The following is a 57,671-nucleotide window of genomic DNA, read 5'->3' as shown; positions in this document are numbered from 1 at the left end:
AAGGATCGTTACATTAGGTAGAAACTGCGCTTGAAGCTTCAATAGCAGTTTTTCCCGTTTGCTATCCTTTTCCTCACCGAGCACGACAACTTCTTTTGTCGGGTTTTCCGTCAGTAAAAGACTTTGCAGAAAATACGTACTTCCGGGAGCATAGCGCTTGATATCCTCATAAAAGCTTGCATACATCTCCACAGCCTTATCGAGGTAGCGTGTTTCGCCAGTCAGGAATCCAATGCGGACAAGCGTTACAGCAGCAACACTGTTTCCCGACGGCAGTGCTCCATCATAAATTTCTTTTTCGCGGGAGATCAGTGCTTCACTATCCTTCCCATTAAAGAAAAACCCGCCATTTTCGTTGTCCCAGAACAAATTAAACGTATGATCTATAAGTTTTTTGGCCTTTTGCAGGTAGTCAAGGGAAAATGTTGTGTCATACATTTCTAGATATGCCCAAGCTAGATAGGCATAATCATCGATGTAGGCATCGTATTTTACCTCACCATCCCGGTAACGTGCTTTTAGCCGATCGTCCTGGAAAAATTTTTCTTCAATAAATGTGATTGCTTTTTTTGCTGCGGTGACGTATTGCTTTTCGTGAAAAACCTTTCCCGCCTTTGCCAGTGCAGCAATCATCATGGCGTTCCATGATGTTAAAATTTTATCATCAACATGTGGATAAACCCGTTTTTCGCGTGCTGATAATAGTTTTTTTCGGGCGTTTTCCAGTTCGTTCTGTAAGGATTCCGGACTGAGATTATTCTCTTTTGCAAATGCTGTCACATCCGTGTTGTTGATCAGGTTAGGGATATTTTTACCCTCAAAATTTCCGTAAGGCGTCATGTTGTAGACGGCCGCATACAAGTCACCAAGATCTTCTCCGAGTATATTGAATACTTCCTCATAATCCCAGACATAGTATTTGCCTTCCACACCTTCCGAGTCGGCATCAATCGCCGAATAGAATGCACCATCCGGACTGGTCATTTCCCGGTTGACAAATGTAATGATTTGTTCTGCGATGTTTTTATAAAATGAGTTGTTGGTAACCTGATAACATTCTGTAAAGGCCATAAGTAATAGTGCATTATCATAAAGCATTTTCTCAAAGTGGGGAACAAGCCATGCCCTATCCGTCGAATATCGGGAAAAGCCAAAACCGACGTGATCATAAATACCGCCAGCCGCCATGGAATGCAATGTTTTCTCAACCATTGCAAGCGCTGATTCATTCCCGGAAAAGTGATACAGCCGCATTAGAAACAGCAGATTTTGCGGTGCAGGGAATTTAGGTGCCGACCCGAAACCGCCGTATTCTGCGTCAAATTGGCCCTTGAGCTGGGCAAGTGCTTCCTTGGTGATATCCAATGTGAGCCGATTACTGCTTTTGACAGTTACGCTTTTTTGCAGAGCATTGGTTACACTGTGGGTTACTTCACTAATATGATCAGGGTCCTTCTTATATTTCTTGAGCAGTTGTGTGAGTGCCTCCATTAGCCCAGGGCGGCCATATTTACTTTCCTTTGGAAAATAGGTGCCCGCATAAAACGGAATTTTGTCAGGCGTCATAAAGATTGTTAGCGGCCATCCACCCTGTCCTGTCATCATCTGGCACACTTTCATATAAACGGTATCCACATCCGGTCGTTCTTCACGGTCCACTTTAATGGCGATATAATGTTCATTTAACAGCTTGGCAACTTGGTTGTCTTCAAATGATTCGCGGGCCATGACATGGCACCAATGACAAGTTCTCATTACACCCAACTAACTATACCCAATAGATAAGAAGATAGGTTTACCTTCTCGTTTCGCTTTATCAAATGCTTCCTCACCCCATGGGTACCAATGAACTGGATTGTAAGCATGTTGTAATAGATATGGTGATTTTTCAGCGATTAATCTATTGGGTTTGTGGTTAGTTGTCATAGAACATCACCTCCTTCGTTTAGTTATCCAATTTCAGTTTACCCTAAAAAACGTGAATGACACGAGCAATATATATTTAACCAAAATTCGTGCTGAAAACTGTAACCTTATTGAACAATTATAGTATATCAGCGAGCTATATGATATGGTAAGAGTCGTGCTGTTATAAAGAGTCGCTTTACTATATGGACAAGATAAGGAAGTCGCACATGATATATTTTATTTACTTTTTAATTGTAGCCGCATTTGTGGATACATTTTCTCAGCTGCCTATCAAGAGTCCATTCGCACAAGAATTAGAAGCATCAGCATTGTTGATTGGAATCATAATAGGTATGTATTCATTTACCAATATTATCGGCAACATGATTTCCGGTTGTTACATCGTTGGAAAAAGATAAGTGGCCCTGGACGGTTCCAAATAGCACATTTTTCTATTGACTACATGTAGTAAGCTTGTTATCATTTTTCTATTGTTTAAAAAATAGTATAGATTCACCCTGTATAAGTCCGAGAATACGGCTTGGACGTTTCTACCAGCTACCATAAATAGCTTGTCTACAAGGAATGAGAAAATAGATGATATTTTTTATTCTTCTGTTGACGGAACTTTGGCATGCTTGTGGCCAAAGTTTTTTTATTAGCTCATGATAATCTGCCCCCAGACATCCCCTTGAGAAAACGTAATTTAGAAAGTTTGTGGGATAATAAGTTATTGAGAACATTGTTAATCTAACGAAGTGGGAGAATGAACTTTATGAAAAACTTTTTTCAATTTAAAGAAAGAAATACAACATATAAAAAAGAAACGTTAGCTGGTCTGACAACATTCCTTTCTGTAGCTTATATTTTAGTCGTAAACCCGTTAATCCTTAGCCAATCGGGTATGGACAGGGGTGCTGTATTTACCGCAACCGCTCTCATTGGAATCATTGGTACATTGCTTATCGGGCTGCTTGCTAATTATCCGATTGCGATTGCACCAAGTATGGGATTAAATTCGTTTTTCACTTTTTCCGTTTGTATTGGGATGGGAATAGCGTGGCAAGTAGCCCTGACGGGTGTCTTTATTGCTGGCATCATTTTTATGGTATTAAGTTTAATGAAAATCCGCGAAAAAATTATCAATGTTATTCCACAGGATTTAAAATATGCGATTGCATCCGGTATTGGATTTTTCATCGCATTCATTGGGTTAAAAAATGCCGGGATTATTGTTTCCAACCCGGATACATTTGTTTCGATTGGAAAACTAACATCGCCCACAACCGCACTAGCTGTAATTGGTCTGGTGATTACGATCGTTATGCTGGTACGTGGAATCAATGGGGGCATCTTTTATGGAATGGTCATTACGACGATTATTGGAATGATCGTCGGGTTAATTAACGTTCCGACATCCATTGTTGGTAAGATACCAAGTATGGAACCAACATTTGGCGTCGTATTCGCTCATTTGCCTGAGATTTTTACCCCTGATGTAATTGCAGTTATTTTCACATTTCTTTTTGTTGCCTTTTTTGATACAGCTGGCGCTTTGATTGCACTTACCAGTCAAGCGGGAATGATGAAAAATAATACGATTCCAAATATAGGCCGAGCTTTACTTGCTGATTCATCAGCTGGTGTCGTTGGTGCGATATTAGGGACATCCACCCCCGCTACGAGTGTTGAGTCTTCCGCTGGTATTGCTGTTGGAGGAAGAACAGGATTTACGTCGGTTATTATTGCTTGTTGTTTTGCAATTGCTTTATTCTTCTCACCTATTCTTGCCGTTATCACGACAGAGGTGACTGCACCTGCATTAATTATTGTCGGCGCGTTAATGGCGATGGAAATCAGTAAAATAAACTGGAGTAAGCTTGAAATCGCGATTCCGTCGTTTTTAACGGTGATCATGATGCCATTGACATCTAGCGTAGCAACAGGAATTGCATTTGGCTTTATATTGTACCCACTATCCTTGGTTGTGCAAAAGCGTTTTAAAGAAATTCATCCGATTATGTACGTGCTATGTTTGTTGTTCATTTTATATTTTATTGTTGTCGTATAGCAGCTACTAGCCCTTGTCATTCCACGATTTGTTTGTATGTGCTATGATAATTGCAACTTAGAAAAAACAATAAGAACTTTTAATCAAACCTAGTCAAGTACTTTTAAATTATTAGAATTATTCAGGTCTAAATGAACGACTAAATGGTGATGATAACTGATAATGATAGATTTCAAACGAGGGTTGTTATGATGAAAAACGTTGATGGTGGTGAATTGCAGAAAGCATCAATTGACATAATAGGTGGGGGTAAAAATACAGCCAAAGGTATGAACATACGATAGAACTCCCGAATGAGGCAAAAAATCACTCGTTTGGTCACTCAACGCACCCGACTAACTACCGAATGTAAAAAAGTTCCCTCGTTTAATTGCTCAATTCTCTAGAAACAAACTGAACTACTGGGAATCAATCTACTCAGTAGTTCAGCCATCAGTGCTATCATAATTATTTTTCCCGCCTATACAGGTTTACATTTTACTTACTCTACTACTGTGCCTGCAACTTCTGCGTGTACCCTATGACGATAATAGTCCATATACTCCGGTTTCATCGGTTTTTGTCCACGGATGATGTCTGCTGCTTTTTCGGCTAACATCAATACTGGGGCATGGATATTACCATTTGTCGTATGCGGCATAGCGGAAGCATCCACGACCCGAACATTGTCCAGACCATGAACCTTCATGGTCTGCGGATCTACAACAGCCATTGGATCTGAGTCGGGACCCATTTTTGCTGTACAGGACGGATGGAGTGCTGTTTCTGCATCGTTTGCTACCCACTCCAGAATTTCCTCATCTGTTTCAACAGAAGGACCAGGTGAAATTTCGCCTGAATTGTACGGTGCTAATGCAGGCTGCGAAAGGATATTTCGTGAAACACGAACTGCTTCAATCCATTCGCGCCGATCCGCTTCGGTAGACAGATAGTTAAAAATAATACTGGGATGCTCAAAAGGATTGCGCGACCGGATCTTCAGGCTTCCTCTGGAATTGGAATACATTGGTCCGACGTGTACTTGGAATCCATGCTCCGTATCCGCTTTTTGCCCATCATAACGTACTGCAAGCGGAAGAAAATGAAACATCAAATTCGGATAATCAACCGCATCATTCGAACGGGCGAAACCACCACCTTCAAAATGATTCGATGCTGCAGGGCCAGTACGTCCAAGTAACCATTGTAAGCCGATCCAAGGCATTTTTGCTTTATTTAAGCTGGGCTGTTCAGAAACAGGCTGTGGGCAAGCGTGCTGAATATATACTTCGAGATGGTCCTCCAAATTTTCGCCTACACCCGGCAGATCGACGACAGGTTCAATGCCAAGCGAGCGCAGGTGATCAGCGTCTCCCACACCGGACAACTGAAGCAGCTGAGGTGTGTTGAACGCACCACCGGAAAGGATAACTTCTCCTGCAGTGACTTGATATGTTTTCCCGTTTTTTTGATATGTCACACCATTAGCTCGCGTACCAGCAAAATTAATACTGGTAACAAAAGCACGCGTTTCCACAGTAAGGTTTTTGCGTCGCATAGCAGGGCGTAAATATGCACGGGAAGCGGATACTCGTCTGCCATTATGCACTTGACTATCGAATGGACCGAATCCCTCTTGACGATAACCATTCACATCGGGTGTTCTCGAGTATCCAGCTTCAACAGCTGCATCAAAAAACGCTTGAAATAGAGGATTTGTGGCTGGCCCGCGCTTTAATTTGATTGGACCGTGATGGCCACGGTACGGGTCAGATGGATCGGATCCAAAAGCATTTTCCAGTCGTTTGAAATATGGCAGACAATGGGCAAAGTCCCACGTTTCCATACCTGGAGCAGATCCCCACCGTTCATAGTCCAACGGGTTGCCACGTTGGTAAATCATACCGTTGATGGAACTCGATCCTCCAAGTACTTTCCCCCGGGCGTGTGCAACATGTCGGCCGTTCATATAAGGCTCAGGGTCCGTAGCGTAGATCCAGTCGTAGAAACGATTGCCTGATGGGAACATTAAGGCTGCAGGCATTTGAATAAACAAGTCCCATGGGTAATCACTCCGCCCTGCTTCCAGAACAAGAACACTGCTCGATTTATCCTGACTTAGACGGTTGCCGAGTACAGAACCCGCACTGCCGCCACCAACAATTACATAATCATACGTTTGTTTCATCCGTAAGACCTCCTTGATGATTGTTTCATTGAATAATAGATTAAAACCAATTTAACGGTTCTGGTTTTAAGTTATGGAAAACATGTTTCGTTTCCTGGTATTCTTCCAGCCCTGTTTTTCCTAATTCGCGGCCAATGCCGGACTGTTTAAAACCGCCCCATGGTGCATGTGGAAAATAAAGGTTGAAATCGTTAATCCAGACCGTTCCCATCCGCATTTTGGCTACACAGCGTTCGGCTTTGGCAATATCTCTCGTCCAAACCCCGCCGGAAAGACCATAAATGGAGTCGTTTGCTAGATCGATAGCTTCCTCTTCCGTAGTGAATTTCTCCACCGTAATGACCGGACCGAATCCTTCATTCTGAACAACGCTCATGTCCGTTGTGCAGTCGGTTAGAATGGTAGGTAAATAGAAAAAGCCGTTTTGCAACGCTGGATCATCCGGTCGGCCGGCCCCAACAACGACTGTTGCACCTTCTTTGATGCCTGATTCAACATAGTTGATTACCTTACTTAAATGTTCCTGAGAAATAAGCGGTCCCATCTGCGTTGTTTCGTCAAACCCATTGCCTAGTTTGATATTTTTAACGCGTTCTACTAATTGCTGAACAAATGGATCATGAATACTTTCTTCTATAATCAATCTTGTACCAGCGGAGCAAATTTGTCCGGCGTGAAAAAAGACCGCATTCAACGCCTGATCAACAGCTGTTTCCAAATCAGCATCGGCGAAAATAACATTCGGATTCTTTCCGCCAAGTTCCAGTGCCAGTTTCTTCACATTTACACTGGCCGCTTGCATAATCTTTTTTCCGGTTTGAATGCCGCCGGTGAATGAAATAAGATCGACATTGACATTATTGGAAAGTTCGGCACCAACTGTATCTCCAGCTCCGAGGACTAAATTGGCAACCCCTGCTGGTATACCCGCCTCGTCGATTAATTCGAAGACTTTCACATGGGTAAGGGGGGTGATTTCACTTGGCTTGATCACTAACGTGTTACCGGTAACCAGCGCTGGCGCAAGTTTCCAGGATGCCTGCAGTAATGGGTAATTCCATGGGGTGATTTGTCCGCACACACCAACCGGTTCTTTAACCACCTTACTAATGGAATTCGAAATGGGGGAGGCGATGATTTCTCCACCATCTTTATCGGCCATTTCAGCATAGTAACGGAAGACACCAGCAATATCATCCATATCGCCACGGCTTTCCTCAATTGTTTTTCCTGTATCCAGGGATTCCAGCTCAGCTAATTCTTCCTTGTCGCGTTCGATTAAATCGGCTATTTTGCCAACGATTCTGCCACGTTCGGTAGCTGGTGTTGTTGGCCAAGGACCGTCATCAAACGCTTTTCTGGCAGCCGCGATTGCTGTTTGTGCGTCGGCTGTATCTCCTTCTGCTGTAACGGCAATAACTTCTTGATTAAATGGATTGATAATTTCTCTTGTTTTTTTCGAGATGGAATCAACCCATTGTCCTTCAATATATTGTTGTTTTATGGCCAAAGCGATCACTCCTAAATCCTGTAGTTAACTTTATTAAGAAAAAATTTAACGTTTTAAACAAAACAAATGTAACACGAACGTTTTTATTTGTCAAAATGAAATGTTAAAAATTCCTTCCACTCAACCATCATGTAGAATTTAAGGGAATCAATTTTAGTGTTTGGGTTGACATAGATTTAAAAACCACTATCATTAAATTTGTAAAAAAGTAATTTAACAAACTTAATTTATCGAATGTTATGGAGGTGAAGAAATGCTGGATGAGCAAGAAGAACATCATGCACATGATGAACAAATGCGACAGAAGTTTGAAGAAGCAAAGGATCAAGTGATTGGTGCTATCTCGGAAACGATGGACTTGTACGGTGTGACACCGTCCGCTGGAAAATTGTACGCGATGATGTATTTTAAAGAGCAAATGAATCTGGATGACATGCGTCAGGAGCTGGGGATGAGTAAACCGAGCATGAGTACAAGTGTCCGCAAACTTCAAGATAATGGAATGGTAAAAAAAACATTCCAGCGCGGTTCTAGAAAGCATACGTATGTTGCCGAAAAGGACTTTTTCCGTTCATTTATGTCATTTTATTGTCAGATGTGGGAGCGAGAAGTAAATATGAATATGGAAGCAGTCAACCAAGCTCAAGCAGATATGCAGGAAATTTTGGAAGATGATACCGTTACAGCAGATATACGAAAAGAAGTGCAGACGGATTATGATTTACTTGAATCATCAAAAGTATATTATCACTGGCTGGAGCGATTAACGGCCAGCATCCGGACAGGGGAGATTTTTAAATTTTTACCGAAAAATCCAGAAGATGAAGACAAATAATTTTATATCAACAGGAAAAAGGGGTAGGTATGTTAATGTTTTTTAAAAAGCTGAGTGTGTTTGTTCTGTTCATTCTATTAATGGTGCTTACGGCATGTGGAAACACAAGCAATGGTACACAGAAGGATTCAAGTGAAAAATCTTCTGGGAAGAAGACAATTGAAATGGGGCAAATCAACTGGGCAGAGAATATCGCTGTTACAAACATGTGGAAGGTTATTTTGGAAGAGGAAGGCTACAATTTGAAATTGGAATTATTGGATATGGGAGCACAGATGGCCGGTGTTGCACAAGGGGACTTGGATGTCAGTCCTGAGGTATGGCTGCCAATCCAGGATGCCAGTTATTTAGAGAAATATAAAGATGATGCCAATTTTTCAGAGGAATCCTGGTATGAGAATGCCAAAGTCGGTTTAGTTGTTCCGGAATACATGGATGATGTTAATAGTATCGAGGATTTGAATGCTCATAAGGATGAATTTAATGGCGAAATAACGGGATTTGAACCTGGAGCTGGAACAATGGTCGTAACCAAAGAAATGATTGATGCATATGATCTTGACTTTGAATTGATCCAAAGTTCCGAAGCAGCAATGATTGCGTCGATCGGCAAGGCGATAGACGATCACAAGCCTATTGTTGCTCCGCTCTGGAATCCACACCGCGTGTTTTCTGAAATGGACCTGAAGTATTTGGATGACCCGAAAAACGTTTATGGCGATGCAGAAGCTATTTATCATGCTACTCGCCATGGATTTGCTGATGATTTTCCAGAGGTAGACAAATGGTTGAAAAACTGGAAAATGGATGATGATCAAATAGGTGAGCTAATGAGTATGATCAACGATGCAGATGATCCAGAAGATGGTGCAGCCAAATGGGTAGAGAAGAATCAGGATTTGGTTGATACATGGTTGGAGAAATAGGAATTGAGAAAAGGTGCCGCATTTGTGGCACCTTTTTAGCTTTTATTTGTAGCGTTTCTAAGCTATTTTAACGTTAATGTCTGGCGGGACCGTGTGGGAATCGAACCCACCGAAGACGGCACGCGCCTCCCTCAGGGTTTTGAAGACCCAGGAGGACACCAGTCACTCATCCAATCCCATGTGTAAACGTTCGCAGTTTGATATCGACACAACAAGTAGTTATGATTCGATCTCTAGTAATTGTAACCATTCAATAGCGAGCGATCGCAAAAGTAATTTTAACATATATTAAAGAAAAGAGCACGATTCGTTTTATCCCGCCTTATTGGGCAGTAAGACCCCCACTTCAAGATTTTGTGATGGAACTAAAAACGATAATTGGGGTCAACTGCATGAAAAAGGTCTGATTCTGTTCGGGCCTGCAGGATATAGTTGTACTTTATCGAATTCATTGAAATTCTCTTTCGCTAAAATATGTGTTACATTCAAGTTACGAGTATGAAATCAAATAGCAGGATAAGACAGACACAGATTAATGAACTAATAGTTTTAAAATCTCTGTACCTTTTAAAAGTAGAAGGAATTATGAAATGTAAGGTGAGAGGGGAAAGCGAAATGGATGATACCTGCTTTACTATTGGTATGGCTGGCCATATTGATCATGGCAAAACAACGCTCACAAAAGCGTTAACTAACGTTGACACCGATCATTTAAAGGAAGAAAAAGAGCGTAAAATTTCAATTGAGTCAGGGTATGCCCCATTCGAGATAAAAAATGGATGTCACGTTTCCATTATTGATGTACCTGGACACGAGCGATTTATTCGCCAGATGATTGCCGGTGTTGCTGGCATTGACATGGCTGTCCTGGTAATTGCTGCAGATGAAGGTATGATGCCGCAGACAAAAGAGCATTTGGAAATTTTAGGGTTCCTTGGCATTGAACGTTGTATTGTTGCTGTTTCTAAAATCGATCGTGTTGATGATGAATTGTTAGATATGGTGACGGAAGATATCAAGGAAGGGCTGGCAGGAACCATTTTTGCCGAGGCACCGTTGGTTTGTGTTGACGGTGTATCCGGCAAGGGAATTGATACGTTAAAGCAAACGATTTCCTCTGAATTGGAACAGGTAGGGGGACGAGATGCACATGGCTCATTTCGCTTGCCGATTGATCAAGTGTTTACAGTACGGGGGCAGGGAACAATCGTTAGAGGGACGATCTATGAAGGCGTTGTAAAAAAAGATAGTCAGTTGACGATACTGCCTAAAGGGTACAAGGTTAAATCGCGTCGTATCCAAGTCCATCATCAGGATAAAGATGAAGCACGAGCCGGTCAGCGGACAGCAATCAATCTAGGTCGCATGGATAGAGAGAAGATCCAGCGTGGAGATGTACTGGTCACCTCGGATCACTTTTTGGTAACAAATACGATTGACGTAAGTTTACAATTTGTGGATGATTTAATTTCATCTGTTAAACAGCGAGTACCAGTGAAAGTTCATGTGGGCACATCCGAGGTAATGGGCAAAATTGTCTTTTTTGATCGCAATGAAGTGTGGCGGGCTAGCGAACCTGTTCTATGTCAGGTGCGATTAGACGAAGACATTGTTGTCCGTCGTGGCGACCGGTTTATTTTGCGGCGCCCCACTCCTGTTGAAACACTCGGAGGCGGATGGGTCATTGAGCCTAAAGGTGGCAAATACCGCTTTGGTGAAGCGACGATCGAAATGCTGCGACAGCGAAAAGAGGGAACACCCGAAATGATCGTTACAGAAGTGTTAATGAATCATAAGTTACTGGATAGGAAGCAGTTGATTCAGTATACATCGCTCGACGAACCAGCATTGATCGCTACCCTTCGTAAAGGAAAGGAAAAAGGACTGCTGCTTCAGATCGGGAATAAGTATGGTCTAAAAACCCATGCTAAAATGATGAAGGAAGAAATTAAACAGCTATTGGAAAATTACCATGACGCCTATCCAATGCGGCCGGGTATAAGTAAAGCAGAAATTGTCCAATCATTTAGCAAGCAGTATCCCAAGGCGTTTATTCAATATATGATCGACATGCTGGTAGCTTCTGGTGACATCGCTAAAGACAAACAGTTCCTTGCCTTATCGGGTTTTTCCTCTCATTTACCAAAAGAGTGGAAGGTGCAAATGGAAGCAATCATTAATCAGCTTCAACTGGATGGGTTGACTGTAAGGAAATGGAATGATTACGTCAAGAATACATCACTATCGAAAAAGGGTGCTGCGGAACTGGGTAACTATCTTATCCACACGAAACAAGCGTATGTTTTAACTGATGATCTGCTCATCCATCATACTGCGTTTGCGCTAGCTTTATCGACATTAAAAACCAAAACCGAAGACACGTTTGAATTGAAAGAGGCCAAGGATGCGTTGAATGTGTCGCGCAAATATTTAGTACCGTTTTTGGAACTTCTTGATCAATACAGACTAACATTGAGAGTTAATGATAAACGAAAATGGGTAAAGTAATTTGAGTTTCCAAAAGGTTGTTTTCGTTTAGATTGTTGTTTTTGACATAAAATCCATAGACTGTGACACAAGTGTAGGGAATGTTGGTTTCCTAGTAAGTGTGCTAATGTCGCCGTCCGGGAGCGCTCCGGGCGGATGCTTTCCGCGGGCTCGCGGATGAGCCTCCTCGATCGCAAAGAACGCTCACTGCGGAGTCTCATCGTCTTCGCTTTCCCGCTGGAGTCACTGCTCGTAGCGATCCCAGACTGGTCAGGCTATTTATAAAAAATGGCACATACCATATCAGTGAAGGAAAAACATGCCCCTTCAAAGGAGTATGCCGACGTTGGATGCAAAGTCCGTTCTTAGTCGGCCTTCCATCATATTGGGAGGAATGGCATAGGTGAGACCCCCAGAATTCGTCACAAGCAAGGTTGGAAGGCTAAGTGCGCGACGTCCTGTCGCAACGCCTTCATGACCAACATCGTGTTGGCCCGAGGCTCACCAGCCACCCCCCTAAAAAGCTTCGTGTTTTTCCGTAGCGGCAATTTAACCACCATCTCATTTTATGTCAAAGTTTCCATCAACTATGTAAAAGAGTCTTTCCAAAAAATCAAATGCCCCTGTCAATTCACAATTGGAATTTCTAAGGAGGATTGTTGATGAATATACATCTTCGGGAACTGCCTGCTATTCATGTCATACAAAAAGATCAACGCTTTATCGCGTTATCTACAAAACACAATATTTCCGGACAAAAATTAACGGAAATGGCGCAGGATGTCATTCATGATATACGTCAGCAGATTATTGATGGTAATTGGCAGAAAGAAGCCATGTCCAAGGCTGATTTTACCAATTATATTTTTAACCTGCTAGAGCAACAGTCTATTTTGTCACAGCACTATCGTATACGCCATGTAATTAATGCAACAGGAACGATTCTTCACACAAACTTAGGACGAGCGAAACTGAGTGAGGAAGCTATCAAACAAGTTGTTTTAACAGCAAAGCATTATACAAATCTGGAATATGATCTGGAAAAAGGTAAGCGTGGTTCCAGACATAGCATTATTGAATCGATATTAACCGAGATTACTGGTGCAGAAGCGGCAATGGTGGTGAATAATAATGCAGCAGCCGTTTATTTGATACTACGGGCATTAGCAAAGGGAAAAGAAGTGGTTATTTCCCGTGGTGAACTTGTTGAAATTGGCGGTTCATTTCGAATTTCATCCATCATGGAGGAAAGTGGCGCAATGTTAAGGGAAGTTGGTACGACGAATAAAACACATTTGTATGATTACGAGCAAGCCATTAATGAGCAAACCGTCATGTTGATGAAAGTACATACGAGTAACTTTAGGACAGTTGGCTTTACACATGCTGTTGAATCAGCTGAGTTGGTTGACTTGGCAAAACAGGATCATCGCCTGTGTGTATATGAAGATTTGGGAAGCGGTGCACTTCACCGGTTTGAGATCGGAAATGAACCAGTGGTATCCGATGTGCTTAAAAGTGGGGTTGATATTGTTTCATTTAGTGGTGATAAGCTATTAGGTGGTCCGCAGGCGGGGATTATTGTTGGAAAAAGAAATGTAATAGAAAAACTAAAAAGACATCAGCTGGCACGCGTTTTACGTGTAGATAAAATGACTTTGGCTGCTCTTGAGGCAACAGTGAAAAGTTACCTTAAGGGAGACGTTGAACAGATTCCTGCAATTCGTGATATTTCTTTTCCATTGTCTGAAATAAAAAAACGAATCGATACATTTATCAATGGCGTGGGCCATGAGAATAATGATTGGCGGTTGGACTGTAAAGAAGATACGTCACAAATTGGTGGAGGAACAATGCCTGGTATTGAGATTCCAACGCTTGTTTGTACGGTAGGTCACGTGCAGTTGAGTACGCAGCAGATTTTCAAACGACTGCGTACAGGTGAAACTGCGGTTCTTGCCCGGATTAAAAATGACCAGGTCCTTCTTGATTTTCGCACGATAACGGAAGAAGAAATACCGCTGCTTATCGAACATTTTGTTCATATGTAATCATTAAAACGTTAAGAGCAGAACAAGCTGTTATATATTTAAGTCATTTCGAAGTATCCCCGCTTTGACTGGCCAAAAACTGGCCAAAAAGCGGGAAATCTATTTTCTGATGGTATCTTTTTGCTTATTGAAAAAAAGAAAGTAGTGGGCGTATAATAATAGCTGTGTATAAAGAGAAAATTGATCCAAGAAGTGCTTGCATCGAAAAATCGATAATTGTGGATTTCTGAGAGTCGAGTTGTGGACCAAGAGGAAACGGTGGTCTCTTATGAACCACGTTAACAGGAAAATGAATGTAACGTCTATATTTAAAAGTATGCATACTAGCATTGAAAAAGTAATTGTGTGGGTGGATTGCAATTATAGCATTTGTTCGTTTTCCGACTAGGGAGGTACAATAGATGAATCGTTTTAAAAATATATTTCAGCATTACTGGAGTCCTTACAGTACACTTATCCTGGCGGGAATCCTGAGTGCTTTGTATTTTGGTTTTACTGGAGCGGTATGGGCTGTAACTGGCGAATTCACGCGGCTGGGCGGAGAATTTCTTGGTATTTTTGGAGTGGATATTACCGGGTGGGCTTATTTTGATATGATCCATATGGATAAGACGACATGGACCCGGCCAGATGGATGGATGATTTGGGGCATGTTCATCGGTGCATTGATTATGATTTTGTTGAGTAATAATTTTAAAATCCGTATCCCGCGTCAAAAACGCCGTTACATACAAGGACTTGCTGGCGGTATTATTGCTGGGTTCGGTGCTCGCCTGGCAATAGGGTGCAACTTGGCCGCTTTTTTTACTGGGGTACCTCAATTTTCTTTGCATTCATGGATTTTTATTATTGCGACAGGGGTAGGTACGTATTTTGGAGCAAAGATTGTCCAAATGCGATGGTGGAAAGGCAAACCTGTTCTGATGAAGGGAAATGCAAAGCCAAGTGCTGAAAAATCCAAGAAGAAACAGCCGTTTATCGGGGGCATTATTGCTGTTATGTATACAGCATTAATTGTAGCTTTTTTTGCTACAGGACATACGTTATTAGGTTTCGGTGCTTTGTTTGGTGCGTTCTTCGGTATCTTAATCGAACGGGGACAAATTTGTTTCACATCTGCATTTCGTGATTTGTGGATGTTGGGCCGCGGCACGATGGCTAAAGCGATTATTGTCGGGATGGCGATTAGCTCAGTGCTGACGATCATTGTGATTGCTTTCTATGGCATACCGCCAATTACACAAATTGCCGCTCCAAGCACGTTTATCGGCGGTATGCTATTTGGACTGGGTATTGTTATGGCCTCGAGCTGCGAAACAGGCATGATGTATCGGATGATGGAGGGGCAAGTTTTATATTTGACCGTATTTGCCGGAAATATCATTGGTGCAACCTTTCTTGCGTTTGCCTGGGATCATCTTGGTATTTATAACGTGCTTGTTGCAAGCGGAGCAAAGATGAACCTAGTAGACTCCATTGGTCCTATTGGCGCCATTATTGCGACATTGGTTATGCTTGTGGTTGCTTATGTCATTGTGATCATACGGGAACATAATTATCACCAAGGGTGGAAAATAAAAAAAGGAGGAAAAGCCCATGCTGGAACAAATGCAAGCTGACTTTACGTTGGACTTACGTGGTGAATCCTGTCCCTATCCAGTAATTTATACACTGGACACACTCAAGGATTTGGAAAAGGGACAGCTTCTTAAAATCATTACCGATTGCCCTTCATCTTTCAGAAATATTCCTGAAGAGGTAACCAAGCAAGGGTATCAATTTGCTAGTGATCCTGTGAAAAATGAACAGGAATTTTTATTTTATGTTTATGGATAAGAACATAGAAAAACTGGGGAATAGTTGACGAAGGTTTTCGTTTCGCTTATACTTCCCTTTATGAAAGGGGGATGTTTGTATGTCTAAAGAAGCAATTAAGTTAACTGCTTTATCGAGCAAAGGTGGTTGAGGCTGCAAAATTGGTCCTGATGACCTGGCGCAAGTTTTGCGTCATTTACCACAATCTGTATCCGATCCAAACTTGCTCGTCGGTTTAGATACTCCCGATGATGCGGGCGTTTACAAAATCAATGATGATATGGCGCTCGTTCAAACACTAGATTATTTCACTCCAATAGTAGATGATCCTTACATATTTGGCCAAATTGGAGCCGCCAATGCCTTAAGTGATGTGTATGCCATGGGCGGAAAACCGATAACCGTGATGAACATTGTTGGCTTTCCGGTTAACGTACTTGACAAAAGTATACTGGCGAATATTCTGGCTGGTGCAGCTGATAAAGTTGCTGAGACAGGTGCCGTGCTAGTTGGTGGACATTCCGTTGATGATCAAGAGCCAAAGTTTGGGCTGTCCGTTACAGGCACGATCCATCCTGAACGGGTTCGAACCAATGCAGGAGCGAAACCGGGCGACCGGCTCATTTTAACTAAACCAATCGGCGTTGGCATCTTAACCACAGCGATTAAGAATGGCCTACTGGCTACGAATGAACAAAAGGAAGTTATTGATGTTATGACGACATTAAATAAAGACGCTGCCCAGATCATGGAACGTTATACTGTTCATGCTTGTACAGACGTTACCGGTTTTGGCTTGCTTGGTCATACATTGGAAATCGCTGAGGGAAGCCGCGTTGGTATAAACGTATTCAATCAAAAAATACCAATTCTGGAAAAAACAAAACAGTTTGCAGAACAAGGCGTTATTCCAGGTGGTACGAAGAAAAATCGTCAATGGCTGGCTGATCGAATTGAATATGATGATTCTATTAGTGACATCGATCAGTTAATTCTTTGCGATGCGGTGACTTCAGGTGGGTTGCTTATTTCCGTGCCTGAATTGGAAGCTGAGCGGCTAAATCGGGAGTTGCGGGAAAATAACGTTGGTTCCGCTATTATTGGCGAAGTGACCAGTGAAAATTCTGGACGTATTAGAGTTGTCTGAAACGATTTGGGCGGGCAATTTAACGTATGGAAGGTGTCGATTCCTTATTTAAGGATCGGCACCTTTTTAGTGTAGTGAATAGATTCGAAAATGTTTACAATTCCTTATCTACTGCCTCAGCAATTTTACTGGCAATCCAGCGTTTTGCCGTTTCTTCGTCAATGTCATATTCTTTTCCTGCCCGCAATAAATCACCATGATAAGCAGTTTGCACGTTCATTTTAACTTTGATCATTCTGTATAGTCTCCTTTTATCCCGCCTTAACGGGCAGTAAGACCCCCACTTCAAGATTTTGAGGTGGAACTAAAAAAGATAAGTGGGGTCAACTGCCCGTAAAGGTCCGATTCTGTTCAACTAACATTAAGTGGGGGGAAGGGCAGGCAAAGAACACCACGTCCTGTGGCGACACCTACACTAGCACGTCTGCATTCGTCAGAGCCCCCACTTAATGAAGTTTCACTTTATCCCGCCTTAACGGGCAGTAAGACCCCCACTTCAAGATTTTGAGGTGGAACTAAAAAAGATAAGTGGGGGTCAACTGCCCGTAAAGGTCCGATTCTGTTCAACTAACATTAAGTGGGGGGAAGGGCAGGCAAAGAACACCACGTCCTGTAGCGACACCTACACTAGCACGTCTGCATTCGTCAGAGCCCCCACTTAATGAAGTTTCACTTTATCTAAATGCTGTGATAGCTTGAATGTTGTATCTACTATTATATCGATTTTCTGTGATGATGACCATAAAAAGAAGCGTGTATAAAATGTCACAGCATTGCCATACTATTTTTTGCCTTTTTGTGAACAATGGCTATTTTAATTGAAAATAATTATCATTATCAAGTAAAATGAAATTAAGCTACTTTATCTAATTTGGGGGTTGTTGTAATGGCAAAAATTATGTTGATGGATGCTAGTATGACGGGCAGCACGGAAATGATGGCCGATGCAATTGGTGATTATGTTCAAGGTGCTGGCCATGAATTGGTGCGGAAATCGTTTGACTTTGATGCGATTGACGTTCAGGAATTGCTCGATTATGATGGAATATTAATCGGTTCCTATACGTGGGATGATGATTTACCGTATGAAGTAGAAGATTTTTATGAAGATCTGGACGATGTTGATTTGACAGGGAAGCTTGTCGGGGTGTTTGGTTCGTGTGATTCGTTTTATGATTCCTACGGTGCTGCGCTGGAGACCATTGCTGCTAGGGTTCCGGAAATTGGTGGTTCGATGTACGAGGAAAAATTGAAGGTTGAATTAGAGCCTAATGATAAAGATATTGAAGATTGTAAGCATTTTGCCGCTGGATTTTTGGAACAGCTTGCGAAAATGTGAAGGGGGCTGTGATAGGAGCCCCTTATTTTGTTTGGAGTAAAAAATAGGCCTTACGAGTATACCAACGGCGGCGTGATCTATCTAGCCGAAATCAAAAAATATTGCACGAGTTGTTCAAAACACCCTCATTTTTATTATTCCACATTCACAGTTACAGCACGCTTTCTCATGGATGCCCAATTACGTTCAAATAATTGTCTGTCATAGTGTTCTTCCTGACCGGTATATGGATCATGAACGATTGTATGAGCTTTATTGAATCCAACAAGTACGACCGCATGTTCATTACAATACCAATCGATTGAGTTACCCGCTTCATCCTGCCAGGATTTACTATGGTAGGTTTCTTTTTGATTAATGGTGGTCCAGACCATAACCGGTTTTCCCGAACGAACAATATCAAGCAGTTCATCAAAATCTTGTCCGGTTAGATCAATTCCTTTTCCGGGAAGGAACATATCAATCGTTGCTAGAATCGGCGCTTCAAAAACACCGAAACTGCCATCATCTGAATAGGGGTCACCGACAAAATGTTCATCCGGATTTGCACCACACCATTTACCATCTATTAATCTTACTTTCTCTCCTTTTGGCAATTTCTTAACCACATCATACTTACTAACAGATACCCCTGCCCAACCAAGCAGCATTGCTAGAGATGTCGCTTCACAGCCGGTTGGCAGTTCTGGATATTGATTCATAGTAGGAACTCCAGTGATTTTTACCGTATATTCCATGTTATCACTCCCTTTAGGCATTTATTATACAACAAAAATTAACAATAGGATGATGAAAAAAATAAATGCTTGGAAACATCAAGGAAATCAATGTTTCTGGTTAATGATTAATCGAATGAGCTATACTTTTTAATAATGGACTAAAATGAAATTTTACTTTTTTTAATTGATTTATGTAATTATATGTTATATGATAATGTTAAATGATAGGGGAATCCTTTCAGATTATTTTTCTATGAAAGGGGTTTCAAAGGAGTGATGAATGCTAGGAATACACAAGATGATGCTGGTCACACATGTCTATTTTAAAAAATAAGGGGGAAGATGAAAATGAAAAAGAAGCATGCACTAATTGTTATGTTGCTAAGTTTTGTACTCGTATTGTTCACAGCATGCATCGATTCTTCCAAAGACTCCGAGTCGAAGGATAATGGCGGTTCGGATGGTGATAAGGGAGAGACGATTGAATTTTGGACAATGCAGCTAAAACCGGATTTCACTGATTTTATTGAGGGGATGATTGCGGATTTTGAAGAAGAAAATCCAAACATTAAAGTAGACTGGCTGGATGTACCGGCAAGTGATCTGAAAGACAAAATGATAAGTGCAGTATCTGCGGGAACAGCGCCGGATCTTGTCAATCTGCCTGTAGGATTTTCACATAAGCTAGTTGAGATGGATGCGCTTGTTAATATGAATGATGCGCTGACAGATGACCAAAAAAATCAATATATTGAAGGTGCTTGGAAGGCGTATACAACGGAGGATGGGGAAACAACATTTGGAATTCCTTGGTATTTGACCATGGATGTAACGATGTATAACACTGAAATATTGAAAGAGGCAGGCCTTGACGCCGATAATCCACCGGAAACATTTGATGAAGCTGCAGATATGGGTAAAACCATTAAAGACAAAACGGGAAAATATGGATTGTATCCTTCACTCGACCTGTCGATGCCTTTGCAATATATGACCATGTTCAATGGTAGCATCATTAATGATGAAGGTACAAAAGCGTCGTTTAATACACCTGAGGGTTTGCATATGTTTGAATACTTTACCAAATTGTATCAAGATGAAATTATTCCGCACTCTTTGATCACTGATGATCAGCGCAAAGGGATTGACATCTATGCTTCCGGAGAGGCTGCTATCTTTAACGAAGGAATGCAATTTTTAACTCAAGTGAAAGCGAACGCACCAGATGTCTATGAAAATACGAAAGTTTCGCCCGCTCTTTTAAGTGACGCTGGAAAAATCGGTTTGACAACGCAAGGACTTGTTATCCCTGAAACCAGTGAACATCAGGATGCAGCAGTTAAGTTGGCCATGTTTATCACAAATGCTAAAAACACAGTTGACTTTGCAAAAGAAACACCTGTCTTTCCACCGGTAACAGAAGCGCTTGATGATCCGTATTTTAGTGAACTCCCGGATGATCCAGAACCGATCGATGAAGCAAGACTTGTAGGGGCAGAACAGTTGGGTCACGCAGAATCGCTAGTGAATACGCATGGAAACCAAGAAAAAGTGGATGACCTGCAGCAAGCATTTTATGATGCCCTGCAAAAGGCAATGCTTGGCGAGAAAAGTCCGAAAGATGCGCTAGAAGAGGCTGAAAGTGCCTTTAATGAGATTTTGGCAGAGTAGATTTTAATTTGATATAGGCAAAAAGAATTGCGGAGATCTCCTTTTTCTTTTTGCCTTCCATAATTCTCTTTCGTTGTTGGAGGTAACTGTATGAAGAGAAACAGACTCACTCCCTATCTGTTTTTAATTCCGGGATGTGTAATTTTGGGAGCGTTTATCTTTTATCCAATGTTAAACGCGATCCGGCTTAGTTTTATGGATTATAATTTCGTTCAAGACCCGGAATTTGTAGGAATTGACAATTATGCAACATTGTTTCAGGATGAATTGTTCTGGAAGACGTTAAAAAATACGTTGATTTATTTGATCGTTGCGGTACCATCTCTCGTTATTATACCTATTTTTCTTGCGGTTTTAGTTAACCAGAAAATTAAAGGGATTGGCTTTTTCCGCTCAGCTTATTATATTCCCGTCGTCACATCCATTGTAGTTGTTGGAATCGCTTGGGACTGGATGTATAAGGAAAACGGTCTGCTCAACTATGTGCTGGATTTATTGGGGATTATTAATGAACCGATTCATTGGCTGTCCTCTACATCAACTGCTTTAATTGCTGTTATGGTGGTTACTATTTGGAAAGGCCTTGGGTATTATATGATTATTTATCTTGCCGGTTTGCAGTCGATTTCTCCTGACTTATATGAGGCTGCAGACATCGATGGTGCAAATTGGTGGCAAAAAATTACTCGGGTAACCATTCCACAACTAATGCCCTCTGTTCTGATCGTATCCGTGATGTCATCGATCGCAGCGATGAAGGTTTTTGAAGAGGTTTTTGTTATGACGCAAGGTGGACCACTTCACAGTTCAGAAACGCTGGTTTTTTATATCTATAACGAAGCTTTTGATAAGTTGAATATGGGGTATGCCAGTGCTGCAGGTGTTATATTATTCTTGATTACGCTTGTGTTGTCCATCCTTAATCTCAAATTTTTAGGCAAAGATAAAACCGCTTAGGAGGAAGTTGAATGGCTATTTCTTCAACGAGCAATATTCAATTAAGACAAAAGAAGACAACAAAGGCTAAACTTACCAAAGCCATCAAGAATATTTTTCTTTATATTCTGCTTTTGATTATCGCGGTTGGTATGGTAGGTCCTTTTCTATGGCTTTTATCAACCGCCTTAAAGTCAGGAGGGGAAAATATATTTGCATACCCTCCACGCTTGATCCCAGAGCATATTACATTTTCAAATTTCACGAAGGTTATGGACGCCTTTCCGTTTTGGAGATATTTGTTTAATAGTACTGTCGTTTCAGTTCTCACAGTTATTTTTAATGTTTTGTTTTGCTCACTTGCAGCTTACCCATTAGCCAGAATGAGGTTTAAGGGACGGAATATTATCTTTGTGTTAATTATCAGTACCATGATTATTCCTTTTCAATTATTAATGATTCCAATCTATATTTTGGCGTTGAATTTAGGATTGCAAAACACTTACGCTGGTATGATTTTGCCGCATATCACAACAGCATTTGGTATTTTTATCATGCGACAAGGGATGCTAACGGTTCCCTACGAACTGGACGAGTCCGCCCGAATGGATGGAGCGAATAGTTTCCAGATTTGGCGGCGGATTATCATGCCTTCTGTAAGACCATCCATGGTCACGCTTGCCATTTTTACTTTTGTAGGGGCTTGGGATGATTTTTTATGGCCATTAATTATCGTAAATGATCAGAATATGTATACATTGCCGCTTGGTGTGAACATGCTGGCGGGAACATTCTCTTCCGATTGGCGGTTGATTGCTGCGGGATCCATCATATCCATTATCCCAATTATTATTGTATTTCTGTTCTTACAAAGATATTTTGTTAGTGGAATGAAGGGTGCGGTCAAGGGATAATCGTAAGTAATGTTCCATTGTTTTCACAAATATATCTGTTCTATAGGAAGTATTTATTACTCAGTTATTATGTCCAAGGGGTGATATACAATGAAACTTGGCCTTGATGTTTTTCTGAAAGACCAATACAAGTCGTTCAAAGGGAAACGAATCGGGCTTGTTACCAACATCACGGGGGTAAACAGCAAGCTTATTCCTTCCATTGATTTATTCCATGACCACCCCGACATCCATTTGTCTGCCCTCTACGCTCCGGAACACGGAATTCGTGGAGATGGAAAAGAGGGGGAGGAAGTGAAGTCATTTATCGATCCATATACAAATGTGCCTGTGTACAGCTTGTATGGTGCATCTAAAAAACCGAGTAAAGCAATGCTGGATCCAGTAGATGTGATCGTGTTTGATTTGCAGGATATTGGGTCAAGGTATTATACATTTATCTATACAATGGCTTATGTCATGGAGGCTTGTAAGGAATACGGGAAACATTTTGTTGTATTGGACCGTCCGAATCCAGTTTCTGGTCTCCATATGGAAGGGAATCTTGTGGAGGAGGATGTCCGTTCGTTCGTCGGTTTATTTCCGATTCCAAATCGACATGGGATGACAGTGGGGGAGCTTGCCCTGTTATTTAAGTACGCATTTGGATATCACAGTGAATTAACGGTGGTTCCGATGCAAGGTTGGAAGCGCCATATGTATTTTGATGAAACACCTTTATTCTGGGTGCCCCCGACCCCAAATACGACCAATATTGAAATGAATATTTTATATGCTGGAACATGTCTTGTTGAAGGGACAAATCTATCAGAAGGCAGGGGAACGACAAAGCCATTTGAATGGATCGGTGCCCCTTATATCGATGGGCAAAATTTGGCAAAAGCGTTCAATCGTTTGAAAAACCCAGGTGTTTTGGCACGTCCGATATCATTTATGCCGACCTATCAAAAACATAAAGATCAGACCTGTTATGGTGTTCAGTTGCATATTGTCGACAGGGATCAATTAAATTCCTTGAGGACCGGTATTCAACTCATTGAGTTAATTGCAGGCATGTATCCCAACAACTTTCACTTTCTAAAAAGTGAAAACGGAAAGTATTTTTTTGATCTGTTGGCCGGGACGAAGCGTCTAAGAAACGATATTCTGAAAGGTCGTTCAAGTGAGTTTCTGCAAGCGTGCAACCAACAGTTGGAATCATTTAAACAATTAAAAGAACCTTATCTATTATACACATAGGATGGTAGTGGAATGAACAAATTATCTACACTGACAACAGAAATGAGAAATCAACACTCGATGAATATTGATAATATGTCCACGATGGATATATTAACGACGATCAACCGTGAAGATATGATTGTAGCAAAGAAAGTACACGACGTATTGCCGGAAATAGAAACAGCTGTCGATATGATCTATCATGCATTCAAACAGGGTGGGACACTGATTTATGTTGGGGCTGGAACAAGCGGACGCATCGGCGTTTTGGATGCTGTGGAATGCCCTCCAACATTTAGCACGCCGCCGGAAATGGTACAGGCCGTTATGGCAGGTGGTTCCGGGGCATTTGTCAAAGCCGCTGAAGGCGCAGAAGATGATCCATGCTTGGGTGCAAAAGATTTGCAGGATCGACAGTTAACGAAACAGGATGTTGTGGTTGGCATTGCAGCAAGTGGCAGAACACCTTATGTTGCGGGAGCAATGAAATATGCTCAGGAAATAGGTGCAAAAACGATTGGCTTATCCAGTAATAAAAATGCTGCAATTAGTCAATATGCAGATATTAAAATCGAAGTGGTAACGGGTCCGGAGATATTGACCGGCTCAACCAGGATGAAAGCCGCAACTGCACATAAGCTGATTTTGAATATGATCACAACAACATCGATGATTAAAATTGGAAAAGTGTATGAAAACCTGATGGTCGATTTAAAAGTAAGTAACAACAAATTAAAAGAACGTGCAAAAAGTATTGTCTCTTCCATAACAGGCGTGTCATCCGAAGAGTCTGAAGATATCCTGGAGACAACAGATTATAAAGTGAAGCCGGCAATTGTTATGATAAAGACAGGTGTTACACATTTAGCTGCAAAAAAGTATATCGATCAGGCCAATGGATTTGTGCGACAAGCAATTGAATTAGCCAAACAAAGTGAGAATCATTAACATATAGATACTTGAAACTGGAGTTAGTATCGCAAGTAGACTGACATGAGTTGATCCATTGGGATTGGCTCATGTTATATCGTATTTCTATTTGCCGTAAATAGCAGCCAATGCTATTTGTTCTAAAAGTGGAGGGATTATAATGATTGGCACTTCTGTTTACTTATCAAAGGAAAATCAAGCGTTTCATCAAAAATGGATTGAAAAAGCAGCCAAAAATGGATTTTCCTCGATATTCACATCGCTTCATATTCCAGAAGATGATACAAAGACGTATAAAGAATTACTTATTCATTTAGGATATGAAGCAAAAAAACATCAAATGAAGCTAATTGCTGATATCTCTGAAAAGTCATTCGCATATCTAAATATGGATGTGAACACTATCGACCAATTATTGGAATGGGGGATTATGGCTCTCCGGGTGGATGACGGTTTAAGCGTGGAAGAAATTGTTCATCTATCAAAAAAAATAAAAATATCCTTGAATGCCAGCACAATAACAGAGGAATTACTACAAGAATTAATTAATAAAGGGTTGAACACGAAAAACATAGAGGCCATGCATAATTTTTACCCTCGGCCAGAAACTGGATTATCAAGAAATGCTTTCATCCAGAAAAATAAGCTGCTGAAAAGAAATCAAATCGGGGTATCAGCATTTATACCAGGGGACGGTATAAAAAGACAGCCATTATACCATGGATTACCGACATTGGAAGAACATCGTGATATATCACCAATCCATGCCTATTTGGACCTGAGAAAAAATGGACTTGTCGATACCATATATATCGGAGATCCTTCATTAAATGATGACACGATGGAAGGGTTTACTTACCTCGCTGACAACATTATCCCGATTCGTTATCGGGGTGAAAACAGGAATGAATTCGTTGATTTTCACACGTATTTGGAAGGTGTTCAGTGTAATCGCCCAGACGCAGCAAGAGATGTTATTCGCTTTGTCAGTTCCCGTATTGATCTTCAAGGCAAGGGTTATATACATCCAAATCATACCGTTAGTCGCAAAAAAGGATCGATTACGATAGATAACGATCATTATGGCCGATATGCAGGAGAAATTCAGATTGCGCGAATCGATCTGAAACAAGATGATAAAGTGAATGTAATCGGCAGGATTATCGAGCAGGACATTCCTTTACTTGACTTTGTCGGTGGGGGCAATAAGGTTTTATTACAAAAAGTAAATTGATAACAGTTATCCCATCCATAAAGAGGTGTTGCATTTGAACCAGATATACATAAACAAAGCTATTGGACAATTGTTGGTCGTTGGATTTTCAGGAAAGCAGATTACATCAGAAGTGAAAGAATTAATGCAGAGGTATCATGTAGGTGGAATCATTTTATTCAGTCGTAACCTTGGTAGCCCTTCTGAAATATTAAATTTGACGACAGATTTACAAAGAGAAGCGAAAAAAGCAGGGTATCTATATCCACTTTTAATAGGAGTGGATCAGGAAAATGGCATGGTACGCCGTTTAGGTGAAGGGACGACCATATTCCCCGGGTCCATGGCAATAGGCGCTACAGATAATGCCAGTAATGCTTATCATATAGGTTTTGCCACAGGAAAAGAATTGCTCGGATTAGGGATAAATTGGAACTTGGCCCCTGTTTTGGATGTCAATAACAATCCAGACAACCCGGTGATCGGTATACGTTCATTTGGCGAATCAGCTGAGAAAGTTGCACAGTTCGGGAGAGAAGCAATGAAAGGAATGCAGGATGCAGGGATCGTAACTACCTTAAAGCATTTTCCAGGACATGGTGACACGAACGTTGATTCACACCTTCTGCTACCAACAATATCACATGATCTACAAAGATTGGAAGAAGTGGAGTTAAAGCCTTTTAAGGAGTGTATTGCGGCAGGTGCCGATACAATTATGTCAGCTCACATCTATTTTCCAGCAATGGAACCGAAAGAAGGGTTGCCTGCAACATTATCCAAAAAAATCATTACAAACTTATTAAGGGAAAAGTTAGGCTATCGTGGAGTTGTAACCACAGATTGTATGGAAATGGATGCAATTTCAAAAACAATTGGGACTGAAAATGGGGCCGTTGCTGCAATAAAAGCAGGAGCCGATATCATTATGATTTCCCACACTTTTGAACGGCAAAAAGGTGCAATAGAAGCAATCTTAAATGCCATAGATGCAGGCGCTCTTGATCAGGATTTAATCGTTGAGGCCAATAAACGAATCCAAGGGTTAAAAGAAAATTATCTTGCTTGGGGTAAAATAAAATTTGATAATGTAAACGTTCCAGCATTTGTGGGTGGCAATGAACATAAAGCACTCGCGAAAAATGTTTACCAAAATAGTGTAACCATTGTAAAGAATAATGGTCTGCTCCCGTTAAGTACAAATCAGAAGGTGCTTGCGGTTTACCCAGAAAGCCGCTCCTTGGTTCAAGTAGAAGAAGAGCATAACATGGGGAAAAATTTGGGTGAGACCGTTCGTGAATATCAATCATTCGCCACCATAAAACAAATGGATGATCTACAATCTATGGATCAAATGGTACAGAAGGCAAAACAATATGATGCAGTTATTGTAGGCACATTAACAAATTCCTCAAGAAGTCGCGAAATAATATTTATAAAAAAATTGATAGAAAGTGGCGTGTCAGTTGTTGTTGTGGCGATGAGAAATCCATACGTTCTCGGTTATTTTCCTGAGGTACCTGCCTATATTTCAACCTATGAAAATTCCCCTCCCGCCTTAGAAGCAGCTGCAGGTGCCATTTTTGGAAAAGAAGAAGCCAAAGGCAGACTACCGGTTACCATTTCAGGATTGGGATATAAATGATACATATCCAGAAGGGGGATAATGAAGTGAAACAACAAGTGCTGCAGTTTTTAGAAAAAGAAATTGGCTTACACCACTTGCCTGGAGCAGTCGTGCAGGTGATGCATCAAGGTGAAATCATTTTGCGGGAAGCAGTTGGATATCGTTATCATGATGCAAATAAAAAAGTACCAATGACATTGGATACCGTCTTTGACTTAGCATCATTAACCAAAGTGGTAGCAACATTACCAGCTATGTTGAAGCTAATGGATGCTGGAGAAATAAGACTTGACGACCCCGTAGCACGCTTTTTGCCCGATTTTTCTATCAATGGTAAAGAAAAGGTGACACTTCGGCATGTATTAACGCATACCTCAGGATTACCAGCTCACTGTCCGTTTCACAAAAAACACCTTGATAAAGCGGCTATATTAAACGAAATAAATCGGACAGAACTTGAGCAAACCACTGGTTCAGGTGTACTTTACAGTGATTTAGGATTTATCTTACTCTACCATGTGATCGAAAAAGTAACGAAACAGCCATTCGATGCTTTTGTAACCGAACAATTTTACTCGCCGCTTGGTATGGATGAAACAGGTTTTTGCCCTACGTTTAACAAGGAACGGTATGCGGCAACGGAATTTAATGAGGCGTTTAATGATTACAAAGTGGGCATGGTTCATGATGAGAACGCAGCATCCATGGGGGGCATTAGTGGACATGCCGGATTGTTTTCCACAATTGATGATTTAACACGTTTCGCACAGATGATTGAAAATGAAGGCGTTTATAATGGGAAACGGTTCTTATCTGCATCTGCTTTAAAATTGGCACGATGCAATTTTACGGAACAGGGAGAAGAACAACGTGGTTTAGGTTGGGTGCGAAAAAATCCAACTCACGCTTCCTGCGGAGATTACTTTTCAGACGAATCGTATGGTCATACAGGTTTTACTGGTACAAGTATTTGGTTTGACCCTTCCATTAAGTTGAACATTATCCTATTAACAAACCGTGTGCACTATGGCAGACAGCCACATATCCTTTCTTTAAGGCCACGATTGCATAATATAATTAGAAGTAATTTTTAAAAATCTGGAGAAAAATTTTTGTGGTAAATGGGACAATATTTTTGTATCATACACGAATAGAGGTGAGGTAATGGTTTATATGACTGGTGGTTTGATGCGAGTGAAGGAAATGTTACCATCTTTGCCGCCTTCAGAGGAAAAGATAGCAAACTATATTTTAGCGCATCCACATGAAGTGATATCTATGACAGCAAATGAATTGGGTAAGCGTAGTATGACAAGTAGTGCGGCAGTGATTCGACTATGCAAATCATTGAATTTAAAAGGGCTCCATGAATTAAAAATACGAATTGCCGGTGACTTACAAAAAACAACCCAGGCAGGATTCCAGGATATTGAGCCGAATGAAGCACCTATGTCGATTATCGAGAAAATGACTAATAATAGTATCCAAACAATACGGGAAACCGCCGAACTACTAAGTATTGACGAATTGGAACGGGCGGTTGAACTGTTAGAAAAAGCGCGAAGAATACATTTTATTGGGGTAGGCGCATCCAGTATTATTGCACAAGACGCGGAACAGAAGTTTTTACGGATTAATAAAACTGCGTATGCGTTTGAAGATGTTCACATGGCAACGACACTTGTTGCTAATGCTGAAAAAAACGATGTAGTGGTTGGCATCTCTTTTTCGGGTGAAACAGGGGAAGTAGCAAACATCTTGCAGCTCGCGCGTGAAAATGGTGCGGGTACGATTAGTTTGACAAAATATGGGAAGTTCCCGGTTACAGAGCAGGCAGATATCAATTTGTATACATCCGCAACAAGAGAGCCGACATTTAGAAGTGGTGCCATGTCTTCACGCATGGCGCAACTCCAGGTAATTGATATTTTATTTATGTGTGTGGCGTCACTAGCGTATGACGAGACGGTTAAACATCTGGCAGTAACTAGAAATGCTATTGATTCGTTAAAGTTAAACATGATGAAAGATAGCATAGGTAAAAAGACAGAAAAACCTAATTCATAATGGAGAAAATTGTCTGCTATTGTCTATTATTTAGTTTCAAAATATGTCCATATGAAGGAGTATAGATGGTGAGATTCATTCCATTAAAGAAAAACAGATTAAAGGCATTGACAGCGCTATGGAATAGGCACTTGGGTGATGAATTTCCGATGACGGAGACACTCTTTGAGCAAAATAGTTTCAAAGATAAAAACGTTTGTTTCAAAAGTTCTCTCATAGCTGTGGATGAAAAAGATTTTCCGATCGGATTTATCATTACAAAGCGATGGCAAGAAAACCTCGATATTGCTATGAGTGAGACAACTGGTTGGATTCAGATTCTTTTGGTTGACCAAGAGGTACGTGGACAGGGAATAGGTTCACGATTATTAAATCATGCAGAATCTGAACTAGTAGCCGAGGGGGCCAAACAGATTTTACTTGGAAAAGATCCGTATCATTATTTTCCTGGGATTCCAGGTGAGTATCAAGAAACGGCCAAATGGTTTGAGCGAAGAGGGTATGTGCATACAGGAAACGAATATGATTTGATGAGGGAGTATACGATAGAAGAAGGAAAGATCTTGCCGGAGCTTGATGGTGTAGAATTCGCGTTGTTAGAAAAACAGGGTCAACATGATTTTTTAGCATTTTTGCATCGTTGTTTTCCGGGTAGGTGGGAATATGAAGCCATCCATTACTTTCGCAAGGGTGGCACAGGAAGAGAATTTATGGTATTAAAAAAGAACGATCGCATTATTGGATTTTGTCGAATAAATGATGGGCAATCTCCGTACATTGCCCAAAATGTTTATTGGTCTCCATTATTTAAGGAGGAATTGGGCGGTGCAGGTCCACTCGGAATTGATGCAAATGAGCGTGGACAAGGATATGGTCTTGCGATTGTAGAAGCTGGCCTCGCATTCTTAAGACAAAGGAACATCCGTCGCATTGTTATTGATTGGACAGGTCTCGTTGATTTTTATAAAAAATTGGGTTATCACCCTTGGAAAAGTTATCTGTCATATCAAAAAGAGATTTGATTTTTAATAGAAAAGGATGAATACAAATGCCTCACATAATTGCCATCGACGGGGGTGGAACAAAAACGAACGCCGTATTAGCGGATGATACAGGATCGATTTATGCGTATTCCAGCACAGGTCCAACAAATCCGAATACGATTTCCGGAGAAGTGTTAGAGCAAACACTTCAACTTCTGTTCGCTGATTTAAAAAAACAAGCTTCGGAATCGTTCGCAAAGGTCACTACTGTATTTGCCGGTATTGCCGGTGCCAGCAGCCCTCAAAATGCCAAACAGCTCCAATTCAGTTTGGAACAAATTTCACCGGCAAATGCTTCGATTACGGTGGAAATAGACACAGTAAATGCGCTATATTCCGGGACGTATGGAAAACCTGGCATGGTACAAATTGCCGGTACCGGTGCTATTTCTTTTGGAATAAACCAACATAGACATCGTGAACGAGTTGGCGGTTGGGGATATTTGTTGGGGGATGAAGGAAGCGGCTATGCTATTGGGCAACAGGGAATTATTGCGGTATTAAAAGCCTATGATGGGCGCGGGGAACAAACGATATTGACAAAAATCGTTTCGCAGTATTTTGGGGTCGCACGTGGTGAAGAAATTATTCAGCATGTCTATTCCTCGGCAATACCTAAAGTAGAAATTGCGGCTGCGGCGAAACTTGTTTTTCAGGCATATAAACAAAACGATCCAGTTGCCAAGGAGATTATTCATCGTGCAAGTCGTGAGTTATGCTGGAGTGTCAGAACATTGTATCGCAAGCTCTTTTCAGGTGAAAAGACGATATTAGTTTTATGCGGTGGAATTTTTTCAGAGTCTTCTATTATTCCTCAGCACATAAAAAAGGATTTGTTTCAATCGCACCAACAAATTGAGATGGTGTTACCAAAACTTCCTCCGGTTGGCGGAGCAGTTATTGGCGCATATCTAGCGTGCGAAATAACCATAACCAACAAGGTGATTGAAAATCTTATAGAAAACTTTAAAAAGAGAATACATACCATTTGATACGGAACGCCATTCAATGTTCTGTATTTTTTTTGTCCCCTTAACGGGCAGTAGGACCCCTACTTGAAGATTTAGAGGTGTAACGAAAAAATAAGTGAGGGTCGACTGCATGATAAAGGTCCGATTCTGTTCTCAGCCTGCATGATGCAGGTCACAAAGGCGTTGCAACTCAGACGTTCGAGTTCTTAGCCTTTGTTCTTCTGTCTCAGTGAGGGAGAAAGGGCAGGTTAAACTGTCACGTCCTTATGCCTTGCCTGCACTAGCACGTCTGAGTGCGTCGCCCCCCTGAATGAAGTTTTATTTTATGCCTTTAATAAGGAATGTCCGAATGAGTGGACACATATATTTGTAAAGACAAAGGTCTAGCCAGGCTATTCGAACTACGATCCTGTCAAACAGTTGAGATTTTGCATCTTAAGGAAGCAACATGGATAGTATTTTGCTGTCCAGATGTTTCATATATTTTTTTATAAAGGGGGCAAATACATTGAAGGAATTGCACAAAGGCCGGTTTTTATTTTTCATATTCGTTGTTTTTATGCTAATTTTTATGGCGGCTTGTTCATCAGATGACGAGAAGGACAGTGAAAAGAAGTCAGCTGATGGCGGAAGTGACGAGGATGGTGATATCTCCGGTGAGTTGGAAATTCAGTATTTCGTAGGTGGCTATGGCGATTCATGGTGGAAGGAAGTCATTGGTGATTTTCAGGAAAAATATCCGGATATAAACATTATCGAGGATGCGGGGCCGAATATAAATGAAGAGATGCGCTCGCGTTGGGTTTCTGGGGATCCACCAGATGTTGTGTATATTGATGGCGCTGGATCAAGTGAGACACAAATGGTTGAGGATGGTCAATTGTTGGATTTGTCTGATTGGGTTAATGGTGTGAAATTAGAAGATGGGACCCCGTTAATGGACAGTTTTATTGTCGATCCAGCGACATATGATGATGGCAACATCTATAGTTTACCGCTTGTGTTTGATACATGGGGAACCTGGTACGATAAAGCATTATTTGCTGATAAGGGCTATGATATTCCAACGGATTTTGATAGCTTTATGGACTCGATGAGTAAAATTAAAGATGAAGAGGACATAGCGCCGTTCGTGACAACTGGACAGTACCCATATTACTTTTTGCGTGGAATGTTGTACCCCGCATTTGCCGCTGCTGGTGGGGAGGAGTTGCTGGCAGATGTGATTGATGGCGAGGAAGGTGCGTGGACAAGTGATGAGGTACTGGATGTCATGAAAAAAGTAGAAGAGATGCAGAAAGCGGGCTATATTGATTCAGGGGTTGGTGCGTTGAATCATACTCAATCTCAAATGAACGTCTTGCTGCATGACAATGCCTATATACCAGACGGATTCTGGCTGCCTAACGAGATGGCTGATGATACTCCGGATGACTTTGAATATGGGTTTATACCATCGCCAATGAATGATGAGGGTGAGCCTGGTGCAGTTGTGCCTGATTTACGTCCACTTGCTATTGCGAAAGAGGCGAAAAATCCGGAAGCGGCTAAAGCTTTTGTTGAATTTGTCTTCACGAAAGAATATGCTACTTTATTTTCGGAGCTTACAGGAGCAATTATGAACTTGCAGGGTGTTGACTTGTCAACGAACGAAAAGGTTCCATCATATTTAATTGATGCCAATGACATGATTAATGATCCGGAACAAGTGCAGATTTATAACAAACCCCATCCAATGAGTGCGGATTTGGAAACACCAATCAGTGATTCGCTTGTATCGTTAATGTTAGGAAATATTTCAGCTGAAGATTTCGTCAAGGAAGCCGAAAAAGCGGCGAAGGAATATCGCGAAAGTAAATAGGTTGATTGGTATGGGGTATAGAGGATTCACCCTTCGTATCCCATACCATTTTATCATAATACGGGGCAGGTGATTCGATGGTACAGTCAAAAAAACAAAAATATCTGTTCCTTGCTTTTTGTTTAATTCCTACCTTTATTATGTTTGCTATTTTCACCTTATATCCGCTATTAAGCGGGTTGTATTATTCTTTTTTTGATTGGTCTGGTGCGGCAGAAAACAAGGAATTTATTGGTTTTTCCAATTACATAAAATTGTTTCATGATGCGATTATTCCGCATACGATTTGGCATGATTATTTTTTGGTCGTGACCAAGGTGATTGGGATTATGATCTTAGCCTTGTTCTTTGCGGTTGCGTTAACCCAGTTAAAAATAAAAGAAGCACCATTTTACCGGATCATCTTTTTCTTTCCAAATATTATGTCGGTCGTGGTCATCGGAATATTGTGGACGTTTATCTATAATCCTACGATGGGCTTCGTTAATTCAGGCTTGGAGTTTATTGGTTTGGGTGACTGGGCACGGCCATGGCTTGGCGATGAAAAATGGGCATTAACCAGTCTTGTGTTGCCATCGGTATGGGCTGGGATCGGGTTATTCATGCTGATGCTGATGGGGGGCATCGCCAATGTTTCCAAGAGTTATTATGAGGCAGCAGAAATCGATGGCGCATCTGAATGGCAGCAATTTTGGAAGGTGACCCTTCCGCTTGTCTGGCCACAGATTAAAATTTCGGTTCTGTACATTGTTATTACCACGTTAAATGGTTCCTTCATTATTGTTCAAGTGATGACGGGTGGTGGACCAAATAATGCGACACATGTGATGGGATCTTATCTTTACCAGCAGGCGTTTAAACAATACAACTTTGGCTATGGGGCAACGATTGGGGTTATGATTTTAATTCTTTCATTGGTGACAGTTATGATTCTGCAATTCATTATGCGGCGGGATAAGGTAGAATACTAAGCTGTGAAGTAGGGGAGGGTGAAACATGAAGCGAAGTGTTGGACAGATCCTCGGGCGAACAGGGATACGAATCCCCTTAATTTTTTGGACAATAGCGGTGTTATATCCGATTTTTTGGATGTTCATTGGAGCATTCAAAACCAATGCCGAGATTTATCGGAATCCGTGGGGGTTTCCGGAAACATTTAGTTTTCAAAACTTTCTCGATGCCTGGACCAATTATAATATTGATGGAAGTGTGTTTAATAGTTTCATTGTGACGGCAATTGGATCGATCCTGACATTGGTACTTGCCATTCCAACTGCCTATGCCATTGAACGATTGAAATTTCGTGGGAGTAATTTTTTGTTCACATTGTATGTTTCCGCCATGATGATTCCCATGGTGTTGGGATGGATTCCTTTGTTTTTCCTGTTAAAAGATATGCAGCTGCTGGATAATATTTATGGATTAGCGGTTGTTTATGCGGTAAGTCAGCTGCCATTTTCGATATTTGTTTTAACCAGTTTTATGAGTACGATTCCGAAGTCGTTGGAAGAGTCAGCGGCGATGGATGGAATAACGCCGTATGGGACACTTTGGAAAATCATTACTCCACTAACTATGTCTGGAATTATAACGGTAACGATTATGAACGCCATTCAATTTTGGAATGAGTATTTTATGGCGCTCATCTTTCTGCAATCGAAGGAAAACTATACGTTAGCGTTAGCGATTGATTACATCAGTAATGAAGCGCAATATTCAAATGCCTGGGGGACCCTTTTCGCCGGTCTGGTTATTGCGATTGTTCCAGTGATTGTTCTGTACGCAATCTTTCAGCGGCGGATTGCCAAAGGAATGACGGAGGGTGCAATCAAAGGATAGAGCGATAACTAGTGGAAGCGGCTGTCGCTTATTTTTTGTGTCGCGATTTGTCAGATGCCTTCGATAGGACCTATTTACTATTTCATTTTTCCTCAAAATATTACAACTAATTGGTCCGCTTCTGTAGTATAATAGCATTGTTATGCGTATTTTTATTATGAGGAAAGAAGGCAAGGAGGAATTTTATGAAGTTTTGTAAGCATTGTGGAGGAGAAATTGCTGATCATGCGAGGTTTTGTAAGCATTGTGGGCAGGAAGTAACAGGTGGACATCAATCTCAAGAGGAAACGTCTGTTAACAATCAGGCCGACCAGACAGATAAGGGGAATGATGGATACATAGAGACTGAATCCCCGCAGCAGTCGAACGGCAATTCGTCGGCAGATAGCGGTCAATCTGGTACGGATTCCGCTCAGGATAAAGGTGCTTCAGACCAACCGTCTGCGCCGAAACAGCCATCTGATCTGTCATCTCCACCGAAACAAGGCGGGATCGGTACTACGAAGAAAACTACGACAGCCCAACCGATGAAAAAGATGTCCAAGAAGTCCAAGATTTTTATTGGGATTGGTGCATTGGTCGTCGTATTACTGATTGTGGCCTATCAGGTAGGAGCGTCGATGACTTCCAAGGACAAAATGGTGGAGAAATTTGAAGATGCCGTTACGAAGAAAGATGCAGCAACTGTTGCTGAATTGCTACAATCAGACAGTAAGAAGATCAAAATTAACAAGGATTCCGTTGCAGGATTTATCGATTATTATTCAGAAAATCCAAGTGAGTTTGATTATATCGTTGAACATCTGAAGGACCAGGTGAAAGAATACGATAAGAATGCGGATAAGGCAAAAGCGAATAGCGAGGAAAACAAGGATATGTACGCGCTCAATCTAACGGAAGACGGAAAGAAATTTGCAATCTATAAAAATTATACCATTCAAGTAAGTCCTGTTTACTTTAAGGTGAGCACCAACTTTAAGGACACCGATATTTTGCTAAATGATAAGGTGATCGCTACATCGGATTCGGATGATTTCACGAAAGAGGTAGGGCCATTTTTGCCAGGTAGCTATAAGTTTACCGCCAAATATAAGGGTGACTATGTGGAATTGACTGCGGATGCCGAAAGTACGAACTTTGATCCTGGCTATGCAGATGATGTTGATCTTTATATTGAAGCCGACGAGGTCTCGTTTGGAACAGCGTATATGGATGGATTGGATGAGGTCACGCTTTTCATTAATGGAGAGGATACGGGAGTAAACATCATGAAAGAAGACACATTTGGCCCAGTACTGGTTGATGGTTCGATGACCGCTTCTTTTGAAGGTAAATTTCCTTGGGGAACGATGAAGACAGAAGAGAAGCCAATTGATTCCTATTACATGAATGCGGAATTCACCGCCAGTGACGATTTGAAAGAAACGCTAAAAGATACGATCATTAAATTTAACCAGGAATTTTTAGCGGCAACAACCACCGCCAGCAAAAAGAAATTGACGACTGCTACGGATAAAGTAGTGAAGGATGTTGTTGACGATGCGAAATTTGCCAAAGAAAGTGATCAGTATTACAAAGGTAAATTCATCGGGGTGGACTTCTACCAAGATTCATATGACATTACCAATTATGGGGATGGCTGGGTTGTTAAAGTTGATACGGTAACCATTTATGAAGAAGCCAACTGGTATAAAGATGACAAAAAGCCGAAATTGAAGAAGAATGAAGAAGATTATGGCTATGAATTGGTGTATGACAAAGATAAGGAGAAATGGAAAGTAAGCTACATCGGCTATGCCGGATCAATGGACGAAAACAAGATGGATGAGCATCGGGAGAAAGATCCGAAGACATATACATCGGCATGGTTGAAATAACTAGATTTGATAACGGGGTACTTTATTAGGATGAAAGATACCTGAACGGGTAAATGATATAGCATGTGAATCATGATATGATGGTTCACATGCTATTTATTATCGAAAAGCTGGATGTTAAGAGGTGTTAGTGGAGTGGATGATAGCGGGCATATATAAATTGGATAGTGTCGATCAACCTAGACATATATACCTATAATCGGATTCGTTCCAATGGCACTTGTGAGAGAAGTGATCCATATAGTATGATTACTTCGAATGCAAGGGGAGGGATATGTTGAATAAGCAAATGATCGACAACTTATTGCAGGCTATGACTGATTTGTCAGATGAAGTGAAAGATATACAAACAAGTGGATATCGTTTAGATGCACATGTTACCGATATAGAAACGAGAATGAATCATACAGGGGACGGGTTGAACGGTTTACAGCGTAACTTACGCAATATTGATCGGGATACAGAAATGACGATGGATAAACTTTTAAATCAGCGCAAGCCTATCCATCGTAAAACAATTAACTAGAGCGTGCACAGGCAGGCTTATTTTTTTTTGCTTGATTTTTTTGATATGATGAAAGGTATTATAGAGAGAAGACGAAACTCGGTGAAATCCGGTTACAGATATTTTGGGGGTTCATAATGAAACATTTACTGACGTTACTTCAGAAAAATAAAGGAGTTATGTGGCTGCTCATCCTGACGATTACCCTTCTATGGGGGTATGCATGGGTGCTGATGAAGGAAGTACTGGCGTATATGGGGCCGTTTACCTTTTCGTCCTTTCGATTTGGTACCGGATCGATTGTGTTATTACTGATTGTCTGGCTGGCAAAAAAACGTTTTCCGATTAGACGTTATTGGAAACAGTTATTGATACTGGGAATCTTGCAAACTTCCATTGTCTTCCTGCTAGTAATGTACGGACTTCGATTCGTCGATGCAGGTAAATCGTCTGTATTATTGTATTCGATGCCAATGTGGAGCAGCTTGTTAGCGGCTAGATTCCTTGGGGAGAAACTGACTCCGGTAAAATTTATTGGTCTGTTGATTGGCATGCTCGGACTATTGACCATCTTAGGCTGGGACATTTGGATCGGGCAGAACATCAAGGTTCTATTTGGCGAATTGCTTATCATCATTGCGGCCGTGTCTTGGGGTGTCTCTAATGTCTATTATCGGATGAAACTTCAGCATTTACCACAGCTGGAAACCAACGCGTATCAAATGCTTTTCGGAACCATCGTTATGATTATTGTGACATTTTTTATGGAATGGCACGAGCCTATCGATTTAAATGTACATAGCGTTTATTATATTTTGTTTACCGGTATACTGGCGTCTGCGTTATGTTTTACGGGTTGGTTTCTCATTTTAAGCATTATTGATATGGTAACGGCAACGATTTCCACATTGCTTGTACCTATTTTCGGACTTGTCTTTAGTAGTTTAATTATTGGAGAAAAAATGACTGCTGGCGTTTTGGTTGGTTCGGGATTGATTATTTTTGGGATTGTGGTGGCGCAATTGACGAGGAAGGAAAAATTGTCACAGAAGGCTGATTTCCAACAGAGAGGATAATTTAAATGAACAACCCTCATACATAGCTTGAGAGTTGTTCAAAAAAAGTTATGGCATGTTAGAAAAATAGTAAACCAATTGCAATTGGGAAGAAACTATAGATAAGGATCATGACACAAAATCCCATGATATCACGGACTTTTAAACCAGCAATCGCAAGGAGTGGCAATGCCCAGAACGGTTGAATCATGTTGGTCCATGCATCACCCCATGCAACAGCCATTGCTGTTTTTGCTGTATCTGCACCAATTTCAAGTGCAGCTGGTACCATAATCGGCCCTTGTACTGCCCATTGCCCACCTCCAGAAGGAACAAAGAAGTTGACGATGCCAGCACTAATAAAAGTAAATAATGGCAGAGTTGTTTCATTAGAAATGCTGACGAACCATAAAGACATTTGCTCTGATAAGCCAGAAGCGACCATCATTCCCATAATACCTGCGTAAAAAGGAAATTGAATAATGATCCCACCAGCATTTTTAACAGCACTGGTGACACTGTTTAGAAAACGGCGCGGTGTTTGGTGGAAAATGATTCCCAAAAACAGGAAGATGAAATTTACAATATTGATATTCAAATCAAAGCCATTCTGGATAAAAAAGTAAATAACAAAACAAAGCCCCAAAATCCCCGTAAGATATGAAATGATCCGACTGTTTTCCAATCGTTCTGCGGGTGTCATTTTTTCTTTAGATACAAAATATTCCGGCTCATTTTCTTCTATCGTTTTCGTTTGCCATGATGTGGCATCCGTATTTTGTAGGGGTTCTTTTGCTTTCATCAAAAATCGGTTTAAAAATGGTAAGGTAAATAACAGCACCAAAACAATGAAAATATTAAACCAGCTAAATAATGTTTCTGTCACAGGAATTACACCAATAGAACCTTCCAGAAAATGTCCAGGAGTCGCAATTAATAACGGAATGGAACCAGATAAACCGCCATGCCACAGAAGAAACCCACTATACGCACTTGCCATCAGTACACGATAGTCTACCGTTGGAACTCGTTTTGCGACATGAATCGCGTATAATGCACCAACTACTAATCCAAATCCATAATTAATTAAACAGGCAATGGATGCGATAAATGTCACCGCTAAAATAGCTTGTTCAGGTGTATTTGCCAGTTTACTTAATTTAGTGAGCAGTTTTTTAACGATTGGTGTGCTAGCTAATATATAGCCAGTGACAACGATTAAGGACATTTGCATGGCAAAGTCTAGTAAATCCCAGAAACCGGAGCCCCAATAGTTAACCATTTGGATTGGGGAGCTACCAGTAAAAATGATGCCCAATAAGAAGACAGCAAATGTTAAAATGATTGCAAACAAAAATGCATCAGGTAGAAAACGCTGCACCATTCGATCGAAAAAGGTTGTTAGGGACCGCATGAATTTTCTCTCCTTTCTTGAAATTGATTTTATAGTACAAATGCATAAGTATATTATAATGTATGCTTGTGGAAAGAGGAAAAGAAATGTGAATTATAGGCATATGTGGAATTAGAAGAAAACAAATGGCGCATTATCGAGTTGTGCTATGTTAGGTTTATATTAATGTAGTTTGTAAGTACCGTTTTAAAAAGTGTCATTTCATCTGGATAGAACTTATGGATATAGCATTATCAATAAACTACGTAATATTAGGAACTCCAAGCTTAAGTTCTGCTTCTTTACAACTTCCCAAAATCTGCTATTCTAAAATAAAAACTACAGGAGGAAAGGAAGTTTACCATGGAGCTTAACCACTCAAATTCCATACCATTACATATCCAGTTAAAAGAAATCATTGAAGCTCAAGTGACAGAGGGGATTCTTTCTGATCAAATCCCAAGTGAACGTCAGTTTATGGAATATTATAATATTAGCCGCAGCACGGTCCGTGAAGCTATTAATTTGTTAGTAAAGGAAGGGATCTTGGAAAAGCGACACGGGAAAGGTACGTTTGTTTCACTAAAACCGATTCATGACTGGCTGGGAAACTTAAGCAGTACGACGGAAACAATCTATAGTATGGGAATGAAACCAGGAGCAAAACTTATCACACATTATCCCACAACGCCATCAGTCTATATTCAGGAGATGACCGGATTCACGAAGTCATACTTTATCAAACGAATTCGTTATGCCGATGATATCGCCATTGGTGTGGAGAGGCATTATTATCCGATACATATTGGGGAAAAATTAATCCAGTATGATCTGGATAATGCTACACTTTATGATTTAGTCGAAAATGAGCTTGGTATTCAATTTGCTGAAGCGAATCAAACGATATCCAGTGGACCATTATTAGTAGAAGATCAAGGGTACTTGGAAATTCCTGCGAATAAACATGCATTAATCGCTGAACGGATCATTAAAGATCAATCGGGTAATGTGATAGAGATGGAAGAGGCGTTTTACCGCAGTGATATGTACAACTTTAAAATTAATTTATCGCGAAAATTTGGCTAAAGAAACAATTATCATTTATAAATGGTTCGAATAAGACTTATTTTATTTTTAAATATCCGAATTTAATAAAAACATTGAAAATGGTCTGAGGCTGGAATATACTAAATATAAACCTACTCCAACTGGTACGGACGTCACGATCTCAAGCGAACATGTTGTAGTGGTTATTTTGAGGATAAGGAGTGATGATAATGATTATTGGGGTCCCCCGCGAAGTTAAAAACAATGAAAATCGGGTAGCACTTACCCCATCAGGTGTGACCGCATTTGTTAATGCAGGGCATCGTGTATTAGTTGAGACGATAGCAGGAAATGGAAGCGGTTTCTCTAATCGCGAATACCTGGACGCGGGTGCAGAAATTGTTGCTGAGGCAAGAGAAGCCTGGTCTGCTGAGATGGTTATGAAGGTTAAGGAACCGCAGCCTGAGGAATATGATTATTTAAGAGAAGGACTAATCCTATTTACGTATCTGCATTTAGCGGCTGAGCCCGAACTAACACGTCAGCTTGTTGAAAAGAAAGTGACAGCGATTGCCTACGAAACCATTCAGAATGGGGATGGCTCTTTGCCACTTTTAGCACCAATGAGTGAGGTTGCAGGACGGATGGCTGTACAAATCGGTGCACAGTTCTTGGAAAATAATAAAGGCGGCAAAGGCATTTTATTAAGTGGTGTACCAGGTGTTGATCCCGCAAATGTTGTCATCATTGGGGGCGGTATGGTAGGAACAAACGCAGCCAAAATGGCAATTGGATTACGAGCCAACGTAACAATTCTAGATGTAAGTACCAAACGTCTTCGTGAATTGGATGATTTGTTTGGCGGAACGGTAAAGACGGTCATGTCGAATCCACTTAATATTCAAAAGGCGGTCCAACAGGCAGATCTATTAATTGGCGCCGTGTTGATACCGGGAGCAAAAGCGCCGCAATTGGTATCTGAGAATATGGTGAAAGAAATGACAGATGGATCGGTCATCATTGATGTTGCTGTTGATCAGGGGGGATCAATTGAGACGGTAGACCATATCTCAACACATGATGAGCCAATTTATGTGAAACATGGTGTGTTACACTACGCCGTTGCAAACATGCCGGGTGCTGTGTCACGGACATCGACATTATCGTTAACAAACAATACAAGTCAATATGGTGTTTTCCTTGCTAATAAAGGGTTGCAAAAAGCAGTAGAACAAAATGGGGCCTTTGCAAAAGGTGTCAACACTCATGATGGATTTGTAACCTATGAAAAAGTTGCTAGCACACACAATTTGGCTTTTAACCCACTATTTGAAGTTATAAAAAGTAAACCTGTTTCATCGTATTAGAGTGAAAGCATTTATTAATAAGAGTAATTCTCCAGAACGATGGGGAGCAGCTAACCGCGGGATAGCACCTGCCGTTTAGGTTCCCTCCAAAAGAATATGTATCTACTATTTTTGAATGGAGGCATTAATATGAAAACGGAAGTTGAAGAAAATTCTGCTGCAGAGCAAACCACATCACACTTATGGAATGCCATGCATAAGTACAACCCGGATGCTCAGGATATGATGGCCGTATCAGGAAAAGGATCGTGGTTTAAAGATCAAACCGGTAAGGAATATCTTGATGGTGTATCAGGGTTATGGTGCTTGAATCTTGGCTACGGCCGGGAAGAGATTGCTGATGCAGCTGCAGAACAAATGAAGAAATTAAGCTATTTTCCATTAACCATGAACCATCCGCCTGCTGTTGAATTAGCCGGAAAAGTCAGCCAACTATTGGGAGCAGATTATCAGATATTTTTCTCGAACAGTGGTTCTGAAGCAAATGAGACGGCATTTAAAATTGCCCGGCAATACCATGATCAAACCGGTAATCCGGGAAAATATAAATTTATTTCGCGTTACCGGGCATATCATGGATCAACACTTGGTGCCCTAAGTGCAACGGCACAGGCCAATCGGCGGATGAAATATGACCCGAGTGCACCAGGGTTTTTGCATGTTTATCCACCGTATAGCTATCGTTCTGTTTTTGAAGGAAGTCCCGAGGAATCAGATTTGAAAGCAGCGCAAATGCTGGAAGAAATGATTCATTGGGAAGGAGAAGAATCGGTAGCAGCAGTTATCATGGAACCGTTTATTTCTGGAGGAGGAGTCCTTGTCCCATCACCAAAATATATCCAGTGTGTTGCTGAGATATGTAAAAAGCATAATGTACTTTTAATTATGGATGAGGTCGTTGCCGGTTATGGCAGAACAGGAAAAATGTTTGGCTTCATGCATGCAGAAGGTGTACAGCCGGATATGGTGACCATGGCTAAAGGATTGACTAGTGGCTACTTACCATTAGGGGCAACCGCCGTTAAATCGGAAATTTATGATGCGTTCAAACAGGCAGGTAACGATAAACATTTCCGTCATGTATCCACATACGGTGGTCACCCAGCAGCGTGCGCGGTTGCACTAAAAAACATTGAGATTATTGAGCGGGAAAACATCGTGGAACGTGTACAAAAACTAGGCGAAACCAAACTAGGAAAGCTGCACGCGTTGCAAGATCATGAAAATGTTGGTGAAGTTAGGCAAAAAGGATTTCTGCTAGGGATTGAAATGGTTACGGATAAACAGTCGAAAACGCCAATTGATGAGGCAACAATGGGTGAAATCGTAGGAAAGTGTAAACAAAAGGGTCTGATTATTGGGAAAAATGGCGATACCATCCCAGGGCAAAACAATGTCATTATTATTGCACCTCCTTTATCTAGTACAGAAGAGGATTTGGATTTTATTGTGGATACCGTTTCGTCTGTCATTCGCAGTATCTAGATTGTGATCTTCTATTTACCTGACTATAAACGGGGAAATAGAAGATAGATGGGAAGGTAATCAATTTGAATTATGAACGATTAAAGACGTTTATTGCCGTTGCCGAAAAGAAGAGTTTTTCAGAGGCTGCTAAAAAGTTGTATGTTACCCAACCAACGATCACATCACAGATAAAAGCATTAGAAGAGGAATTGAATACTAAACTGTTCGAACGGACAACCAAAAAGGTGGCAATGACACCGTCGGCAAACATTTTATTGAAATTTGCCAAAGAGATTGTACATTTAAGCGACTCAGCTCAAAAAGAAATTTCACAAATGGAAAGTACAGTAAATGGTGATTTGCGGGTGGGCTGCAGCCTAACGATTGGTGAATATATACTCCCGGAATTCTTAAAACGGTTTAAAGATACATTCCCACTTGTGCCAATGCGTGTGGAGATCGCCAATTCGCAAAGTATTGTTGAAAATATAAAAGACCAGGTCATTGATATAGGTCTAATCGAAACACCAATGGAAGATCAGCAAATTGTAAGTGATCCTATTTTAGAGGATGAACTTGTCTTAATTGCAAGACCAGATTATTTTTCCGGAAATGAATTACAAATTCCATTAGAAAAGTTAAAAACAGTACCATTAATTATTCGCGAGCGGGGGTCTGGAACACGGGCTGTTGTGGATCAGTATCTTCAGCAGGCTGGGCTAACGTTGGATAATTTGAATGTGGTGATGGAATTGGGTAGCACCGAGGCAATTAAAGCAGCAGTTGAATCCGGTTTGGGAGTCTCGTTTGTTTCCAAAAGTGCGATAAAAAAAGAGCAAAAGTTAAAATTATTGAGGACATATCAAGTAAAAAATATTGCATTCTATCGATATTTTTATATCGCATTTCGAAAAGACCATGTTTTGAAAACGACAACCGAGCTGTTTATCAAAGAACTTCAAGACATTATTCAGGAAAAAGAAGTCGGTAAGTTAATCCCACTGCCAACAAGTAATTGTTGATAATAAATTGAAGATTTTTTGAAGGAGGAATTAAAATGGTAAATCAACAAGCAGAAGTGAAAAAGGCAACAAATCCAAAAGTAAAGATGACACCGAGTGAGGCAATTGTCGAAACATTGGTGAAAGAAAATGTCAAAGAGGTTTATGGAATCGTTGGCTCCGCCTTTATGGATATGCTTGATCTTTTCCCGACAGCTGGAATCCGTTTTATCCCGGTTCGTCATGAACAAAGCGCTGGTCACATGGCAGATGCATATGAACGTGTTACTGGCACGGCTGGTGTGATCGTTGGTCAAAATGGCCCGGGGATTACAAATATGGTAACCTCCGTAGCCGCGGCCAATCAGGCGCATAGCCCAATGGTCGTAATATCCCCGTCGGCAGGAACAGGATCCATTGGATTGGATGGTTTCCAGGAAGCGAATCAGGTGTCCATATTTGAAGATATTACAAAGGAGACAGTACGTGTCACACATAAGAATCGTGTAGCTGATTGTTTGCGAACAGCTTTTCGAATTGCGTATGCCGAACGGGGTCCAGTTTTGTATGATATCCCACGCGACTTGTTTTATGGAGAGATGGAGGATTATATTCTTGAACCAAATCAATACCGTGCAGACAAACGGGGCTATGGTGACCCAACCGCTATTGAACGGGCTGTTGCGTTACTAAAAGATGCGAAAAACCCGGTGATTATTTCCGGCCGCGGTTCGGTTGATGCAGACGGTGTTGATTCGGTTGTTAAACTAGCCGAACATCTGACAGCACCTGCAGCATGTGCATACATGCATAATGATGCGTTTCCGGCAGATCATCCGCTTGCTGTTGGTCCAATTGGTTATATGGGATCAAAAGCTGCCATGCATACATTAAAACAGGCGGATGTTGTTCTGGCCATTGGTACACGTCTATCCCAATTTGGCACGTTGCCATGCTATGATATTGATTATTTCCCAAAAAATGCCAAGATCATTCAAGTCGATATCAATCCGCGTCAGATTGGGCGTACACATCCAGTTGAGGTCGGAATTATCGGTGATGCTAAGGCAGCCAGTGACGAAATCTATCGCCAGCTCCAATCAGCAACGCCATCTCCGGCAAAGAATTCACAACGTTTGACGGAAGTTAGTAAGTTAAAAGAAGAATGGGATCAGGAATTAGTTGATCTGGCAATGGAAGACGGCAATCCGATAAATCCAAGGCGGGCACTATTGGAATTGACCAAAGTACTTCCAGAGAATACGATCATTTCGTCTGATATTGGTAACGTATCATCAACAGCTAATGCGTATTTGAAATTTAATCAAACACGTCGGCATATTGCGGCACTGACTTTTGGTAATACTGGTTTTTCCTATCCAGCAGCAATTGGCGCGCAACTGGCTGAGCCGGATGCACCTGTTGTCGCGATTGTTGGTGACGGTGCATGGGGCATGAGTTTACATGAAGTTAGCACCGCGGTCGAGCAGAACATCCCAGTTATTGCTTGTGTATTTAACAACAGGTCATGGGCAGCAGAGAAGAAAAACCAGGTTGATTACTATGATGATCGTTATGTCGGATCAAACATTGAAGGCCCTGACTTTGCTGAAGTAGCAAAATCGATGGGTGCGCTTGGCTATACGATTGATAAGGCAGAAGATATTGGACCGATTGTAAAAGAAGTATTGCAACAAAGAAAGCCTGCCGTTTTAAACATCTACGTGGATGGAACACAATTGGCCCCGCCATTTAGAAAAGATGCGTTACACATGCCAATTCGTTTGTTGGATAAGTATAAGCATTTGGATTATAACGAGTGGAAGAAATAAAATAGAGTGGGAGTCAACTGCCCGTAAAGATCCAAATCTGTTCAGTGGGGGAGGAAAGGCAGGCTAGGAACGCCACGTCCTGTGGCGACGCCTGCACTAGAACGTCCTGTTCGTCGAAAACTCTCACCGAATGAAGTTTCACTTTATAAAATTTATTGACAAATGGTTCATAGATGGGTACCATACAAATGAAAGTAAAATTAAATAAATAGCCACTAGGGGTGCCTTTAAAAAGGCTGAGATTAAAGTAGGAACTTTAAGACTCTTAGAACCTGAACTGAGTAATGTCAGCGTAGGGAAGTGATATGATAGAACGAATGTTTAAGGAATGGAACACTATTAAATAGTGTCTATTTCTTACATTTAACCATGATTGATCAAGAACACAATCACTGGTGTTCTAAACATAATGAAAAAACCACTTTCAGATGCGTTGGCATCATGAAAGTGGTTTTTTATTTGTGAAAAATACGCTTCAGTTGAAAGGGTAGAGGTTCATGAAGTGCAACAAAACTTTGAAAAACAAGCGTGTGATATCCACCAACAAAGAATTACATGTTATTTCCACAGGACAACAAACAGCTAAAACCCTGGTTCAAATAGTCACAATGATTCATAAAGCTGTTGATGCGATTCATCTTCGTGAAAGAAAGTGGACGGCTGCCGAGTTGATCCAGGTAATTGAAGCTTTAACCGATCGGGGCGTGCCTTTTGAAAAAATCATCATCAATGACCGGGTTGATATTGCACAAGTCAAAGGGGTTGGTGGTGTACAGCTTGCCCACCATAGTATTAATGCCTCAATGGTAACGGTGTCTTTTCCATCATTGAAAGTGGGTTGTTCGGTTCATTCTCTTAGTGAAGCATTAATGATCGAAAAAAAAGGAGGTGATTATCTTCTTTACGGACATATTCATCACACGAACTCAAAAAAGGGAATGATACCAAGAGGATTAGATAACTTGCGAAAACTGACCCAGCAAGTAGCGCTTCCTGTCATCGCTATCGGAGGAATTACTCCGGGAAATACACGTGAAACGTTGGCAGCTGGTGCGAGTGGAATTGCTGTTATGTCAGGCGTTTTTTTGGCTGATGATCCGGTGCAAGCGGTTATGGATTATCGTAAAGCCATGCAACCACAGGAGGTGATCCCGTGAATTTACGTGTGAATGGTGAACATATGACTGTACCATCTACGGTTGTTACCATTACCCACTTACTTGACTATATCCAAGTGAAAAATCCCATCGTTATTGTTGAACATAACAAGCACATTTTAGAAAAACATGATCACGACGGCACCACATTATCAGATGGAGACAAAATAGAATTAGTTCAATTTGTAGGAGGCGGTTGAAATGCTGACCATTGGAAATAAACAATTTAACTCAAGATTGTTATTAGGTACAGGAAAATACCCGAATTTTGACATTCAAAAGGCAGCGGTTGAGGTCTCAGAAACTGAAATTTTAACGTTTACCGTTCGCCGGATGAATATTTATGAGCCAAACCAGCCCAATTTCCTGGAAAAACTAGATTTAGCGAAATATAGTCTCTTGCCAAACACGGCTGGTGCCAAGTCAGCTAAAGAAGCTGTACGACATGCCAAGCTTGCAAGAGCATCAGGATTATGTGACATGATCAAAATAGAGGTCATTGGTTGTGACAAAACCTTGCTGCCAGATCCAGTCGAGACCTTAAAAGCAACAGAAGAGTTGTTGAAAGAGGGATTCACTGTTTTACCATATACGTCTGATGATGTGGTACTTGCCAAAAGGCTGGAAGAACTTGGCGCACATGCGATTATGCCAGGTGCATCACCAATTGGATCAGGACAAGGAATTATCAACCCGGTTAATATAAGGTTTATCGTTGAACAGACAAACGTTCCAGTAATTGTTGATGCCGGAATTGGCTCGCCGACTGATGCGGCTTATGCGATGGAACTTGGTGCGGATGCGATTCTACTAAATACCGCGGTTTCAGCTGCTAAAGATCCGGTCAAAATGGCAAAAGCGATGAAGCAGGCAGTAGAAGCAGGACGCTTGGGATATAAAGCAGGTCGTATTCCGAAAAAACGAACTGCCACCGCAAGCAGTCCAATGGAAGGGATTAGTGTTGGTTAAATAGCCAACATAAAGGAGCAGATGAACGGATGAATAATCGATATTCCAGACAAACGTTATTTAAGTCAATTGGTGAAGAGGGCCAACAAAAAATGGCGGGAAAACATGTGCTTATCATTGGTGCCGGTGCGCTGGGAACAGGAAATGCAGAATCGCTTGTTCGTGCAGGTGTTGGGAAAGTAAGCCTTGTTGATCGCGATTATGTGGAGTGGAATAATTTACAGCGACAACAACTTTATGTGGAAGAAGATGCGAAAGATCGGATACCTAAGGCGGTTGCGGCGAAAAAACGGCTTCAACAAATCAATTCAGAGGTGACCATTGAATCACATATTTTAGATATTACCCCACCTGATATGGAACAACTTATTGAAGATGTCGATCTATTGATTGATGCGACTGACAACTTTGACATCCGTATGATTATCAATGATGTTGCGCAAAAATATCAAATTCCATGGATTTATGGGTCATGTGTGGGCAGCTATGGTATAAGCTTTACTATTATCCCAAAGGAAACACCTTGTCTTCACTGTTTAATGGAGGATGTTCCAATTGGTGGTTTAACCTGTGATACGGCGGGAATTATCAGCCCTGCTGTCGGAATGATTGTTGTGCAGCAGACAGTAGAAGCATTTAAAATACTTACGGAGAACTGGGATGTACTCAGGAAAAAGTTGGTTTCTTTTGATCTATGGCGCAATCATCATTCATCAATCGATGTGTCAACGATGAAAAAGGCAACTTGTTCATCTTGTGGGAAAAACCCAACATATCCTTTTCTCGCTTATGAAAATCAAACAAAAACGGCGGTGCTTTGCGGAAGAGATACGGTGCAAATCCGACCTGCCAAAGGACAAAAGCGTAATTTGCCAGCGATTGCCGAGATGCTTGCCGGAAAGGGTGGGAAAGTGGAACAAAACCCATTTCTTCTTTCGTTTACGATTGACGATCAACGTCTTGTCATGTTCCAAGATGGCCGTACGCTTGTTCATGGAACAAATGATAAAACAAAAGCAAAGACACTTTATTATCGTTATTTTGGGTAGAGGTCATGACAGATAATGAGAAATGGTGACTTTCATAGCTTGTGTAAACAGAGTGAGTTGGGAGAAATTTAAATTCACCGTAATAAGAGGGATGCTTTGTGGCTGTTTTGCAATGGTTTGTTGATCTTGGCGCTAGTGTGATGCTTCCGATTATCGTTTTCATCTTTGCCCTTATACTAGGAACGAAGGTAGGGAAAGCTTGTCGATCAGGATTAACAGTGGGAATTGGTTTTATTGGATTAAATTTGGTTATTGATCTGTTAACGGATAGTCTTGGACCGGCTGCACAGGCAATGGTAGACCATTTCGGATTGGAATTACATACGATTGATATTGGTTGGCCAGCGACATCAGCCATTTCGTATGGGTCGGTTTTAGGCAGTTTAGCAATCCCGATCGGAATCAGCGTAAACAGTTTTTTATTGATGCTTGGATGGACCAAAACATTAAATATTGATCTTTGGAACTACTGGCATTGTGCGTTTACAGGATCACTTGTCTATTCGTTGACTGGTGACTTTGTACTAGGGCTGCTGACGATAGTTGTCCATTTATTACTAATCTTTTTATTGGGGGATTTCATCGCGAAGGATATTGAGGCGTTTTATGGTTTTAAACAGATGACATTCCCCCACGCTGCATCTGCCCCGTCTTATTTAGTTGCCAAGCCGCTAAATTGGTTGTTTGATAGAATACCTCGCTTTAATAGGTTGGGTGCCAAGCCGGAAACTATCCAAAAAAGGTTTGGGATATTTGGGGATTCAACTATGATCGGTATCCTCATTGGGGGATTGATCGGTATTTTGGCGGGGTATTCTATGACGAATATTTTACAGCTTGCCATGCACACCGGGGCTATTATGCTATTGATGCCTAAAATGGTTGCCCTCTTAATGGAAGGGTTGGCACCTGTTTCCGAAGCCGCGGGACAAATGGTGAAAAAAAGATTTCCTGGTCGAGACTTATATATTGGTATGGATAGTGCGTTATCTATTGGCCATCCAGCTGTTTTATCAGCTTCACTCATAATGATTCCACTGACTTTACTCTTAGCGGTGATTTTACCAGGAAATCGTGTCCTGCCATTTGGTGATTTGGCAACCATTCCATTTTTGATCTGTTTAATGGTACCCGTTTTTAGAGGGAATATTGTACGAACAGTCATTGCAGGTTCCTTATACATCACTGTTGGTTTGTATATTGCTACATGGATAACACCATTATTTACTGATACTGCCATTGCAGCCGGATTTGAAACAGGGGGTCATTCAAGCTTTTCTTCATTGGTCGATGGCGCCGTATGGACGACATTCATGTTCATTTCATTTGTAAAAGTACTGAATTGGTATGGTATTGGAATAATTGGATTTGCCATACTGATGGGGCTGATTTATGTGAATAAAATACAAACGAAGCGGTCAAATAAAGAACACGCGGAGGATACGGGGGCAGGATGATGAAAAAGCTATTAATCATGTGTGGGACTGGGATCGTTACATCAACAATGGTCGGTGAGAAAGTGAAGGCATGGTTGCGCAAACAAAATCTAGATGATGAAGTGCGTATCCATCAATCCAGTGTTAGTGACGGGCTAAAAAGAATAGATGAATATGATATTGTCATCTCTACAACAATTGTACCAGATGAGGTTAAGGATAAGGTCATTAATGGTGTCCCATTGATAACAGGGAACGATGTGGAAGAAGTATACCAAAAGATGTTAGAAATAATACCCTAAATGAGGATGTTCAAAAAGTCCGGTGGAAATGACACTTCGGCAGGGGTACTTCCGCTAAAATCGTCCACGTCCTGTGGACAACGCGGAAATCATCACATCCTGTGAAAGCTCGTTGGCTTGTTTATCCGCTGTTCAAAACTGTGCCGCCTTGAACTTCTTGGCCCTTTTCATCCTGCTTTTTGAATACGCACTAAACCTAAGAATGAACGGGTAACATTTGATAATTTATGCTCAAATTAACATGTTAACCATAACCCCTTTCCACCTGGTTTTGATAAAGTAAAATTATTAAGGGGGATTTTTATATGCAAACATTTTCGGAAATAATTGAAACAAGACAGGATGAATTACTTGCACTTGCTTCTAAACTTATACAATTTGAAACACCAAGCCCACCCGCTAGAAATACAAAAGAGGCCCAACAATTCATTAAAAATTATTTAGATGAAATGAACTTTGTAACAGATATGTGGGATCTTTACCCGAATGACCCGAATGTTGTTGGTGTTCTAAAAGGAACAAATACAGCGCATTATCACAGTATGATATTGAATGGGCATGTCGATGTAGCCTCGGTTGATTTAGCAAACGAATGCTGGCAAAGCCATCCATTTTCGCCAGTCATTAAGGATGGACGGCTTTACGGCAGAGGTGCAGCAGATATGAAAGGTGGCCTAGCTTGCGTTCTCTTTGCATGTAAATTACTTCATGAACAACAAATCAAATTACCGGGTGATTTAATTGTAGAATTTGTTGTTGGCGAAGAGGTTGGTGAAGCTGGTACGCTTTCCTGTTGTGAGCGCGGATATCAAGCTGATCTTGCTATTGTTGCAGATACAAGCAATTTGGAAATACAAGGGCAAGGCGGTGTGGTCACAGGTTGGATAACACTTAAAAGCAAAAAAACTTATCATGATGCCACAAGAAGAAATATGATTCATGCCGGTGGTGGACTTCAAGGTGCAAGCATGATCGAAAAAATGATGAAGATTCTGGCTGGTCTGCAGGATCTGGAACGCCATTGGGCAGTACACAAATCATATGATGGATTCCCTTATGGTACAAGTACGATTAACCCGGCAGTCATTGAAGGTGGCAGACATGCCGCATTTGTTGCTGATGAATGTCGCATATGGATTACCGTCCATTTCTATCCAGGTGAAACACAAGAGGATATCGTAAAAGAAATTGAAGATCACCTTCATTATGTTGCAATGGCAGATATGTGGTTACGTGACAACCCCCCAATCTTTGCTTGGGGTGGCAAATCAATGATTGAAGATCGTGGTGAGGTATTTCCTTCCCTCGCAATCGACAAAGATAGTGCGGGTGTTAAATTAATTCAAACACATCACAGACGAGTTTGTGAAGAAGACGTGAAAATTAGCATGTCATCATCTGTAAACGATGGCGGCTGGCTTGGCTACAAGGGGATTCCAACTGTTATTTATGGACCTGGCGAATTGATGGAAGCACACGCTATCAATGAATCTATCTCTATTAAACAATTAACACAATATACCAACATATTAATGAACATCATTTATGACTGGTGTCATACGAAAAAGGAGCGATAATAAATGAAATTTAGTGAACGATTATATGAAAAGGTAAAGCCTATTTGGGAGGCTAACCATAACCATCCATTTGTAACGGGGATTGGAGATGGAACACTTGAAAAAGAAAGCTTTCGCCACTATATGATTCAAGACTATGTTTACTTAATCGAATATGCCAAGTTATTTGCAATTGGCACATTGAAAGCTAGAGATCCAGAAACAATGGCGAAATTTGCTGAGGTGCTCGATTCAACACTTCATACGGAAATGGACCTGCATAGACAGTATGCAAAGAAATTTAATATCTCACCAAAAGAATTAGAGGAAGCAAACCCCGCTGCTGTTACTGTATCATACACAAATTATATGCTTTCCGTCGGACAAAGCGGCGGGCTTGCGGAACTTACAACGAGTGTTTTGCCATGTAGTTGGAGTTACGCAGAAATAGGCAAGCGTTTAGCGCAATTACCTGGTGCAATGGAACACCCATTTTATGGTAAATGGGTAAAAATGTATGCAAGTGAAGAATTTCATGCACTAAATGATTGGATGATCGGACTACTGGATCGATTAACCGATGGAAAACCGGAAGAGGAATTGCAACATTTGGAAAAGATTTTCTTATACACTTCCCGATTTGAGTATATGTTCTGGGATATGGCATATAAAAAAGAAATGTGGCCAACAGGTCAAATTAAGTTATCGGTTTAATATCAATATAAATGGGACAGATATAATAACCTCTGTCCCAACAATTTACATTATTTACTCCCAGCTTCCACGTCATCTAATTCTTCTCTATTTTCTTCTACTTGAATCTGTTTATTACCAAGGATTAGATAATTCAATTCTTCTGTAGGGATTTTATTAAATTCTTTGCGTTTAGCCAGATAAAATACTGCTCCGAGAACGATCCAGGCTATTAGAGCAATTCTGGATTGGATCCCAAGGAATGCTGGAGAACCAGGGATTAGCAGCAGCAATACAAACGTTATACTGGCTAGCATTCCAACTAGTGCAAAGAATTTCTTTACGGGCGAAATTACATGTTTACTTGGATTAAATCCACTATCCATCGACCATTTAAAAATAATAAAGGCGGTATAGCAAGTATAAAAATAGGCAATCGACACACCGATAGAGGACATATCAACTACCCATGTTAATGCTTCACGACCAAACCATGGGGCAAACATTGCCAGAATAACGGTGAAAATAATGCTGACATACGGTGTTTTGTATTTAGGATGAATTTTGGAAAACATATCAGGCAGTATTTTAGCACGTGACATTGCAAAAAGCAGACGGCTTGATGAAATGATAAACCCATTTAATCCAGTAAAAATACCCATACAAAGTGCGGTTACAAGTATAACCAAGCCAAATGTACCGAGTACGCCGGTAATGGCATCCGCAGTTCCCCAGAGATTGTTTTGAGCAGCAAGCGCGTCCCAAGGAGTTGCCATTGCTGTGACTCCAACCATAAATACATATAGGAGTCCGGAAAAGAAAAGAGCTAGGACGATTAGACTGAATGCTTTTTTGGTGGAAAAGTTAAATTCCTCAGCAGCCTGTGGTACATTGTCAAAACCTACAAAAGCCCATGGTGCAATAGCAACGATTGAGATAATGGCAGCAAACGAGGTTGTACCAGTTGGGAACAATGGTTGCATGTTCGCAAACGACGTCTCCGGACTTCCGCCAACCAACAAGGTTATCGCCAATACCCCGATAAGCATGATGCAACAGAAAATAAATTGCATTCGACCAGTGAGGCCTGTACCACGAAAATTCATGTAACCGAACAGGAGAAGTGCCACACTGGCAATAATTACCTCGGTCCCATATACATCCCAACCGGCAATTTGATACATATGCAAATTCTCGATCACTTTTGGGAAAACAAATTTAAACATTAAAGTAAACGCAGAAGCATTAAGGGCAACAATGCAAACATACCCTAAGGTGAGAAACCAGCCACATATAAAGGCATGAGTTCGCCCAAGACTAACAAATGCGTACGCAAATTCCCCGCCTGATACGGGAAAACTCTGAATTAAGAATCCGTAGCTAACGGCAATCAGCATCATTAATAATGCTCCGATAGAAAAACCAATCATAACCCCTAACGGTCCACCATCCTGCATCCATACGGTCGGCTGCACAAATGCCCCCCAACCAATTGACGATCCCAGGGCTATTGCCCACACCCAGTGAGGCTTTAACGTCCTTTGCAGTTCTTCACGCTCTGCCATATACAAATCCTCTCCTTCACCTTTTGTAAACGTTGTCATTGTTTGTTATTGTAACCGTCCGGACCAGTTTGATCAATATATTCGACAAACTTTGATTATTGTAATATAAAATAAAATTTATGGTGAATTTCTATAAACGCAACCTTTGGACGTAAACTACTTTCATGTTTTAATAAGAATTTCCACCCCTCACACCCCACAAATGCAATGCTTACCCAAATAACCCCCGGCATATAATAAATTATACAAGCATGTTAGCTTTGTATTGTATAGCACACATGGAAAGTAAGTCATCCCGTGAATAAAACTAGGAAAAGTAAATAGTGTTACAAACAAATGTTCTGTTTTTTATGGCTATATTATCAGAATTTGTGCTATACTAGGAATAAGATAATGTTCTTTTGGGGATCGGTCGGCTAGCCCTTTGATAAGGTGGTGATGCCATTGAGCACTTTTGAGGTTTTGATGGTAGTGTTTACATTTGGCACATTTTTGCTGGCGCTGCTTACCCTCGTCCTAAACATGATCAATAAAAAATAGACCTCCCTATTAACCCTAGAGCATGTCTTGGGAGAGGTCTATTCCAGGATAGCTGATCCCCTGGGGGAACCGCTTATCATGAGGCCACAGTTGCAGCTGTGGTCTTTTTCAGTATATGCATATTTCTACCTATAGTATACCACACAAAACGGGATTGAAAAGAAATATGAACGTATTCCAAATCAATCCGTTTATTCTGATCCTTTAAGGGGATTTTGTAAACTAGCTGACATACAATAAAAAGAAACCTCATTCAGTGAGCTTTTCTTTCCACCTCCACTGAAACAAGGGAACAAAGACTAAAATTGCCGACGTTTGAGTGCAACGCCTTTATGACCTGCGTCTTGCAGGCCCGAACAGAATCGAACCATTGTCATGCAGTTTGCTCTTGCTTTTACCTATCTTTTTTGGCTTCATCTCAAAATCTTGATGTGTGAGTCTTACTGTCCGTTAAGAGTGGATAAATGGATATTTCCTGGGTAATATTTCTCAAACGACGAACTGAAATGAAAAACGGATTATTCGGTGATAATTCCATCAAATTGCGAATTATTTAAATATCAAGCAGGTTTCCCATCCCGATTGTATCTTTTCAGCTTGTGGATATGCTATTATAGGAACAGTTATTTTATGCAAAGCGAGGGAAATACGTTGTGGATGTAGTTAACTCGAATACGAAAAAAGAGATAAGTCGGATGTATCGTTTTCTTATGTTTGCAGGTATTATCATGGTGGCATTTAATTTACGCCCATCCATTACATCCGTGGGACCAGTGATTGGGATGATTCGCGATGATATTGGACTTTCCAATTGGAGTGTCGGAATCATCACAAGCTTACCATTACTCGCATTTGCGTTTGTTTCTCCGATAGCACCAAAAGTGGGAAATCGATTTTCGAATGAACGAGCATTATTAATTGGATTGATTTTATTACTCTTTGGGATTGCTGTTCGTTCCGTTACGTCTGTGACCTTACTATACGTTGGAACCTTATTTGTTGGAATGGGGATAGCCTTTTGCAATGTGCTCTTGCCTGGTGTCATTAAAGAGAAGTTCCCAAAAAAAGTAGAAGTAATGACAGGTATTTACTCCACGGCAATGGGAGCGATTGCTGCAACTGCATCAGGATTAAGTATTCCGATTGCAAAAGGGCTTGGACTTGGGTGGCAAATTGCTTTATTGGTCTGGGCAATTCCGGCTGTAATCGGCATTGTTATTTGGATATATCTTAGTAAAGGGAGAAGAGGTAAGGACCAGCAGGATCTGGAATTTGTCAAATCAAAGAATAATCAAATTTGGCGGTCGCCATTGGCATGGCAAGTTGCTTGCTTTATGGGGTTCCAATCGTTTTTATTTTACGTAACCATTTCCTGGCTACCTGAGATCATCCGCGATTATGGTGCTAGTATTGCAACGGCGGGATGGATGTTGTCCTTTATGCAGGTGATCAGTTTGCCTTTTAGTTTCCTTGTTCCGGTACTTGCGGCGCGGACAAAATCGCAGGGCTGGCTTGTTTGGTTACTTGCTTTTTTTGCAATCGCTGGGTATGGAGGATTGCTGTTCGGTAACGGCTATGCTGCCATGATCGTT

At 41.0% G+C, this 57,671-nt stretch carries 48 protein-coding genes, 1 tRNA gene, 1 pseudogene and 2 riboswitches (2 of these 52 running past the window's edge); of the genes and pseudogenes, 42 read left to right on the top strand and 8 right to left on the bottom strand.

The window, feature by feature from the left end:
- Positions 1 to 1,926, bottom strand: a pseudogene (locus WMZ97_RS04890) (thioredoxin domain-containing protein) (it extends 159 nt beyond the left edge of the window).
- 209 nt (positions 1,927 to 2,135) lie between these two features.
- Between WMZ97_RS04890 and WMZ97_RS04885 the strand changes: the two are divergent.
- The gene (locus WMZ97_RS04885) at positions 2,136 to 2,327 is read left to right on the top strand and encodes a hypothetical protein (RefSeq protein ID WP_405027655.1); all 192 of its coding nucleotides are present in this window, start codon (positions 2,136 to 2,138) and stop codon (positions 2,325 to 2,327) included.
- 79 nt (positions 2,328 to 2,406) lie between these two features.
- Positions 2,407 to 2,507: riboswitch (purine riboswitch) on the top strand.
- 176 nt (positions 2,508 to 2,683) lie between these two features.
- Positions 2,684 to 3,979, top strand: a complete 1,296-nt coding sequence (locus WMZ97_RS04880; protein ID WP_343270952.1) for an NCS2 family permease — start codon at positions 2,684 to 2,686, stop codon at positions 3,977 to 3,979.
- Positions 3,980 to 4,460: 481 nt separating this feature from the next.
- Here the strand turns inward: WMZ97_RS04880 and betA are convergent, their stop codons facing one another.
- Together betA and betB are read right to left on the bottom strand one after the other, a co-directional pair.
- The gene (gene betA / locus WMZ97_RS04875) at positions 4,461 to 6,146 is read right to left on the bottom strand and encodes a choline dehydrogenase (protein ID WP_343270951.1); all 1,686 of its coding nucleotides are present in this window, start codon (positions 6,144 to 6,146) and stop codon (positions 4,461 to 4,463) included.
- 40 nt (positions 6,147 to 6,186) lie between these two features.
- Positions 6,187 to 7,656: a betaine-aldehyde dehydrogenase gene (gene betB, locus WMZ97_RS04870; protein ID WP_343270950.1), complete on the bottom strand. Its 1,470-nt coding sequence runs from the start codon at positions 7,654 to 7,656 to the stop codon at positions 6,187 to 6,189.
- Between the two features lie 253 nt (positions 7,657 to 7,909).
- Between betB and cudC the strand changes: the two genes are divergently transcribed.
- Together cudC and WMZ97_RS04860 are read left to right on the top strand one after the other, a co-directional pair.
- On the top strand, positions 7,910 to 8,491 hold the full coding sequence (gene cudC / locus WMZ97_RS04865; protein ID WP_343270949.1) for a choline uptake/conversion transcriptional regulator CudC: 582 nt from the start codon (positions 7,910 to 7,912) through the stop codon (positions 8,489 to 8,491).
- Between the two features lie 35 nt (positions 8,492 to 8,526).
- The gene (locus WMZ97_RS04860; RefSeq protein ID WP_343270948.1) at positions 8,527 to 9,417 is read left to right on the top strand and encodes a glycine betaine ABC transporter substrate-binding protein; all 891 of its coding nucleotides are present in this window, start codon (positions 8,527 to 8,529) and stop codon (positions 9,415 to 9,417) included.
- Positions 9,418 to 9,498: 81 nt separating this feature from the next.
- Here WMZ97_RS04860 and WMZ97_RS04855 read toward each other — a convergent pair.
- Positions 9,499 to 9,595 (bottom strand) — tRNA-Sec (locus WMZ97_RS04855).
- Between the two features lie 437 nt (positions 9,596 to 10,032).
- Between WMZ97_RS04855 and selB the strand changes: the two genes are divergently transcribed.
- From selB to selD, 5 genes are all read left to right on the top strand, one after another.
- A complete protein-coding gene (selB, locus tag WMZ97_RS04850) occupies positions 10,033 to 11,925 on the top strand; it encodes a selenocysteine-specific translation elongation factor (RefSeq protein WP_343270947.1) in 1,893 nt (630 codons plus the stop codon).
- 641 nt (positions 11,926 to 12,566) lie between these two features.
- A complete protein-coding gene (gene selA / locus WMZ97_RS04845) occupies positions 12,567 to 13,955 on the top strand; it encodes an L-seryl-tRNA(Sec) selenium transferase (protein WP_343270946.1) in 1,389 nt (462 codons plus the stop codon).
- Between the two features lie 401 nt (positions 13,956 to 14,356).
- Positions 14,357 to 15,574: a selenium metabolism membrane protein YedE/FdhT gene (gene yedE / locus WMZ97_RS04840; protein ID WP_343270945.1), complete on the top strand. Its 1,218-nt coding sequence runs from the start codon at positions 14,357 to 14,359 to the stop codon at positions 15,572 to 15,574.
- Positions 15,564 to 15,791, top strand: a complete 228-nt coding sequence (gene yedF / locus WMZ97_RS04835; RefSeq protein ID WP_343271095.1) for a sulfurtransferase-like selenium metabolism protein YedF — start codon at positions 15,564 to 15,566, stop codon at positions 15,789 to 15,791. Before yedE ends, yedF begins: the two co-directional genes overlap by 11 nt.
- Before the next feature lie 79 nt (positions 15,792 to 15,870).
- The gene (selD, locus tag WMZ97_RS04830) at positions 15,871 to 16,917 is read left to right on the top strand and encodes a selenide, water dikinase SelD (protein WP_343270944.1); all 1,047 of its coding nucleotides are present in this window, start codon (positions 15,871 to 15,873) and stop codon (positions 16,915 to 16,917) included.
- 94 nt (positions 16,918 to 17,011) lie between these two features.
- Here the strand turns inward: selD and WMZ97_RS04825 are convergent, their stop codons facing one another.
- Positions 17,012 to 17,152 (bottom strand): hypothetical protein, encoded by a 141-nt coding sequence (locus WMZ97_RS04825; protein WP_343270943.1) that lies wholly within the window; start codon positions 17,150 to 17,152, stop codon positions 17,012 to 17,014.
- 651 nt (positions 17,153 to 17,803) lie between these two features.
- Here WMZ97_RS04825 and WMZ97_RS04820 point away from each other — a divergent pair.
- Positions 17,804 to 18,256, top strand: coding sequence for a flavodoxin domain-containing protein (locus tag WMZ97_RS04820; RefSeq protein WP_343270942.1), 453 nt, complete (start codon positions 17,804 to 17,806; stop codon positions 18,254 to 18,256).
- Between the two features lie 134 nt (positions 18,257 to 18,390).
- On the opposite strand, the gene WMZ97_RS04815 is transcribed toward WMZ97_RS04820, so the two are convergent.
- Positions 18,391 to 18,993: a C39 family peptidase gene (locus tag WMZ97_RS04815; RefSeq protein WP_343270941.1), complete on the bottom strand. Its 603-nt coding sequence runs from the start codon at positions 18,991 to 18,993 to the stop codon at positions 18,391 to 18,393.
- Positions 18,994 to 19,323: 330 nt separating this feature from the next.
- Here WMZ97_RS04815 and WMZ97_RS04810 point away from each other — a divergent pair, with 330 nt between their 5' ends.
- From WMZ97_RS04810 to WMZ97_RS04730, 17 genes are all read left to right on the top strand, one after another.
- Positions 19,324 to 20,646: an ABC transporter substrate-binding protein gene (locus WMZ97_RS04810; RefSeq protein WP_343270940.1), complete on the top strand. Its 1,323-nt coding sequence runs from the start codon at positions 19,324 to 19,326 to the stop codon at positions 20,644 to 20,646.
- Positions 20,647 to 20,736: 90 nt separating this feature from the next.
- Complete coding sequence (locus tag WMZ97_RS04805) at positions 20,737 to 21,603, top strand: carbohydrate ABC transporter permease (RefSeq protein ID WP_343270939.1); 867 nt, start codon at positions 20,737 to 20,739, stop codon at positions 21,601 to 21,603.
- Positions 21,604 to 21,614: 11 nt separating this feature from the next.
- Positions 21,615 to 22,496: a carbohydrate ABC transporter permease gene (locus WMZ97_RS04800; RefSeq protein WP_343270938.1), complete on the top strand. Its 882-nt coding sequence runs from the start codon at positions 21,615 to 21,617 to the stop codon at positions 22,494 to 22,496.
- Between the two features lie 90 nt (positions 22,497 to 22,586).
- Positions 22,587 to 23,735: an exo-beta-N-acetylmuramidase NamZ family protein gene (locus tag WMZ97_RS04795; RefSeq protein ID WP_343270937.1), complete on the top strand. Its 1,149-nt coding sequence runs from the start codon at positions 22,587 to 22,589 to the stop codon at positions 23,733 to 23,735.
- Between the two features lie 12 nt (positions 23,736 to 23,747).
- Positions 23,748 to 24,665 carry an N-acetylmuramic acid 6-phosphate etherase gene (murQ, locus tag WMZ97_RS04790; protein WP_343270936.1) on the top strand — a complete coding sequence of 306 codons (918 nt, stop codon included), beginning with the start codon at positions 23,748 to 23,750 and terminating at the stop codon, positions 24,663 to 24,665.
- A 142-nt stretch (positions 24,666 to 24,807) separates the two neighbouring features.
- The gene (locus WMZ97_RS04785; protein WP_343270935.1) at positions 24,808 to 25,881 is read left to right on the top strand and encodes a DUF871 domain-containing protein; all 1,074 of its coding nucleotides are present in this window, start codon (positions 24,808 to 24,810) and stop codon (positions 25,879 to 25,881) included.
- A 34-nt stretch (positions 25,882 to 25,915) separates the two neighbouring features.
- Positions 25,916 to 27,505, top strand: coding sequence for a beta-N-acetylhexosaminidase (nagZ, locus tag WMZ97_RS04780; RefSeq protein ID WP_343270934.1), 1,590 nt, complete (start codon positions 25,916 to 25,918; stop codon positions 27,503 to 27,505).
- A gap of 26 nt (positions 27,506 to 27,531) precedes the next feature.
- Complete coding sequence (locus tag WMZ97_RS04775; protein WP_343270933.1) at positions 27,532 to 28,581, top strand: serine hydrolase domain-containing protein; 1,050 nt, start codon at positions 27,532 to 27,534, stop codon at positions 28,579 to 28,581.
- Between the two features lie 70 nt (positions 28,582 to 28,651).
- Positions 28,652 to 29,554 (top strand): MurR/RpiR family transcriptional regulator, encoded by a 903-nt coding sequence (locus WMZ97_RS04770; RefSeq protein ID WP_343270932.1) that lies wholly within the window; start codon positions 28,652 to 28,654, stop codon positions 29,552 to 29,554.
- 65 nt (positions 29,555 to 29,619) lie between these two features.
- Positions 29,620 to 30,576, top strand: a complete 957-nt coding sequence (locus tag WMZ97_RS04765; protein ID WP_343270931.1) for a GNAT family N-acetyltransferase — start codon at positions 29,620 to 29,622, stop codon at positions 30,574 to 30,576.
- Between the two features lie 26 nt (positions 30,577 to 30,602).
- Positions 30,603 to 31,589: an N-acetylglucosamine kinase gene (locus WMZ97_RS04760; protein ID WP_343270930.1), complete on the top strand. Its 987-nt coding sequence runs from the start codon at positions 30,603 to 30,605 to the stop codon at positions 31,587 to 31,589.
- A gap of 487 nt (positions 31,590 to 32,076) precedes the next feature.
- A complete protein-coding gene (locus WMZ97_RS04755; RefSeq protein WP_405027654.1) occupies positions 32,077 to 33,429 on the top strand; it encodes an ABC transporter substrate-binding protein in 1,353 nt (450 codons plus the stop codon).
- A gap of 77 nt (positions 33,430 to 33,506) precedes the next feature.
- Positions 33,507 to 34,400: a carbohydrate ABC transporter permease gene (locus WMZ97_RS04750; RefSeq protein WP_343270929.1), complete on the top strand. Its 894-nt coding sequence runs from the start codon at positions 33,507 to 33,509 to the stop codon at positions 34,398 to 34,400.
- 25 nt (positions 34,401 to 34,425) lie between these two features.
- Entirely contained in the window at positions 34,426 to 35,268 is an 843-nt protein-coding gene (locus WMZ97_RS04745; RefSeq protein WP_343270928.1) for a carbohydrate ABC transporter permease, read from the top strand.
- A gap of 185 nt (positions 35,269 to 35,453) precedes the next feature.
- Complete coding sequence (locus WMZ97_RS04740; RefSeq protein ID WP_343270927.1) at positions 35,454 to 37,145, top strand: zinc ribbon domain-containing protein; 1,692 nt, start codon at positions 35,454 to 35,456, stop codon at positions 37,143 to 37,145.
- A 274-nt stretch (positions 37,146 to 37,419) separates the two neighbouring features.
- Positions 37,420 to 37,671 (top strand): hypothetical protein, encoded by a 252-nt coding sequence (locus WMZ97_RS04735; protein ID WP_343270926.1) that lies wholly within the window; start codon positions 37,420 to 37,422, stop codon positions 37,669 to 37,671.
- A 116-nt stretch (positions 37,672 to 37,787) separates the two neighbouring features.
- Complete coding sequence (locus tag WMZ97_RS04730) at positions 37,788 to 38,726, top strand: DMT family transporter (protein ID WP_343270925.1); 939 nt, start codon at positions 37,788 to 37,790, stop codon at positions 38,724 to 38,726.
- A gap of 58 nt (positions 38,727 to 38,784) precedes the next feature.
- On the opposite strand, the gene WMZ97_RS04725 is transcribed toward WMZ97_RS04730, so the two are convergent.
- Positions 38,785 to 40,119, bottom strand: coding sequence for a short-chain fatty acid transporter (locus tag WMZ97_RS04725; protein ID WP_343270924.1), 1,335 nt, complete (start codon positions 40,117 to 40,119; stop codon positions 38,785 to 38,787).
- A 342-nt stretch (positions 40,120 to 40,461) separates the two neighbouring features.
- Between WMZ97_RS04725 and WMZ97_RS04720 the strand changes: the two genes are divergently transcribed.
- The 13 genes from WMZ97_RS04720 (at position 40,462) to tenA (ending at position 53,995) form a co-directional block, all read left to right on the top strand.
- Entirely contained in the window at positions 40,462 to 41,184 is a 723-nt protein-coding gene (locus tag WMZ97_RS04720; RefSeq protein WP_343270923.1) for a GntR family transcriptional regulator, read from the top strand.
- 191 nt (positions 41,185 to 41,375) lie between these two features.
- Entirely contained in the window at positions 41,376 to 42,512 is a 1,137-nt protein-coding gene (gene ald, locus WMZ97_RS04715) for an alanine dehydrogenase (protein WP_343270922.1), read from the top strand.
- A gap of 129 nt (positions 42,513 to 42,641) precedes the next feature.
- Entirely contained in the window at positions 42,642 to 43,997 is a 1,356-nt protein-coding gene (locus WMZ97_RS04710; protein ID WP_343270921.1) for an aminotransferase, read from the top strand.
- Between the two features lie 65 nt (positions 43,998 to 44,062).
- Entirely contained in the window at positions 44,063 to 45,001 is a 939-nt protein-coding gene (locus WMZ97_RS04705) for a selenium metabolism-associated LysR family transcriptional regulator (RefSeq protein ID WP_343270920.1), read from the top strand.
- Positions 45,002 to 45,036: 35 nt separating this feature from the next.
- Positions 45,037 to 46,812: a sulfoacetaldehyde acetyltransferase gene (xsc, locus tag WMZ97_RS04700; RefSeq protein ID WP_343270919.1), complete on the top strand. Its 1,776-nt coding sequence runs from the start codon at positions 45,037 to 45,039 to the stop codon at positions 46,810 to 46,812.
- A 207-nt stretch (positions 46,813 to 47,019) separates the two neighbouring features.
- A riboswitch (TPP riboswitch) is annotated at positions 47,020 to 47,128 on the top strand.
- A 181-nt stretch (positions 47,129 to 47,309) separates the two neighbouring features.
- Complete coding sequence (tenI, locus tag WMZ97_RS04695; RefSeq protein ID WP_343270918.1) at positions 47,310 to 47,969, top strand: thiazole tautomerase TenI; 660 nt, start codon at positions 47,310 to 47,312, stop codon at positions 47,967 to 47,969.
- Complete coding sequence (thiS, locus tag WMZ97_RS04690) at positions 47,966 to 48,169, top strand: sulfur carrier protein ThiS (protein WP_343270917.1); 204 nt, start codon at positions 47,966 to 47,968, stop codon at positions 48,167 to 48,169. Before tenI ends, thiS begins: the two co-directional genes overlap by 4 nt.
- A gap of 1 nt (position 48,170) precedes the next feature.
- Positions 48,171 to 48,938, top strand: coding sequence for a thiazole synthase (locus WMZ97_RS04685; protein ID WP_343270916.1), 768 nt, complete (start codon positions 48,171 to 48,173; stop codon positions 48,936 to 48,938).
- 29 nt (positions 48,939 to 48,967) lie between these two features.
- Positions 48,968 to 49,987: a thiazole biosynthesis adenylyltransferase ThiF gene (locus WMZ97_RS04680; RefSeq protein ID WP_343270915.1), complete on the top strand. Its 1,020-nt coding sequence runs from the start codon at positions 48,968 to 48,970 to the stop codon at positions 49,985 to 49,987.
- Positions 49,988 to 50,085: 98 nt separating this feature from the next.
- On the top strand, positions 50,086 to 51,444 hold the full coding sequence (locus WMZ97_RS04675; protein ID WP_343270914.1) for a PTS galactitol transporter subunit IIC: 1,359 nt from the start codon (positions 50,086 to 50,088) through the stop codon (positions 51,442 to 51,444).
- Positions 51,441 to 51,725: a PTS sugar transporter subunit IIB gene (locus WMZ97_RS04670; RefSeq protein WP_343270913.1), complete on the top strand. Its 285-nt coding sequence runs from the start codon at positions 51,441 to 51,443 to the stop codon at positions 51,723 to 51,725. Before WMZ97_RS04675 ends, WMZ97_RS04670 begins: the two co-directional genes overlap by 4 nt.
- A gap of 305 nt (positions 51,726 to 52,030) precedes the next feature.
- Positions 52,031 to 53,302, top strand: coding sequence for an acetylornithine deacetylase (locus WMZ97_RS04665; protein WP_343270912.1), 1,272 nt, complete (start codon positions 52,031 to 52,033; stop codon positions 53,300 to 53,302).
- A gap of 3 nt (positions 53,303 to 53,305) precedes the next feature.
- On the top strand, positions 53,306 to 53,995 hold the full coding sequence (gene tenA / locus WMZ97_RS04660) for a thiaminase II (RefSeq protein WP_343270911.1): 690 nt from the start codon (positions 53,306 to 53,308) through the stop codon (positions 53,993 to 53,995).
- Between the two features lie 50 nt (positions 53,996 to 54,045).
- Here the strand turns inward: tenA and WMZ97_RS04655 are convergent, their stop codons facing one another.
- On the bottom strand, positions 54,046 to 55,539 hold the full coding sequence (locus WMZ97_RS04655; protein ID WP_343270910.1) for an APC family permease: 1,494 nt from the start codon (positions 55,537 to 55,539) through the stop codon (positions 54,046 to 54,048).
- Positions 55,540 to 55,977: 438 nt separating this feature from the next.
- On the opposite strand from WMZ97_RS04655, the gene WMZ97_RS04650 reads away from it, so the two are divergent.
- A complete protein-coding gene (locus WMZ97_RS04650) occupies positions 55,978 to 56,079 on the top strand; it encodes a putative holin-like toxin (protein ID WP_343270909.1) in 102 nt (33 codons plus the stop codon).
- 653 nt (positions 56,080 to 56,732) lie between these two features.
- A protein-coding gene (locus tag WMZ97_RS04645; RefSeq protein ID WP_343270908.1) for a CynX/NimT family MFS transporter crosses the window boundary here: on the top strand, positions 56,733 to 57,671 show its 5' portion. It continues 276 nt past the right edge of the window; the window shows 939 of its 1,215 coding nt (coding positions 1-939); it begins with the start codon at positions 56,733 to 56,735; the stop codon falls past the right edge of the window.

Origin of the sequence: Lentibacillus songyuanensis (assembly GCF_039548255.1) — a bacterium.
In the GTDB taxonomy this organism is placed as follows: Bacteria; Bacillota; Bacilli; order Bacillales; family Amphibacillaceae; genus Lentibacillus_C; species Lentibacillus_C songyuanensis.
Note: the sequence above shows the minus strand (reverse complement) of the source record. Positions and strands in the feature narration are given on the sequence as shown.

Coding starts and splice junctions, on each gene's coding strand:
- WMZ97_RS04765 (WP_343270931.1), top strand. CDS start 29,620: ATGGTGAGATTCATTCCATTAAAGAAAAACAGATTAAAGGCATTGACA.
- WMZ97_RS04795 (WP_343270937.1), top strand. CDS start 22,587: ATGAAACTTGGCCTTGATGTTTTTCTGAAAGACCAATACAAGTCGTTC.
- tenI (WP_343270918.1), top strand. CDS start 47,310: ATGAAGTGCAACAAAACTTTGAAAAACAAGCGTGTGATATCCACCAAC.
- selB (WP_343270947.1), top strand. CDS start 10,033: ATGGATGATACCTGCTTTACTATTGGTATGGCTGGCCATATTGATCAT.
- WMZ97_RS04680 (WP_343270915.1), top strand. CDS start 48,968: ATGAATAATCGATATTCCAGACAAACGTTATTTAAGTCAATTGGTGAA.
- WMZ97_RS04665 (WP_343270912.1), top strand. CDS start 52,031: ATGCAAACATTTTCGGAAATAATTGAAACAAGACAGGATGAATTACTT.
- WMZ97_RS04760 (WP_343270930.1), top strand. CDS start 30,603: ATGCCTCACATAATTGCCATCGACGGGGGTGGAACAAAAACGAACGCC.
- WMZ97_RS04685 (WP_343270916.1), top strand. CDS start 48,171: ATGCTGACCATTGGAAATAAACAATTTAACTCAAGATTGTTATTAGGT.
- WMZ97_RS04810 (WP_343270940.1), top strand. CDS start 19,324: ATGAAAAAGAAGCATGCACTAATTGTTATGTTGCTAAGTTTTGTACTC.
- WMZ97_RS04745 (WP_343270928.1), top strand. CDS start 34,426: ATGAAGCGAAGTGTTGGACAGATCCTCGGGCGAACAGGGATACGAATC.
- yedE (WP_343270945.1), top strand. CDS start 14,357: ATGAATCGTTTTAAAAATATATTTCAGCATTACTGGAGTCCTTACAGT.
- yedF (WP_343271095.1), top strand. CDS start 15,564: ATGCAAGCTGACTTTACGTTGGACTTACGTGGTGAATCCTGTCCCTAT.
- WMZ97_RS04825 (WP_343270943.1), bottom strand. CDS start 17,152: ATGATCAAAGTTAAAATGAACGTGCAAACTGCTTATCATGGTGATTTA.
- WMZ97_RS04720 (WP_343270923.1), top strand. CDS start 40,462: ATGGAGCTTAACCACTCAAATTCCATACCATTACATATCCAGTTAAAA.
- tenA (WP_343270911.1), top strand. CDS start 53,306: ATGAAATTTAGTGAACGATTATATGAAAAGGTAAAGCCTATTTGGGAG.
- WMZ97_RS04650 (WP_343270909.1), top strand. CDS start 55,978: ATGCCATTGAGCACTTTTGAGGTTTTGATGGTAGTGTTTACATTTGGC.
- WMZ97_RS04860 (WP_343270948.1), top strand. CDS start 8,527: ATGTTTTTTAAAAAGCTGAGTGTGTTTGTTCTGTTCATTCTATTAATG.
- WMZ97_RS04770 (WP_343270932.1), top strand. CDS start 28,652: ATGGTTTATATGACTGGTGGTTTGATGCGAGTGAAGGAAATGTTACCA.
- WMZ97_RS04750 (WP_343270929.1), top strand. CDS start 33,507: ATGGTACAGTCAAAAAAACAAAAATATCTGTTCCTTGCTTTTTGTTTA.
- betA (WP_343270951.1), bottom strand. CDS start 6,146: ATGAAACAAACGTATGATTATGTAATTGTTGGTGGCGGCAGTGCGGGT.
- WMZ97_RS04655 (WP_343270910.1), bottom strand. CDS start 55,539: ATGGCAGAGCGTGAAGAACTGCAAAGGACGTTAAAGCCTCACTGGGTG.
- WMZ97_RS04785 (WP_343270935.1), top strand. CDS start 24,808: ATGATTGGCACTTCTGTTTACTTATCAAAGGAAAATCAAGCGTTTCAT.
- cudC (WP_343270949.1), top strand. CDS start 7,910: ATGCTGGATGAGCAAGAAGAACATCATGCACATGATGAACAAATGCGA.
- WMZ97_RS04800 (WP_343270938.1), top strand. CDS start 21,615: ATGGCTATTTCTTCAACGAGCAATATTCAATTAAGACAAAAGAAGACA.
- selA (WP_343270946.1), top strand. CDS start 12,567: ATGAATATACATCTTCGGGAACTGCCTGCTATTCATGTCATACAAAAA.
- ald (WP_343270922.1), top strand. CDS start 41,376: ATGATTATTGGGGTCCCCCGCGAAGTTAAAAACAATGAAAATCGGGTA.
- WMZ97_RS04740 (WP_343270927.1), top strand. CDS start 35,454: ATGAAGTTTTGTAAGCATTGTGGAGGAGAAATTGCTGATCATGCGAGG.
- WMZ97_RS04735 (WP_343270926.1), top strand. CDS start 37,420: ATGTTGAATAAGCAAATGATCGACAACTTATTGCAGGCTATGACTGAT.
- WMZ97_RS04815 (WP_343270941.1), bottom strand. CDS start 18,993: ATGGAATATACGGTAAAAATCACTGGAGTTCCTACTATGAATCAATAT.
- WMZ97_RS04885 (WP_405027655.1), top strand. CDS start 2,136: ATGATATATTTTATTTACTTTTTAATTGTAGCCGCATTTGTGGATACA.
- WMZ97_RS04710 (WP_343270921.1), top strand. CDS start 42,642: ATGAAAACGGAAGTTGAAGAAAATTCTGCTGCAGAGCAAACCACATCA.
- WMZ97_RS04730 (WP_343270925.1), top strand. CDS start 37,788: ATGAAACATTTACTGACGTTACTTCAGAAAAATAAAGGAGTTATGTGG.
- xsc (WP_343270919.1), top strand. CDS start 45,037: ATGGTAAATCAACAAGCAGAAGTGAAAAAGGCAACAAATCCAAAAGTA.
- murQ (WP_343270936.1), top strand. CDS start 23,748: ATGAACAAATTATCTACACTGACAACAGAAATGAGAAATCAACACTCG.
- WMZ97_RS04805 (WP_343270939.1), top strand. CDS start 20,737: ATGAAGAGAAACAGACTCACTCCCTATCTGTTTTTAATTCCGGGATGT.
- WMZ97_RS04880 (WP_343270952.1), top strand. CDS start 2,684: ATGAAAAACTTTTTTCAATTTAAAGAAAGAAATACAACATATAAAAAA.
- WMZ97_RS04725 (WP_343270924.1), bottom strand. CDS start 40,119: ATGCGGTCCCTAACAACCTTTTTCGATCGAATGGTGCAGCGTTTTCTA.
- WMZ97_RS04670 (WP_343270913.1), top strand. CDS start 51,441: ATGATGAAAAAGCTATTAATCATGTGTGGGACTGGGATCGTTACATCA.
- WMZ97_RS04820 (WP_343270942.1), top strand. CDS start 17,804: ATGGCAAAAATTATGTTGATGGATGCTAGTATGACGGGCAGCACGGAA.